This window comes from Hymenobacter sp. H14-R3, from assembly GCF_030063445.1.
Classification (GTDB): Bacteria; Bacteroidota; Bacteroidia; order Cytophagales; family Hymenobacteraceae; genus Hymenobacter.
Genome location: NZ_JASITD010000008.1, coordinates 1 through 57,671, shown reverse-complemented (window position 1 = coordinate 57,671; position 57,671 = coordinate 1). Strand labels below are relative to the sequence as shown.

44 protein-coding genes, 1 tRNA gene and 1 pseudogene (1 of these 46 running past the window's edge) are annotated in these 57,671 nt (G+C 61.5%); 29 read left to right on the top strand and 17 right to left on the bottom strand.

What is annotated here, in order from left to right; all coding sequences use genetic code 11:
• Positions 1-929: the end of a DNA gyrase/topoisomerase IV subunit A gene (locus tag QMK33_RS09435; RefSeq protein WP_283564441.1), read on the top strand. Its footprint begins 1,792 nt before the window's first position; the window shows 929 of its 2,721 coding nt (coding positions 1,793-2,721); its start codon lies beyond the left edge, outside the window; the stop codon is at positions 927-929.
• 568 nt (positions 930-1,497) lie between these two features.
• Positions 1,498-1,785, top strand: coding sequence for a hypothetical protein (locus QMK33_RS09430; protein WP_283564330.1), 288 nt, complete (start codon positions 1,498-1,500; stop codon positions 1,783-1,785).
• Positions 1,786-1,984: 199 nt separating this feature from the next.
• On the opposite strand, the gene QMK33_RS09425 is transcribed toward QMK33_RS09430, so the two are convergent.
• The gene (locus tag QMK33_RS09425) at positions 1,985-2,956 is read right to left on the bottom strand and encodes a PorP/SprF family type IX secretion system membrane protein (RefSeq protein ID WP_283564329.1); all 972 of its coding nucleotides are present in this window, start codon (positions 2,954-2,956) and stop codon (positions 1,985-1,987) included.
• Between the two features lie 153 nt (positions 2,957-3,109).
• Positions 3,110-7,996: a DUF8696 domain-containing protein gene (locus QMK33_RS09420; RefSeq protein WP_283564328.1), complete on the bottom strand. Its 4,887-nt coding sequence runs from the start codon at positions 7,994-7,996 to the stop codon at positions 3,110-3,112.
• Between the two features lie 429 nt (positions 7,997-8,425).
• Between QMK33_RS09420 and QMK33_RS09415 the strand changes: the two genes are divergently transcribed.
• Positions 8,426-9,532 carry a Gfo/Idh/MocA family protein gene (locus QMK33_RS09415; RefSeq protein ID WP_349361717.1) on the top strand — a complete coding sequence of 369 codons (1,107 nt, stop codon included), beginning with the start codon at positions 8,426-8,428 and terminating at the stop codon, positions 9,530-9,532.
• Positions 9,533-9,552: 20 nt separating this feature from the next.
• On the opposite strand, the gene QMK33_RS09410 is transcribed toward QMK33_RS09415, so the two are convergent.
• Positions 9,553-10,533 (bottom strand): Gfo/Idh/MocA family protein, encoded by a 981-nt coding sequence (locus QMK33_RS09410; protein ID WP_283564327.1) that lies wholly within the window; start codon positions 10,531-10,533, stop codon positions 9,553-9,555.
• 246 nt (positions 10,534-10,779) lie between these two features.
• On the opposite strand from QMK33_RS09410, the gene QMK33_RS09405 reads away from it, so the two are divergent.
• Positions 10,780-11,754, top strand: a complete 975-nt coding sequence (locus tag QMK33_RS09405) for a tetratricopeptide repeat protein (RefSeq protein WP_283564326.1) — start codon at positions 10,780-10,782, stop codon at positions 11,752-11,754.
• A gap of 241 nt (positions 11,755-11,995) precedes the next feature.
• Here the strand turns inward: QMK33_RS09405 and QMK33_RS09400 are convergent, their stop codons facing one another.
• From QMK33_RS09400 to QMK33_RS09385, 4 genes are all read right to left on the bottom strand, one after another.
• Complete coding sequence (locus QMK33_RS09400; protein WP_283564325.1) at positions 11,996-12,772, bottom strand: carbonic anhydrase; 777 nt, start codon at positions 12,770-12,772, stop codon at positions 11,996-11,998.
• Between the two features lie 131 nt (positions 12,773-12,903).
• Positions 12,904-14,496: a SulP family inorganic anion transporter gene (locus QMK33_RS09395; RefSeq protein ID WP_283564324.1), complete on the bottom strand. Its 1,593-nt coding sequence runs from the start codon at positions 14,494-14,496 to the stop codon at positions 12,904-12,906.
• 334 nt (positions 14,497-14,830) lie between these two features.
• Positions 14,831-16,231 carry a sensor histidine kinase gene (locus QMK33_RS09390; protein ID WP_283564323.1) on the bottom strand — a complete coding sequence of 467 codons (1,401 nt, stop codon included), beginning with the start codon at positions 16,229-16,231 and terminating at the stop codon, positions 14,831-14,833.
• Between the two features lie 93 nt (positions 16,232-16,324).
• Complete coding sequence (locus QMK33_RS09385) at positions 16,325-17,005, bottom strand: response regulator transcription factor (RefSeq protein WP_283564322.1); 681 nt, start codon at positions 17,003-17,005, stop codon at positions 16,325-16,327.
• 198 nt (positions 17,006-17,203) lie between these two features.
• Between QMK33_RS09385 and QMK33_RS09380 the strand changes: the two genes are divergently transcribed.
• The 5 genes and pseudogenes from QMK33_RS09380 to rplT all read left to right on the top strand — a co-directional run bounded on the left by QMK33_RS09380 (position 17,204) and on the right by rplT (position 22,074).
• Complete coding sequence (locus tag QMK33_RS09380; protein WP_283564321.1) at positions 17,204-18,334, top strand: tetratricopeptide repeat protein; 1,131 nt, start codon at positions 17,204-17,206, stop codon at positions 18,332-18,334.
• Positions 18,335-18,475: 141 nt separating this feature from the next.
• Positions 18,476-20,413, top strand: coding sequence for a threonine--tRNA ligase (gene thrS, locus QMK33_RS09375; RefSeq protein WP_283564320.1), 1,938 nt, complete (start codon positions 18,476-18,478; stop codon positions 20,411-20,413).
• Positions 20,414-20,631: 218 nt separating this feature from the next.
• Positions 20,632-21,189, top strand: a pseudogene (gene infC, locus QMK33_RS09370) (translation initiation factor IF-3); the annotation flags it as partial.
• 185 nt (positions 21,190-21,374) lie between these two features.
• Positions 21,375-21,569 carry a 50S ribosomal protein L35 gene (gene rpmI / locus QMK33_RS09365; RefSeq protein ID WP_133656457.1) on the top strand — a complete coding sequence of 65 codons (195 nt, stop codon included), beginning with the start codon at positions 21,375-21,377 and terminating at the stop codon, positions 21,567-21,569.
• Between the two features lie 160 nt (positions 21,570-21,729).
• Positions 21,730-22,074 carry a 50S ribosomal protein L20 gene (rplT, locus tag QMK33_RS09360; RefSeq protein WP_283564319.1) on the top strand — a complete coding sequence of 115 codons (345 nt, stop codon included), beginning with the start codon at positions 21,730-21,732 and terminating at the stop codon, positions 22,072-22,074.
• Between the two features lie 1,402 nt (positions 22,075-23,476).
• Here the strand turns inward: rplT and QMK33_RS09355 are convergent.
• Positions 23,477-23,550, bottom strand: a tRNA-Met gene (locus QMK33_RS09355).
• A gap of 130 nt (positions 23,551-23,680) precedes the next feature.
• Between QMK33_RS09355 and QMK33_RS09350 the strand changes: the two genes are divergently transcribed.
• The 12 genes from QMK33_RS09350 to QMK33_RS09295 all read left to right on the top strand — a co-directional run bounded on the left by QMK33_RS09350 (position 23,681) and on the right by QMK33_RS09295 (position 37,053).
• Positions 23,681-24,094 (top strand): START-like domain-containing protein, encoded by a 414-nt coding sequence (locus QMK33_RS09350; protein WP_283564318.1) that lies wholly within the window; start codon positions 23,681-23,683, stop codon positions 24,092-24,094.
• Between the two features lie 91 nt (positions 24,095-24,185).
• On the top strand, positions 24,186-25,637 hold the full coding sequence (locus QMK33_RS09345) for an LptF/LptG family permease (protein ID WP_283564317.1): 1,452 nt from the start codon (positions 24,186-24,188) through the stop codon (positions 25,635-25,637).
• A gap of 100 nt (positions 25,638-25,737) precedes the next feature.
• Positions 25,738-26,013, top strand: a complete 276-nt coding sequence (gene rpsO / locus QMK33_RS09340; protein ID WP_283564316.1) for a 30S ribosomal protein S15 — start codon at positions 25,738-25,740, stop codon at positions 26,011-26,013.
• A 194-nt stretch (positions 26,014-26,207) separates the two neighbouring features.
• The gene (gene pnp, locus QMK33_RS09335; RefSeq protein WP_283564315.1) at positions 26,208-28,346 is read left to right on the top strand and encodes a polyribonucleotide nucleotidyltransferase; all 2,139 of its coding nucleotides are present in this window, start codon (positions 26,208-26,210) and stop codon (positions 28,344-28,346) included.
• Between the two features lie 194 nt (positions 28,347-28,540).
• Entirely contained in the window at positions 28,541-29,404 is an 864-nt protein-coding gene (locus QMK33_RS09330) for a sigma-70 family RNA polymerase sigma factor (RefSeq protein WP_144842942.1), read from the top strand.
• 127 nt (positions 29,405-29,531) lie between these two features.
• The gene (trxB, locus tag QMK33_RS09325; protein ID WP_283564314.1) at positions 29,532-30,461 is read left to right on the top strand and encodes a thioredoxin-disulfide reductase; all 930 of its coding nucleotides are present in this window, start codon (positions 29,532-29,534) and stop codon (positions 30,459-30,461) included.
• 134 nt (positions 30,462-30,595) lie between these two features.
• Positions 30,596-31,681: a peptidoglycan DD-metalloendopeptidase family protein gene (locus tag QMK33_RS09320; RefSeq protein WP_283564313.1), complete on the top strand. Its 1,086-nt coding sequence runs from the start codon at positions 30,596-30,598 to the stop codon at positions 31,679-31,681.
• 184 nt (positions 31,682-31,865) lie between these two features.
• On the top strand, positions 31,866-32,594 hold the full coding sequence (bshB1, locus tag QMK33_RS09315) for a bacillithiol biosynthesis deacetylase BshB1 (protein WP_283564312.1): 729 nt from the start codon (positions 31,866-31,868) through the stop codon (positions 32,592-32,594).
• A gap of 290 nt (positions 32,595-32,884) precedes the next feature.
• Positions 32,885-33,499, top strand: a complete 615-nt coding sequence (locus tag QMK33_RS09310) for an RNA polymerase sigma factor (RefSeq protein ID WP_283564311.1) — start codon at positions 32,885-32,887, stop codon at positions 33,497-33,499.
• Positions 33,496-33,936 carry a hypothetical protein gene (locus tag QMK33_RS09305; protein WP_283564310.1) on the top strand — a complete coding sequence of 147 codons (441 nt, stop codon included), beginning with the start codon at positions 33,496-33,498 and terminating at the stop codon, positions 33,934-33,936. The genes QMK33_RS09310 and QMK33_RS09305 overlap by 4 nt, the downstream gene beginning before the upstream one ends.
• Before the next feature lie 60 nt (positions 33,937-33,996).
• The gene (locus QMK33_RS09300; RefSeq protein WP_283564309.1) at positions 33,997-34,425 is read left to right on the top strand and encodes a hypothetical protein; all 429 of its coding nucleotides are present in this window, start codon (positions 33,997-33,999) and stop codon (positions 34,423-34,425) included.
• Positions 34,426-34,569: 144 nt separating this feature from the next.
• Positions 34,570-37,053, top strand: a complete 2,484-nt coding sequence (locus QMK33_RS09295; RefSeq protein WP_283564308.1) for an outer membrane beta-barrel family protein — start codon at positions 34,570-34,572, stop codon at positions 37,051-37,053.
• A gap of 5 nt (positions 37,054-37,058) precedes the next feature.
• On the opposite strand, the gene QMK33_RS09290 is transcribed toward QMK33_RS09295, so the two are convergent.
• Complete coding sequence (locus tag QMK33_RS09290; RefSeq protein WP_283564307.1) at positions 37,059-37,703, bottom strand: amidohydrolase family protein; 645 nt, start codon at positions 37,701-37,703, stop codon at positions 37,059-37,061.
• A gap of 759 nt (positions 37,704-38,462) precedes the next feature.
• Between QMK33_RS09290 and QMK33_RS09285 the strand changes: the two genes are divergently transcribed.
• The 6 genes from QMK33_RS09285 (at position 38,463) to araA (ending at position 46,510) form a co-directional block, all read left to right on the top strand.
• On the top strand, positions 38,463-39,449 hold the full coding sequence (locus QMK33_RS09285) for a fatty acid desaturase (protein ID WP_283564306.1): 987 nt from the start codon (positions 38,463-38,465) through the stop codon (positions 39,447-39,449).
• A gap of 293 nt (positions 39,450-39,742) precedes the next feature.
• Complete coding sequence (locus QMK33_RS09280; RefSeq protein WP_283564305.1) at positions 39,743-40,819, top strand: IS4 family transposase; 1,077 nt, start codon at positions 39,743-39,745, stop codon at positions 40,817-40,819.
• Between the two features lie 383 nt (positions 40,820-41,202).
• Positions 41,203-42,411 (top strand): aldose epimerase family protein, encoded by a 1,209-nt coding sequence (locus QMK33_RS09275; RefSeq protein WP_283564304.1) that lies wholly within the window; start codon positions 41,203-41,205, stop codon positions 42,409-42,411.
• Between the two features lie 104 nt (positions 42,412-42,515).
• On the top strand, positions 42,516-44,246 hold the full coding sequence (locus tag QMK33_RS09270) for a ribulokinase (RefSeq protein ID WP_283564303.1): 1,731 nt from the start codon (positions 42,516-42,518) through the stop codon (positions 44,244-44,246).
• Positions 44,243-44,944 (top strand): L-ribulose-5-phosphate 4-epimerase, encoded by a 702-nt coding sequence (locus QMK33_RS09265; RefSeq protein ID WP_283564302.1) that lies wholly within the window; start codon positions 44,243-44,245, stop codon positions 44,942-44,944. Before QMK33_RS09270 ends, QMK33_RS09265 begins: the two co-directional genes overlap by 4 nt.
• A gap of 78 nt (positions 44,945-45,022) precedes the next feature.
• Positions 45,023-46,510 carry an L-arabinose isomerase gene (araA, locus tag QMK33_RS09260; RefSeq protein WP_283564301.1) on the top strand — a complete coding sequence of 496 codons (1,488 nt, stop codon included), beginning with the start codon at positions 45,023-45,025 and terminating at the stop codon, positions 46,508-46,510.
• Positions 46,511-46,792: 282 nt separating this feature from the next.
• Here the strand turns inward: araA and QMK33_RS09255 are convergent, their stop codons facing one another.
• The 4 genes from QMK33_RS09255 to tal all read right to left on the bottom strand — a co-directional run bounded on the left by QMK33_RS09255 (position 46,793) and on the right by tal (position 50,524).
• The gene (locus tag QMK33_RS09255) at positions 46,793-47,371 is read right to left on the bottom strand and encodes a hypothetical protein (RefSeq protein WP_283564300.1); all 579 of its coding nucleotides are present in this window, start codon (positions 47,369-47,371) and stop codon (positions 46,793-46,795) included.
• Positions 47,372-47,466: 95 nt separating this feature from the next.
• A complete protein-coding gene (locus QMK33_RS09250) occupies positions 47,467-48,642 on the bottom strand; it encodes an MFS transporter (protein WP_283564299.1) in 1,176 nt (391 codons plus the stop codon).
• Between the two features lie 236 nt (positions 48,643-48,878).
• Complete coding sequence (locus QMK33_RS09245; RefSeq protein WP_283564298.1) at positions 48,879-49,082, bottom strand: glycoside hydrolase family protein; 204 nt, start codon at positions 49,080-49,082, stop codon at positions 48,879-48,881.
• A gap of 299 nt (positions 49,083-49,381) precedes the next feature.
• Positions 49,382-50,524, bottom strand: coding sequence for a transaldolase (gene tal / locus QMK33_RS09240; RefSeq protein WP_283564297.1), 1,143 nt, complete (start codon positions 50,522-50,524; stop codon positions 49,382-49,384).
• Between the two features lie 507 nt (positions 50,525-51,031).
• On the opposite strand from tal, the gene QMK33_RS09235 reads away from it, so the two are divergent.
• The gene (locus tag QMK33_RS09235) at positions 51,032-52,099 is read left to right on the top strand and encodes a LacI family DNA-binding transcriptional regulator (RefSeq protein WP_283564296.1); all 1,068 of its coding nucleotides are present in this window, start codon (positions 51,032-51,034) and stop codon (positions 52,097-52,099) included.
• 271 nt (positions 52,100-52,370) lie between these two features.
• Here the strand turns inward: QMK33_RS09235 and QMK33_RS09230 are convergent, their stop codons facing one another.
• Complete coding sequence (locus QMK33_RS09230; RefSeq protein WP_283564295.1) at positions 52,371-53,201, bottom strand: IS5 family transposase; 831 nt, start codon at positions 53,199-53,201, stop codon at positions 52,371-52,373.
• A gap of 576 nt (positions 53,202-53,777) precedes the next feature.
• Between QMK33_RS09230 and QMK33_RS09225 the strand changes: the two genes are divergently transcribed.
• Positions 53,778-54,005 carry a hypothetical protein gene (locus tag QMK33_RS09225; protein WP_283564294.1) on the top strand — a complete coding sequence of 76 codons (228 nt, stop codon included), beginning with the start codon at positions 53,778-53,780 and terminating at the stop codon, positions 54,003-54,005.
• Positions 54,006-54,026: 21 nt separating this feature from the next.
• Here QMK33_RS09225 and QMK33_RS09220 read toward each other — a convergent pair whose 3' ends face one another.
• The 3 genes from QMK33_RS09220 to QMK33_RS09210 all read right to left on the bottom strand — a co-directional run.
• Complete coding sequence (locus QMK33_RS09220; protein WP_283564293.1) at positions 54,027-54,575, bottom strand: hypothetical protein; 549 nt, start codon at positions 54,573-54,575, stop codon at positions 54,027-54,029.
• Between the two features lie 47 nt (positions 54,576-54,622).
• On the bottom strand, positions 54,623-56,002 hold the full coding sequence (locus QMK33_RS09215) for a gluconate:H+ symporter (protein WP_349361714.1): 1,380 nt from the start codon (positions 56,000-56,002) through the stop codon (positions 54,623-54,625).
• Between the two features lie 161 nt (positions 56,003-56,163).
• A partial coding sequence (locus QMK33_RS09210) for an acetyl-CoA carboxylase biotin carboxylase subunit (protein WP_283564292.1) occupies positions 56,164-57,671 on the bottom strand: 1,508 nt, incomplete at its 5' end.

Below are 57,671 nucleotides of genomic sequence, written 5' to 3'. Positions count from 1 at the left end.
GCGACAAGGTGTACGACCTCACAAAGGGCACCAAGGGCACCAAAACGCTGTACCTCACGGCCAATCCCAACTCGGAAAGCGAGACGGTGACCATCCAGCTCGCCGATAAAGCCCCGGCGCGCGTCAAGCAGTTTGAGTTTGACTTTGCCGAACTGGCCATTAAGGGCAAGGGCTCGATGGGCAACATCGTGACCAAGCAGCTGATTAAGAAGATAACCCAGAAGTCGGTGGGCGACAGCACTTTGGGTGGCCGCGAAGTGTTTTTCGACAGCGTGGTGGGCAAGCTCAACCACGCCGGCCACGGCCGCTACCTGGGCGCATTCGATACCGAGCACGTGGTGCTGGTAGTGTACCGCGACGGCTCGTATGAGCTCACGCCGCCCTCGCCCGCCACGCATTTCGACGTGCCCAACATCGTGCTGCTGCGCAAGCTGGAGCCCGATACCGTGGTGAGCGCCGCCTACCTCGATGGCGAGTCTAAGCTGCACTACGTCAAGCGGTTCCACATCGAAACCACGACGATGGAAAAGCGCTTCCTGTTCATTTCGGAAAGCAAGGGCTCTAAGTTATTGGCTGCTACCACCTTTGCCGAGCCGGAGGTAGAAGTAACGCTGCAACGCGACAAAAAAGCCGATAAGGAAAAGGAAAAGCTGCGCCTCGACCAGTTCATCGAGGTAAAGGGCTGGAAGGCAATGGGTAACAAGCTTAACTACTTCAAAATCCACGGCCTGGCTCTGCTCACCGACGAAGGCCCCGAGCCCGTGCGCCGCGAAGCCAAGCGCCGCGGCACCCCCAAGCCCGAAGGCGATGCCGAAGCTCCCGAGCCGGCCGAAACCCTGCCTCCCGCCGACGTAAAAGTTACCGACGAGGAAGTGGCGCAGTCGCAGGCGCTGTTGCGGCGGCCCAAAGCCCAGCTGCCGCTGTTTTAGCTACCCGCCGCCGGGCGCCTCAGGGCCTGGCGGCGGCGCTTGGTTGCCGCTCGTTGTTTATATAAAATATTGATTTATAAGTAGTTAAACAAAGCCTCCCTTTCCCGGCCTGCAAAGCTGGGAAAGGGAGGCTTTGTGCTTAGAGGCTAGCCGAACGGGGATTAAGTGAGTTGGGGTTATTGGGCGGCTTTGTAAAGGCGGCCACTTTGGGATGCGTGGGGCGGTGGTGGGCAGGGGAGAGGCACAAAGGCATTTGCTACGCCTGCTTTTATTATTCGACATTGCGCAGCTGGGCGAAATCAAATGGACATTATCTTTTCGCAACCCTTTGTTAGTCAAAATAATGGGTCCTTTAAAGCCGGTACTATCAGCTGGCGGCTAAAACTAACAGCATGCTACTTAACTGGCCAATAATTGATTGGAATAAGGAATAGAAAACGGCATGCTTGTGGGCCTGGCTACGAAGCCAATGCGGGTAATTACCAATTAATAAAAATGATTGATTGGCTGCTAATGGAATTAAGCCGTTTATTTGTCTTACCAATACTCTTTTTTTCTTCTCTTAATAATGGCCATCGACCTCATCCAACTTCAGCAAGTACTCGACAGCGCCCAGCAAGCCGACGCCCTCAAAGGCGAGGTAAAGCGGGCGCTGCGCAAAGTTTCTACCCTGCTACAAAACCTGCAAAGTGCTGTAGAAGAGACGGAAGCGCTGCTAAGCCCCGGCTATACGCCGGTAGCGAAGGTGCGCAAGGCCCAGGCTCCCCGCGCCGCAACCGTTACGGATGCCGACGCTCCTTTTGGCCGTAAGAAAGACGGTTCGCCAAAAAGCAAGCCCGGCCGCACCAAGCTATAAAGCCTGGTAACAACAGCCATTTTCGGGTTGCCGAATAGCTGCTAAGCAAAAAAAATCCCCTCGGTGCGGAGGGGATTTTTTTGTTTTTTCTAAACCTTGGTAAAGTAGCTGATTAAGGAATCGGGTAAAGCCAGCTGGCCACCCGCATACCTATTGAACAGCATTATGTAGTAATTCGCGGATTGCTAATTGGACAATGCTACCAGAACCGATTGGTGCAGACTACCTGCGCTTTTTTCTTGAGGCGCAGGCCCAGCAGCACTTCGTGGCTGCCGCCGTGGTAGCCGGCCAGCTCTGAGAGGCCCGCATCGTAGGAGTAGCCCAGCGTGAACTGCTCGTAGCTGACGCCCGCCATGGCCACCACCGCGTCGAAGGCGCGCCACGAGGCCCCGAACCACAGCAGGTCGCGGTACTTGAGCTTGGCGTTGACGTCGAGCGAGAGCGGGGCCGGGCTCACGGCCTTCAGCAGCACCGACGGTACCACTGACCAGTCTTCGCTGAGCGGCACGCGCACCCCGGCCGTGGCAAAGTAGTGGCGCGCCAGCCTGTTGCCGGGCGCGCCCACGCCCAGCTGCCCGGGCCCGTACGAAAAGTCGAGCTTGTTGCCCAGTAGCTGCGCCCCCGACACCCCCACGTAGAAATTGTCGCTGTACAGCCACAGGCCCACCGAAGCATCGAATACCCGCGAGGCGGCGCTTGCCCCCACCGTGGTGGGGTCGAAGAAGCGTAGCTGTGCGCCATCGACGGCAAACTGCTGCATACCCACCGACGCCCCCAGGGCCAGCCGGATGTCGCGCGTCAGCACCAGGTTGTAGGCGTACGAGCCGTAGGCGCTGGTGCGGCTGGTGGGCCCGGTCACGTCGCTATACACGAGGCCACCCACCGCGTGAAACGGCCGCCGCCGGTCGTGAATAGTGCGCTTGGGCGTGCTGCGCCACTTGCCCAGTGAGGTGCTGATGCTGGCGTAGTACGTCTTGGGAGCCCCCTCCAGCCCCACCCACTGCGTGCGGTAGCTGAACTTGACGTCAATGTAGTCCTCCACGCCCGTGGCGCCAGGGTTGAGGAGGTAATTGTTGTTCATGTACTGGCTGTACTGCGCCTGCTGCTGGGCCAGGGCCGGCACGGTGGCGAGGAATAGCAGCGAAAGCAGCAGCGGTAATATTCTTTTCATAGTGGGTAGGTGGCTTTTTAGCGGTTAGCTAGTGGCTGTTGGCTATTATTTTGATTAACAAGAGATTATGAGTAAGGCAAGGTTGGCCTGCTCTCGCCTCATGGCTTGCTTGGCGATGTGAAGCAGCTAGCTAAAAGCTACCAGCTAAAAAAATCAGTACAGAATCGTGAGCGACCCGCTGTACGAGCGGCCCAGCGGGCCCTTCGTGACGACGACGTAGTAGTAGGTGCCCACTGGGGCGGGCTGGCCGTTGATGTCGCCGCGCCACTCATTGGCCCGGCCGTAGTTGTTGACCGAGAAAATGCGGTTGCCCCAGCGGTTGAACACGCTCACGGTATTGTCGGGGAACTGCTCGATGAACTCAATCTGCCAGGTGTCGTCGCGGCCATCGCCGTTGGGCGTGAAGGCGTTGGGAATGCGGATGGGCGGGCGCACGGTCACGGTTACCTGGTCGGAGCTGGCGCAGCCGCCGGCCCCGGCCGAGAGGGTGTAGGTAGTAGTAACCAGGGGCGCCGCCGTGGGCCGCAGCGGGTTGTTGGAAGGGAACGTCAGCCCCAGGGTGGGCGACCACGTCACGGGGTAGGTGCCATCGGCGGTGCCTTCCAGTATCACCGAAGAGCCTTCCAGAATCTCCTGGTCGGGGCCGGCATTCACCACCACCGGCGGCTGAATGCGCACCACCACGCCGTTGGATACTACAGTTACGGGCTGTCCGCAGGCGTTGGTGGTGCTTAGGCGCAGCGTTACGGTCTGGCCCGCGCGCAGCGTAGTGCTGGTGAAAACCGGGCCCGTGGCCCCGTTCACGTCGCTACCGTTTACCTGCCACTGGTAGGTGGGGGAGGGGCCGGCCTCCGTTACGCTGGCAATGCTGAAAGTGAGCGGCTCGCCCAGGCACACCGGCCCACTCGGCTGCACCGCAATGGCCAGCGTGGGCAGCGGCGTGGGCGTGCGCGCAACGGTCACCGTGGCCGTGGCCAGGCCCGTGCTGCACAGCCCCACCGTGGGCGTGACCTCTACCCGCACCAGGTCGCCGGTTACCAGCGTGCTGCTGGTGAAGGTGGGCCCGGTGGCCACGGCCACGTTGTTCACAAACCATTGGAAAGTAGGCGCAGCGCCCACGTTGGTAGTTACGGCCGTGAAGGTGAGGGCCGTACCGGGGCACTGCACCGGCGGCGTGGCCAGGCTCACGGTGGGCGTAATGGCGGGCGCTACCCGCACCGCCACCACGTTGGAAACCCGGGTGGCGCAGGTGCCGGTGCCCGCCGTTACCCGGCGGCGGAAGTAGGTAGTAGCCGTGAGCACACCGGGCGCGTAGTTCGCGCCAGTCGCGCCGGAAATGGCCGTCCAGGTCGAGTTATCAGCCGAAGCTTCCCATTGGTAAGCAAATGTGCCGGTGCCGCCGCTGGGCCCGCCGGTGCTGGTGAGCGGGGCCGGGGCCGTACCCGTGCAAATGTCCTGGTCGGCCGCAATGCTGCCAGCCAGTAGTTCGGGCAATACCGTAATGGTGAGGGAAGGCGAGAACTCGGGCCCGCAGGGGCCCGCCGTTACCCGCCGGCGGAAGTAGGTGGTAGCCGTGAGCGGCCCAGACGCATACTCCAAGCCGGTAGCGCCGCCGATGGCCGTCCAGGTCGAGTTATTCGGCGACGATTCCCACTGGTAAGCATACGCGCCATTGCCGCCGCTAGCCGGCGCCGTGTTGGTGAGTCGGGCGGGGGCCTCGCCAGTGCATATGGTCTGGTCGGCGGCGATGGTGCCGGCCGCCAGGGCCGGGGCCACGGTGATGGTCACCACATTAGAGAAAGCCGGGGCGCAGGCCGTGCCCGAATTTGCCCGGCGGCGGAAGTACGTGGTAGCCGTGAGCGCACCGGGCGCGTACGTCGCGCCGGTAGCGCCGCCGATGGCTGCCCAGGTCGAGTTATCCGGCGAGGATTCCCACTGGTAGTCAATAGTACCGGTGCCGCCCGTAGCCGGCGCGCCACTGGTGAGTACCGCTGCCGTGCCCCCTGCGCAAAGGGTCTGGCTGGCGGCAATGCTGCCACCCGTCAGGGCCGGCACTATGTTGACGGTCACCACATTGGAAGGCGTGGTGGTGCAGCCGCCCGAGAGCACCTGCCGCCGGAAGTAGGTAGTAGCCGTGAGCGCGCCGGGCGCATACTCCGCGCCGGTAGCGCCACCGATGGCCGTCCAGGTCACATTATCAGTGGAAGATTCCCATTGGTAGGCATAAGTGCCATTGCCACCAGTGGCGGCCGCGCTGCTCGTGAGCGGCGCAACGGGGCTGCCCGCGCACACGGTTTGGTCGGCGGCGATGCTGCCCGCGGTCAGGGCCGGTAGCACCGTAAGGGTAACGGCGGGCGCGTATTCCGGGCCGCAAGCGCCCGACATTACCCGCCGGCGGAAGTACGTGGTGACCGTGAGCGCGCCGGGCGCATACTCCGCGCCGGTGGCGCCGGCAATGGCCGTCCAGGTGGTGTTATCCAGCGAAGATTCCCACTGGTACGTGAACGTGCCGGTGCCGCCGCCGGCCGCCGCCGTGCTGGTGAGCGGGGCGGGCGTAGCGCCGGGGCACAGGCTCTGGCTGGCGGCAATGGTTCCGGCCGTGAGGGCCGGGGCCACGGTGATGGTCACTGCGTTGGAGAAAGCCGGGGCGCAGGCCGTGCCCGAGCTCGCCTGGCGGCGGAAGTAGGTGGTAGCAGTGAGCGGGCCGGGCGCGTAGGTGGCCGCGGTGGCCCCGGCAATGTTCGCCCAGGTATTGCCATCCGGCGAGGACTGCCACTGGTAGGTGACGGTGCCGGTGCCCCCGCCAGCCTCGGTGGCGCTGGTGAGCGGGGCCGGCGTGCCTCCGGCGCACACGGCCTGGTCGGCGGCGATGGTACCGGCCGTGAGGGCGGGCACTACCGTTATCCGTACCGAAGCGGAGGGCGTGTTGCAGGGCCCGGAGATTACCTGGCGGCGGAAGTACGTGGTAACCGTGAGCGGGCCGGGCGAGTAGGTTTCGGCGGTGGCCACCGCAATGGCCGTCCAAGTCACATTATCCGGTGACGATTCCCACTGGTAGGTAAACGTGCCGCTGCCGCCCGTGGCCGGGGTGCTGCTCGTGAGCGGCGCAAAGGGGCTGCCCGCGCACACGGTCTGGTCGGCGGCGATGGTGCCGGCCAGCACGGCCGGCAGCACCGTGATGGCTACCGAAGCGGTAGAGCTGGGGGTGCAGTAAGGGCCCGACTGGTTGGGCAGCAGCAGCTGCGCGCGCCGCTTGAAATAGGTGGTGCCAACCGGCAGATTGCCCGGCGGCGCGTAGCTAGGGCCCGTAGCCCCACTGATATCCGTAAAAGTGACATTATCCGTTGAGGATTGCCACTGGTAAACGAGCGGCAGGCCGGCATCGCCCGAGGCGTTGGCGGTGCTGGTAAGCGGGGCCGGCGCGGTGCCGAAGCACAGCGTCTGGGGGGCCGCGATGCTACCCGGCTCGGGTAGGTTGGGCACCCGAAAAAGGGACTTGGATTCGCGGCAAAAGCAGTTAGTGGTGATGCGCAACGTCACTGGGTAGTCGCCGGGCGTAGCATAAGTGTGCGTCGGGTTTTCCTCCGTAGACTTGGTGCCATCGCCAAAATCCCAGGCGTAGGTCTTCCCGTCAAAGTCAATGGGCGGGGACATAAATTTCACCTGCCGACACCCAACCAGCTCAGCGCTAGGGCCTACCCGCAACAAAGAGCTTTGGTTGAAATTGACCAGGCCCAGGCCGCTGCGGCGGCGGCCCAGCGTCAGGCTGTCGTCGGCGTAGCGGGCCTTGGCACCCAGCGAGTCGGGGTAGGCGACGAAGCCCAGGGCCGGCTGGTTTTCGCGGGCCACGTAAATCTTGCCATCGGGCGCGGCTTGCAGCGAACCCAGGTTCACCGGGGTTTTTTGCTTGAGCGGAATATCCTGCTTGTTGACCGGTCCCTGGCCGCTGATATTGAATTGCAGCAGCTTGGGCGGGTTCATCACCGTAGCGTAGAGCTTGCCGCCGGCCGAAAAATCGACCCCGTAGTACTTGCCCTCGCCTTTGTCAACAATGTACGGAACCTGCGGGTTGGCGCTCACGATGCCCGTGCCGGTATCAAACCCAAATAGCTCGACGGTGCTGCTGCTGTCGCCCAGCACCTCGCTGTAGCGGGCCACGGCCAGCCGCTGGCCGTCGGGCGTCACCTTCATCTGCCCGCGGTAGCCCATCGGCGATGCGCTCGGCGCGTGCAGCGAGCCCACTACCGAGACAATCGGGATGCTGTCGACGCCAGTAGTGCGCACGCGGTAGGCCAGGAAGGCGTCGCCGCGGTTGGCATAGCCGGTTTTGGCCATGCCCCAGCCGTGCACGATAATCCAGATGTCGCAGCCGTTCTTGTGAAACACGCCCGTCATTTTCTCGGCGGTACCCTGGGTGAGCTGCTTGTTTTTGGTGGCGGCCGTCACCGTGCCATTATTATTAGGCCCACCAGCGGGAATGATAATCTCCGAGTAGCTCAGGCCCTTGGGGCCGCCCGCCGCGTCCTGCGTGAAGATGAGGTAGCGCGTTTCCGCCATCGGCATCCCTACGGGCGGGCTGCCGGGCCTCCGGATGGGCAGGGGCCCGTCGGTGCTCAGCCGGTTGCCGCCCATGCCCGTGCCATTGGTCATGATGCTGCCGTTGCCGTTCCAAATGGTGTCGCCGTTGCTGTAGAAAAGGATTTTGCCGTTGCCGTCCGACATTACCCCCGCGCCGGCGGGGGCCGTCATCTGGCCATCAGTGAGCACCTTGGGCGGGATGGAGTCGGTAGCCTGGTTGAAGTCGAGCCCCGCCTTATAGCCGAAATACCAGGTGTTGGCAAACTTCTCATCCTGGCTGCACTCGGGGGGCGCTGTGCCCTGCGCGCGGGCCGTAGTAGCCGCGCCGCCCAGCAGCAGCAGCAGCGCGAGCAGCCAGCCGGCCGCGGGCCGGCGGCTGGCGCGGGCCGGCGGGCCGCACCGCGTCGGCCGGGAAAAAGGGTGGGTGGCAGAGCAGAAAGAACGTGGTAACGCTGCGGGCATAGCGGGGCAGGTAAGTGGGCAGACGGGGAAGTAGTTACTCCGCAAGGAAAGTACTACTGCGCCCTTAAGAAACGAAGCTTGAGGGTTGGCTATTGCCTAAAAAGCGCTGTCAGCCCGTCTCAGTAAAGCTACGCATGGCTAGCCGGGTTTATGCAAGTCAATGTCCGAATAGTGCTAAAAAAATACCGGCCGTTGCCTGCTGCGGATTAGCTTAACCCAGTCGGTATCCCGAAGGAGCCCCTATTTTGCTCATTTCAGCACGTTACGAAGTTAAAATAAATTGTAATTTACTAATAATAAGCAAGTTGGTGAATATTTTCTATTTCCTGATGAAGTGCCGGGCGGCGAGGGGGCCACTGGGCGCGGTGCGCGGCCTGGCTGGCCGCCCCAGGCTGTTATCTTGGCCCCAAACTTTTTCCGCCCGTCATTATGCTGAAAACACTGCTCGCCGTTGTGCTCCTGCACGTACTTTCCCTAGTGGGCCGCCCCGCGGCCGCGCAAACCAGCCCCGCCGCTCCGCTGCGGGTGGGCGTAGCGGGCCTCACCCACACGCACGTGCACGGGCTGCTGGGGCGCGCGCAGCGCGGCGACATCGTGATTGTGGGCATCGCCGAGCCCAACCGCGCCCTGGCCGAACGCTTCACCAAAGAGCACGGCCTGCCCATGAGCTTGGTGTATTCATCCCTGGCCGAGATGCTGGCCAAAACCAAGCCGCAGGCCGTCACGGCGTTTGGCAGCATCTACGAGCACCTGGCCGTGGTGCAGGCCTGCGCGCCCAAGGGCATCCACGTGATGGTGGAAAAGCCGCTGGCCGTGAGCCTCGACCACGCCCGCCAGATGGCGGCCCTGGCCCAGCAGTACCACATTCACCTGCTCACCAACTACGAAACCACCTGGTACGGCTCCAACCGGCGCGCCTACCAGCTGGTGCAGGAGCACGCCCTAGGCGATATCCGCAAAATGGTGGCCCACGATGGCCACCAGGGCCCCCAGGAAATTGGGGTAAATCAGGAGTTTCTGGCCTGGCTCACCGACCCCGTGCAAAACGGCGGCGGGGCGCTGCCCGATTTTGGCTGCTACGGCGCCGACCTTATGACGTGGCTCATGCACGGCGAGCGGCCTATCTCCGTGACGGCCAGCGCCCTGCACATCAAGCCCACTATTTACCCCAAGGTCGAGGATGATGTTACCATCCTGCTCACCTACCCCAAGGCTCAGGGCATCATCGAGGCTTCCTGGAACTGGCCCTACGCCCGCAAAGACCTGGAAGTGTACGGCCAAACCGGCTCGGTAGTGGCCCTCGACCGCGACCACGTGCGGGTGCGTCGCACCGAAAAAGACACCGCCCAGGACCAGACCGTGCCGCCCCCGCCCGCGCCCTACGACGAACCCTTTGCCTACCTGGCGGCCGTGGTGCGGGGCACCGCCCCGGAGGACGTACTCTCGTCGCTGGCCACCAATATGCTGGTCGTCGAGATTCTGGACGCCGCCCGGCAGTCGGCCAAAGAGGGCAAAACGGTGCTGCTGCCCCGCTAGCCCGGCACCACCCGGCGCACTTACTCGCCGGGGTAGCGCAGGCCGATTTGCCGGCGCACGGCGTCGAGCTGCTGCATCAGCTGGAGGCTGAACGCCAGGGGCAGCAGCGGGCTTTCGGCCAGGCCTTGGGCGAGGCACTGCTGCACATGGGCCGCTTCGAGGTGGTAGCCCAGGCCCGGCGTAGGCGATGGAAATACCTGCGGCTCTTCCCCAGTGAGCTGCACCTGGACGCCCGTGGGCGCGTGAAAACGCCCCAGCAGTTGCAGCTTGCCCTTGGTGCCGTAGAGCACGCACCGGTTGTCGGTGTCGGCGGCGATGGTGGAAAAAAGGCTGGCCGTGGCCCCGCTGGGGTAGGCCAGCGACACGGCGCAGTTGAGGTCGACCCCCGTGGGCGCGGGCGTGGCCACGGCCCCCACCGCATGCGGCACGCCCAAAAAAAGCTGACTGATAAAGAGCGGATAAACCCCAATATCCAGCAGCGAGCCGCCGGCCAGCGCGGGGTCAAACAGGCGGCTCGCGGGCTGGTACGGCGTGGCAAAGCCGAAGTCGGCCACCAGGTGCTTTACCTCGCCGATGTGGCCGGCCGCTACCAGCGCCAGCGCCTGGGCCACGGCCGGGAAAAAGCGCGTCCAGAAGGCTTCCATCAGAAACACGCCCCCGGCCTGGGCCACCGCAATCATTTCCTGCGCCTGGCCAGCGTTTTGGGCAAATGCCTTTTCGCACAGCACGGGCAGGCCCGCCCGCAGGCACAGCAGCGCGTGGGCGTGGTGCTCCGAGTGTGGCGTGGCAATATAAACTGCGTCGATATCAGGCACGGCCAGCAGCTCTTCGTAGCTGCCCACGGCGTGGGCCGCCCCAAAATCAGCCGCAAATGCCTGTGCCTTACTTAAGCTGCGCGAGGCCACCGCGTGCAAGCGGGCCTGCGGCACCAGCGCCAAATCCTGGGCAAACTTGCGGGCAATCTTGCCCGGACCCAGAATGGCCCAATTGAAGGTACGCATAGTATTGATAATTAATGTATTATGAAATAATGCAAACGACTGGGCGCATGCTTATGGACAAAAATAAGCCGCGGCTTACCACGTAGGCGGGGCGTATGGGGCGAGCTGCCGGGCCTGAGCCGGGCCGGTAGTTAGCTGCACCATAGCCAGCGCGTAATTTTGGGCTGCTCTTCAGTAACTGATTTCGCCGCCGGCCGCGTTATCCGCTCAGCTGGCGGCGCTGCCGCTGCCGGCCCCTTTTTATTCATGCCCCGTCCTCGCCTTTCTTTTGTGCTGCTGGCCGCGCTGGCTGCCGGGGCGGCGGGTGGCCCGCGGGCGGCGTGGGCCCAAAAAACTACTACTTCGCAGGCCTCGCTGCCCGCCATGCCCGCCGCCGCCGAGCTGGGTACCCGGCCCAAATCCGCGGCCAATGCCTCGCAGGCGCCCGACTCGGTGGCCCTGCGCCGGCACCTCACCCAGGCCACGGCGCTACAGGGCCAGTTCAAGGATTCGGAGGCGCTGGCCCAGTACCAGGCCACGCTCAAAATTCAGCCCCAGCACTACGAAAGCCTGTGGCGCGCCGCCGTGCTGAGCGTGATTATCGGCAACCGCTACTCCGACGAAACCCGCAAGAAAGCCTATTTCGAGGCCGCCCACCAGTATGCCGAGCGGGCGCTGGCCATGCAGGCCGAGGGCGGCGAAAGCAACTACGCCATGGCCCTGGCCCTGTTTAGCGAGGCCGGCCTCACCAGCGCCCGCGACCGCCTGCGGCTCTTCAAGGAACTGCGCCCGCACGTGTACCTGGCCGCCGAGCGCCGCCCCGACCTGCCCGAGGCCTGGCAGCTGCTGGGCCGCTGGTACTACCGCGTGGCCCACTACAACGTGCTCGAAAAAACGTTTTCGCGCATTTTTCTGGGCGGCTATCCGCAGGGCGCCACGTCGAAAAAAGCCATTGATGCGCTCGAAAAAGCTCACCAGCTCGACCCCGCCCGCATTCAGTACTACTACGACCTGGCCCGCATGTACAAGTACCAGGGCCGCCGCCGCCAGGCTGTGGCCCTGCTGCAAGAAGCCATCCGCCTGCCCACCTACACGAGCGAGGAGCTGACCATGAACCGCTTGTGCCAGCAGATGCTGCTGCCCCTGCTGCGCGCCAAAGCCCGCCGCGACCGCCAGCACGCCAAATGGTACAAGCAGCTGCGGCCCGGCACCGGCGCGGCCGGGCCGCAAACCACTAGGTAATAAGCCCCCCGCCCCTGCTGCGCGCCATGCTCCCCGGTCCGTCGGCGCTAGCCGGCCGACCGGTTAACGTTGCAGCAAAACCGGCTCAATGGGCTACCATCAAGGCACGGCGCTCACACCCGAAGCTTGTTGACGTTGCCGCTAAGCGCCAGCGGGCCGGGGCAGGTAGGTGAGATGCAAAAAGGGCCCCGACTACTGAAGTAGTCGGGGCCCTTTTTGCATCTGCTTGACTTAAAGTCTATTATGCTGTAGCCAGCTCATTGGCCGCTACTTGGTTGGCCTCGTGCTGCGAGTCGTCGTACTGGCTGGGCTCGGCAGCTGCGGTAGCGTCGTCCGCAAGGGCTTCAGCCTCCGTGCCGTAGATGTGGGCCAGGCGGTTCATTTCGCCCTCGCTGTTCACGTGCAGGTCTTTGAGCACGCCATCGGCAATGTCATACACGAGGCCGTGCAGGCGGGGCGGGTTGTCGCCGCGCATGGCGTTCTGGATGATGTTGGTTTTGGCCAGGTTACGCACCTGCTCGGTCACGTTGAGCTCCACGAGGCGGCGCATGCGCTGCGCACTGTCCTGGATGCGCAGCAGCTCGGTTTCGTGCAGGCGCACTACGTCGCGGATGTTTACCAACCAGTTGTCAATCAGGCCATACTGCTTGTTGCTGGCGGCCGCCGCCACGCCGCCGCAGCCGTAGTGGCCCACCACCATAATGTCCTGCACACCCAGCACTTCCACTGCATATTGCAGCACGCTGAGCAGGTTCATATCGTTGGGTACCACCATGTTGGCAATGTTGCGGTGCACAAACATCTCGCCCGGCCCGGTGCCCGTGATGCCCGAGGCCGGCACTCGCGAATCGGAGCAGCCAATGAACAGGTAGCGCGGCTGCTGGCCGTTGGCCAGGCGCTGAAAAAACTCGGGGTCGGTGGCTTTTTTATCGGCCACCCAGTAGCGGTTGTTGGCTAAGATTTCCTGCACGCCGCCCGAGTGGTTGGCAGCTTGGTTGTTGGTTGAAGGAGCGCTCATAAATTAAATAAGGATGAGAAGCAGAAAGCGTGAAAAGACAGCGGGAGGTTTGAGTATTGAGGCAAAACTAAACTGACAATTAACTTTGCATAACTTACTGATAATCAAAGATAAAGGTAATATATTGCTACCTAGTGGCCCAGCAGGGCTACCGGCGCAATGCCCCGCAGCTCCAGGTCGATGCCCCGGGCCGGGGCCGCCTGCCGGAAGGCCTCAATGGCCTCCAGCACGTCGTGGTCGATAACGTCGGAGCGGGTGCCGTCGAGCAGCACGCGGCTGCCGGTGGGCAGCTGCTCCAGGGTGGTCACGATGCTGGCTTTGTTGAGAAACGACACGTGCTCGGGCAGGTGCAGGTGCAGCAGGGCACCTGCTGCTTCCTCCTCCTCACCGGCCGCGCTGTTGCGCCGCAGGTACGAGCCGGCCTTGGCATTGTCCTTCAAGATGAAGAAGAAGCCGATAACCAGCCCGATGCTCACGCCCTTGAGCAAATCGGTGAAGAGCACGGCCACAATGGTGATGATAAACGGCCCAAACTGCGCCCAGCCCAGCCGCCACTGCTGCCGGTAGAGCGCCGGCTTGGTCAGCTTGAAGCCCACCAGCAGCAGCACCGCCGCCAGCGCCGCCAGCGGAATCAAATTCAGTACCGAGCCTAGAAATAACAGGCTCGTTAGCAGTAGAATACCGTGGATGAAAGCCGCGAGCTTGCTCCGGCCGCCGGCCGCAATATTGGCCGACGAGCGCACGATAACCGCCGTGAGGGGCAGCCCGCCCAGCAGGCCGCTCACCAGGTTGCCGGCCCCCTGGGCCATCAGCTCGCGGTTGGTGGGGGTGTGGCGCTTCTGGGGGTCGAGGTTGTCCACGGCTTCCACGCTCAGCAGCGTTTCGAGCGAGGCCACGATGGCAATGGTAAAGGCCACGCCGTAGGTGGCGGGGTTGCGCAGGGCGTTAAAATCCGGAAACGTCATGACCCCCGCGAGCTGGCCCAGCGACGACAGCACCGGCAGCTTCACCAGGTGCTCGGGGCGCACCTGCCAGTCTGGGGCCGCAGTGCGCAGCAGCTGGTTGAGGCCCACCGCCACCAGCACCGCCACCAGCGCGCCCGGCACCAGCCGCGCCCAGGGCTGCCGGCGCACGGGCGCCGTATCCCAGAGCAGCAGCAGGCCCAGCGATACCGCGCCCACTAGCACTGAGCCGGGGCTCAGGCCCTTGGCCGCCGCGCCAATGGCCGAGAAGGTGTTCAGGCCATTGAACTGCAAAAAATCCATGTCCTCGAAGTAGTCCGTGTCAGCCCCTAGAAAGTGGGGTATCTGCTTCATTATCAAAATGATACCAATGGCTGCCAACATGCCCCGAATAACGGCCGCCGGAAAATACAGCGCAATAATGCCCGCCCGCGCCACGCCCAGCAGCAGCTGGATAACGCCCGCCACCACCGTGGCCGCCAGCACCGCCGGCCACGAGCCCAGCGTAGCAATGGCCGATAGCATAATTACTGTGAGGCCCGCCGCCGGCCCGCTCACGCTCACCGCCGAGCCGCTGAGCACGCTCACCAGCAGCCCCCCCACAATGCCCGATATCAGCCCCGCCAGCAGCGGCGCACCCGACGCCAGCGAAATGCCCAGGCACAGCGGCAGCGCCACCAAAAACACCACCAGCCCTGCCGGCGCATCCTGCCCGATGGTGCTAAATAATCCCGCCGCGGGCGCAGGAGGTGGCGTGGGCATAGGCGGGGAGGGAGCAATCCTCGCGATGGGCACAACGGGCGTACCGGTGCGCGCGGGGAAAGAACTTACTTGGGACATAAAAGGGATAAAATAGAGTTGCAGAAGCCCCGGCTCACGTGTGCAAAATGCACGGGCCAAGGCTTGCTTCTACAAGATTACCGCCGCCTGATTAAAATGAAGTTAAAGTGAAGTTAAAAGGAAATTAAAGCGAAATAAATCAGCTTAAACTACTGATAGTAAATTACTTATGAATCAAATAAAATCACTTGTTTAACGTGTTTTTCCTTGCGGGGGCGTGGGGAGCACGGGCGCAGACTGGGGCCGCGACTGCTTTTTAGGCCCCGGTAATGGTAGGCCATTCCAGCCGCACCTGGGTGCCCTGGCCGGGCTCGCTGGCCACGCGCACCACACCGCCGTGCAGGGCCATTATCTGGGCCGTGAGGGGTAGCCCAATGCCGTGGCCCGGCAGCCCCCGCACCGAGGCCGCCCGAAAAAACGGCACAAACACCTGCTCCAGGTCGGCGGGGCTAAGGCCGGCGCCGTAGTCCTGCACCAGCAGGCGCAGGCGGCCGGCCAGGGGCAGCAGCGTGGCCAGCACCGGCGCGGTGGCCCCGGCCGAGTACTTGCAGGCATTGTCGAGCACATTGAGAATGGCGGCCAGCAGCAGCGCCTCGTTGCCGCGCACATCGGGCATGCTTTCGTCACCCAGCTCTAAATCGACGCGGCAGGTGGGGTAGCGGCGCAGTATCTGCTCGTGGGCTTGTAGCAGCAGCTCATCTACCCGCACGGGGGCCATGGTTACCTGCGAGGCATCGCCCGAGGCGCGGGCTATTTGCAGCAGGCCGTTGGTGAGGCTGCTGAGCTGGCGGGCCGCGTCGAGGGTGCTTTGCAGGGTGCGGCGGTAGTCGGCGGTCGGGCGCTCGGCGGGTAGCAGCGCCACTTCCAGCTCGCCAATGAGGGCGGTGAGGGGCGTGCGCAGCTCGTGCGAGGCATCGCGCACAAAGGTGCGCTGCCCCACAAACGCCGATTCGAGTCGGTCGAGCAGGCGGTTGAAGCGCTGCCCCAGGTGGCCCAGCTCATCGGCCTGGCCCTGAGCCTGGGTGAGGCGGTGGCTGAGGTCGGTAGCCGTAATACCATCGACCTCGCTCACCATGCGGCGCAGGGGGCGCAGGGCCTGCCCGGCCAGCAGCCAGGCCCCCACGCTCATTACCAGGCCCGCCGCCAGCAGGCCCCCCGCCAGCACTTGGCGCAGGCCGTGCAGCTGGCGGCGGCCGTCCTCATCCACGGACGCGGCCACTACCACCAGCGGGCCCAGGCGCGCATCGTGGTAGAGCAGGCCCACCGTTTCGTGGTAGTTGGCCTCGGGCTCCAGCACGGCGCGGCCCTGGCGGCGCACCTCGGCCAGCCAAGCGGCGGGCAGGGTGGTAGTGGGTGGGCGCTGGCCCTCCCGGAATACCAGCTGGCCGGCCGCATTGTACACCCGGCCTTCCTCGGCGGGCAGCGTGCGGTAGAGCTGGCGCAAATATTGCCGGTACGAGGCCTGGTGGTCGGCATCGGGCCGCGCCTGGCCATCGGCATAGGCATGGCCCACCACCATCGCCCGCTTAAACAGGCTTTGCGTAAATTCTTCGTGCCGAGCCCGTTGCGTCACAAAATAAATGGCCAGTGCAAACAGCACCAGCGTAATTACCAGAATGGCCCCAAACTGGGCCGCCAGCCGCAGGCGAATGGACATCTTTTTAATTAGCAGTTAACAGGCAACGGGGGGCTTTGCCTGGTGAATCGGTTGGTCGGGAGCGAAAAGAACGTCATTCACCCCCTCCCCGAATCACCCATTTATTCGCAGCGCGTAGCCCATGCCCACCAGCGTATGAATAAGCTTGGGCTCGAAGCCCTTATCCAGCTTCTTGCGTAAAAAATTGATATACACGTCGATAACGTTGGAGCCGGTATCAAAGCTCAAGTCCCAGACGTGCTCCAGCAAATCGGCGCGGCTCACCACGTGGCCTTGGTGGCGCAGCAGGTATTCGAGCAGGGCAAACTCGCGGGCCGTGAGCTGCACGGGCTGGCCGGCGCGCTCCACGCGCTTGGTGGCGGGGTCGAGGCTGAGGTCGGCCAGGCGCAGCACGGCGGCGGGGGCGGGGGCTTCGGTGCGCCGCCGCACCAAGGCCCGGATGCGGGCCAGCAACTCGCTGAAAGAAAAGGGCTTAACCAAATAATCGTCGGCTCCAGCGTCGAGGCCCCGGATTTTATCATCCGTCTCGCCCAGCGCCGTAAGCATGAGAATGGGCACGCCGGGGTCGTGGGCGCGCACCTGGCGGCACACCTCCAGGCCGCTGAGGCCGGGCAGCATCTGGTCCAGAATCAGGCAGTCGTACTGCGTGCTTTGGGCGCGGTGCAGGCCCAGCAGGCCATCGGCGGCCAGGTCCACGGTGTAGTCCTGCTCAGTGAGGCCCTGGTGCAGGAATGCGGCCACCGAGGGCTCGTCTTCGACAAGGAGAATTTTCATAAGGCTAACAGGATGAGGCCAAAGCTAAAACAGCGGCCGGGTGGGAGCGGGGCTGCGCCCGCGCCGGCCACCCGGCCGCTCTGCGGGTGGCCAGTCTGCAAAAGTCCTTCAGCCGGGCCCAACTTCGGGCAAACTGCCGGTCGCTCCTCCGCCGGCGCTACTTTTGCGGGCGTGTTTACCCTGCCGCCTTGCCTGCTCATGTCCCGTCGGCTGCTTCCGGCCCTGGCCCTGCTGGCGGCCTGCCAGGGCGCTCCCACCGAGCGCCCCGATACCCTCGTGAACCTGGCCACCGTGCAAAGCGGCCCCCGCGTGCAGGCCGATGAGCTCGACGGCGCTATCCGGCAGCAGCCCGACAACACCGACTTGCTGGCCCGCCGCGCCACCCTGCGCCTGGCGGCCGGCCAGCCCATTGCCGCCCTGCACGATGTTGAAACCGCTCTGGCCGCCGACGACCAGAACGGCGACCTCTACTTCCTGCAAGCCCGCGCCCTGCGTGCCCTCGGCCGCCTTACCCAAGCCCTGGCCGCCGCCCGCCGCGCCGCCGACAATGGCTTCAACTCGCCCGAGTTGCCGCTGCTCGAAGGCGAAACCCACTTGGCCGCTCGCCAGTACGACGCCGCCCTCACCAGCCTCGACCGCACCCTGCGCCTCGACCCCGACCAGCCGGCCGCGCTATTTTATAAAGGCCTCGCCTACGCCGCCACCGCCGACACCGCCCAAGCCCTCGACTACCTGCAAGCGGCCCACGCCCGCGACCCCCGCCAGACCGAAATCCTGCACCAGCTGGCCTTTTTGCTCAATGCCTACCGCGTGCCCGAGGAGGCCGCCACCTACGCCGCTCAGGGCCTGCGCCTCGACTCAGCCTCCGGCACGCTGCACTACGACTACGGCCGGCAGCTCGAATTGTTGGGCCGCCCCGACAGCGCCCTGCGCTACTACCGCCGCGCCCTGGCCCTCGATACCACTCAGTACCGCGCCGACTACCGCCTGGCCCTGGCGGCCAGCGCCCACGGCCAGCGCCCGGCCAGCGTTATCCCGCACTTGCAGCGGGCCCTGCGCCGCAACCCCCGCCTGCCCGGGGCCCGCATAGTGCTGGCCGAAGCCCTCGAAGCCCAGCACCGCGTGCCCGAAGCCCTGCGCCAGTTCCGGCTGCTGGTGGCCGAAAACCCGGGTAACCAGCACTGGACGTATAAAGTGTGGAAAACCGGCGAGCAGGCCCGCCTGCTACTGCCCGACAGCCTGCGCCCGGCGCGGACGTACTACTCGCGCCCGGCCACCGTGGCCCCGCTAGTGCGCCCCCAACCCATCGAGCAGCTCAAGCCGCGCTAGCAGCGAAGGAGTAAGGCAGTAATCTGAAGCCAGGAACGACCCCGCCCGGGGTTCCCTTACTCATTTACTCTCCTTACTCATTTACTATTACCGTAACTTGCGCCTGCTTTGCGCTCACCGCAAGCAATAGCCGACCTAGTTATGCTCCAAATTACTCTCCCCGACGGCTCCGTTCGTCCGGTCGAAGCCGGCTCTACGGGCTACGACCTGGCAGCCAGCATCAGCGAAGGCCTCGCCCGCAATGCCCTGGCTGTCAAAGTAAACGGCGAAATCCGCGACCTGCACCGCCCCCTCACCGAAGATGCGGCCCTCGAAATTCTCACCTGGAACGACGCCGGCGGCAAGCAGGCCTACTGGCACTCCTCGGCCCACCTGATGGCTGAAGCCTTGGAGGTGCTCTACCCCGGCGTGAAGCTGGCCATCGGCCCGGCCATAGAAAACGGCTTCTACTACGACGTGGACCTCGGCGAAGGCCGTACCATTTCGAGCGACGACTTCCCCGCCATCGAGAAGAAAATGCTCGAGTTGGCCAAGAACAAAAGTAAGTTCGAGCGCCGCGAAGTAGGTAAGGCTGAGGCCATTGCCTACTTCACCGAAAAGCAGGACCCCTACAAGCTAGAGCTGCTCGAAAACCTAGCCGATGGCAGCATCACGTTCTATTCGCAGGGCAACTTCACCGACCTCTGCCGCGGCCCGCACATTCCCGATACGGGCACCATCAAGGCGGCCAAAATCATGAACGTGGCCGGCGCCTACTGGCGCGGCGACGAGAAAAACAAGCAGCTCACCCGCCTCTACGGCATCACCTTCCCCAAGGCCAAGGACCTCACTGAGTACCTCGAAAAGCTCGAAGAAGCCAAGCGCCGCGACCACCGCAAGCTGGGCAAGGAGTTGGAGCTTTTCGCCTTCTCCGAGAAGGTAGGTGCCGGCTTGCCGCTGTGGCTGCCCAAGGGTACCGCCCTGCGTGAGAACTTAGAGCAATTTCTGCGCAAAGCCCAAGTAAAGGCTGGTTATCAGCCGGTTGTGACGCCGCATATCGGGGCTAAGGAGCTGTACGTAACCAGCGGCCACTACGAAAAGTACGGGGCCGATTCCTTCCAGCCCATCAAGACGCCCAACCCCGGCGAGGAGTTTTTCCTCAAGCCGATGAACTGCCCGCACCACTGCGAAATCTACCGCACCAAGCCCCGCAGCTACCGCGACCTGCCCGTGCGCCTCGCCGAGTTTGGCACCGTGTACCGCTACGAGCAGTCGGGCGAGCTGCACGGCCTCACCCGCGTGCGCGGCTTCACCCAGGACGATGCCCACATCTTTTGCCGCCCCGACCAGGTAGTGGAAGAGTTCAAGAAAGTAGTGGACCTGGTGCTCTACGTGTTCAAAGCCCTGGGCTTCACCGAGTTCACTGCCCAGATTTCGCTGCGCGACCCGGAGAACAAGACCAAGTACATTGGCACCGACGAGAACTGGGCCATTGCCGAAAGCGCCATTATCCAGGCGGCGGCCGAAAAGGGCCTCACCACCGTTACCGAGCTGGGCGAGGCGGCCTTCTACGGCCCCAAGCTCGACTTTATGGTGCGCGATGCCCTGGGCCGCCGCTGGCAGCTAGGCACGGTTCAGGTAGATTATAACCTACCCGAACGCTTTGACCTAGAGTACGTTGCGTCCGATAATACTAAGCAGCGCCCCGTCATGATTCACCGGGCCCCGTTTGGCTCGTTGGAGCGGTTCGTGGCCGTGCTCATCGAGCACACCGCCGGCAATTTCCCGCTCTGGCTCTCACCCGAGCAGTTCATTGTGCTGCCCATCTCCGATAAGTTTGCCGACTACGCCTACGAAGTCAAAGGCCGCCTCGAAGCCGCCGGCCTGCGCGGCACCGTTGATGCCCGCGACGAGCGCATCGGCCGTAAAATACGCGATGCCGAAATCGCCAAAACGCCTTACCTACTGGTAGTTGGCGAAAAAGAAGTGCAGGATGGTATCGTGAGCGTGCGCCGCCACGGCGAAGGTGACCTGGGCTCCATGCCCATCGACAGCTTCATCCAGACCGTCAACAGCCAGATAGCCGAGGCCATGGGGTAGTGGTTAGCAGGTAATGGGCCGTGATAAAGGGGTAAGAGCAGCCAGTAACAGGCGCAGCAATACCCCGCCATCACGGCTCATTATGCATTAATTCACCCTTTCATTTTGATTTCCCAGTAAAAAGTCGGATATTTGCCCCCCGAACGACTGGTCTTCGCGGCCCGCCGTTCGTTGCCTTTCAATAATTACCGCCACACTTTAGCAGGAGGACTTTAGTCATAGCTACCCCTAATCGTCGGTACGTGCCCCGCCAGCAGGTGGAGGAGCCGTTCAAAATCAATCAGAAAATCACCGCCCGCGAGGTTCGCCTGGTGGGAGATAACGTCGAGCAGGGTATTTACCCTACCGACCAGGCCCGCAAAATGGCCCAGGACCAAAACCTGGACTTGGTGGAGATTTCTCCCACGGCCGTGCCGCCCGTTTGCCGCGTCATCGACTACTCGAAATTTAAGTACGAGCAGAAGAAGAAAACCCGCGAGCTGAAGGCCAAGCAGACCAAAGTGGTGCTCAAGGAAATCCGTTTCGGCCCCAACACTGATGACCACGACTTCGACTTCAAACTCAAGCACGCGCAGGAGTTTTTGAAAGAAGGCGCCAAAATCAAGGCGTACGTTCACTTTGTGGGTCGTAGCATCGTTTTCAAGGAGCGTGGTGAAATCTTGCTGCTCAAATTTGCTCAGGCCCTAGAGGAGCTGGCCAAAGTAGAGCAGCTCCCCAAGCTGGAAGGCAAGCGCATGTTCCTCTACTTGGCCCCTAAGGCCGCCGTAGTGGCCAAAGCTGCCCCCAAGCCGGCCGCTCCCGAAAAAGACAAAGCGCCCAAGGCTCCCAAAGAAGCAGCCAAGCCTGCTCCGGAGCCCGCCGCCACCCCCGAATAGCTCAACCCCGTTTGTTGATGGCTGCCGCTGCCGGGCGAGTAACCCGTTCAGCGTCAGTACCTAACAATCAATAATCAACCACAACCATGCCTAAAGTAAAAACCAAGTCAGGTGCCAAAAAGCGTTTCAAGCTGACCGGTACCGGCAAAGTGAAGCGTAAGCACGCCTTCAAGTCGCACATTCTGACTAAGAAGAGCACTAAGCGTAAGCGCGCCCTCACCCGTAGCGGCCTAGTTAGCTCGGCCGACATGAACCGGGTAAGCCAGATGCTTAACATCTGATTTAGGCTTAAGACACAGGGACGCAAAATCGCCTTTTCTAGAAGTGCGTAGCTTACTCCTCGGGTCTTAATTCGCTAGTTTAAATTTTATCACCAGGTTTCCGGCTGCCTCACAAGATTCCGCCAACGCGGAGCGCCGGCTACCAAAAATAACTTAGGTTATGCCAAGAAGTGTAAACCATGTGGCCTCGCGCCACCGCCGCAAAAAAATAATGCGTCTTGCCAAAGGCTATTATGGCCGCCGCAAGAATGTATGGACCGTTGCGAAAAACGCTGTAGAAAAGGGCTTGCTCTATGCCTACCGCGACCGCAAGGTGAAGAAGCGCGAGTTCCGCTCGCTCTGGATTCAGCGTATCAACGCTGGTGCCCGTGAGCATGGCCTGTCATACTCGCAGCTGATGGGCGGCCTGAAAAAGGCTGGCATCGAGCTCAACCGTAAAGTACTGGCTGACCTCGCCCTGAACCACCCCGCCGCCTTCGCTGGCATCGTGGAGAAAGCGAAGTAAAGCACTGCTCCATTCTGATGGAGTAACTACCTAATCCTAAAAAAGCGCCTGCCTCATTGAAGAGGAAGGCGCTTTTTGCGTTTGTTTGACTGCTCTAGGTAGCTACAAGTATGGCAATTATACTCAGTGGGGCGCGTTCTACCACGTGACAGCGGCAGCACCAACCAAGAAATGCTTTTCAAAATTTCAACCTGGCTTTTGCGAGCAGTGAAGAGCAAGGTGACGGCCGTAAGCGTGCTCGTGGTGGCGGTGAGCAACTCCAGCGGCCAACTGAGGGCCGAAGCCACCAGCAGCGTTGCCGCCATGACCTAGGTGTCTGCCAGGGCTGCCTGGCCGCCGCTTTAGAGAGGTGGCATTTCAATATTTTGCTCAATACCCTTGTTCGACTCCGATTTTTTGCGGGCGCAATAGCAAGGAATAAGTAGCCACAATAGAAAAAGCCGCTGGTAGCAGAATGCGGTAGCCAGAGTAGTAGTGGCGGCATATGCGCGGCATAAATAATCAGGTTGACTGGGTTAGCACTAAAGGCGCAGATGGACAGGTGCGGGAGTGGGTTTTTAACTTGGCAGCTTGTACGGCGCTAGCTAGGGCAGGCGTGAGAAGCCAGAGAAACTAGGAGTAGCAGCGAGCCACTCACCGCCCAAACATACTCTGGTACGTTCAGTGGCCAAATGATAATCAGCATAATGGAGAGCGCCGGATAACCCAGATAATGATTCTGTTTATTTGCACCTCGTCGATACTCGCAGGCGAACTTCAGGTGAAATGGGTTAGCATTGCGGCTGGGTCCAAGTTGGGTACCCAGAAGCCCTTTTTCTTTCTAAGTCTTAGTGCTGTTAGTGTCGTTATCTGCTTTCGGCTTACGTTGCGTTAGGAGGTGCTGTACTGCTACTGCGGTTATTCACTGCCTTCCGGTTACGGCTGGCAAGTTGCTGTGGTAGCTGCGCGTGCGTAGCGCTACCTCCGTGCCTGTGGGCACCTCACCTGGCTAGGCTGGTGACGCTACCCATTTTGGCTAGCGCGGTGCACAGGTACGCGTCATAATGCTTGGGCAGTTCCCGCCTGGTAACGTGACACTAGAGCAGTTCCCAAGTCGGTGTATAGTGCGGGCTGCCGGCTTTTCGCTGGCTGTCCGCTCGTAGCTAGAACGAGCGGCGCGGACGACGAGCGAAAAGCTGGCTGTCCGCCCCAGCCAATCTGCACACTGAATTGGAAACTGCGCTAACCTTTCCCGAGTGCAGCCCCGTGGGTCTCAATCTGTTGCGCCGTAGCCCCAGTAGGGGAGGGTAGTGCGTACCTTCGCACCCCCGAATACTCCATCCTTACCCACGACAATGCCAGATTACCCTGTAAATAAAAAAAGCACCTACGCAACAAGATGCGTAAGTGCTTCATTTACAAGTAGCGGGAACGAGAGTTGAACTCGTGACCTCAGGGTTATGAATCCTGTGCTCTAACCAACTGAGCTATCCCGCCGGGTCTGTTTGGGAGTGCAAAGGTAGTAAAAAACTGCCTTGCTGCAAATATTCTTGCAAAAAATGTTGTTTTCCTGCTCGTGGAGCCGCTTTCGCTAGCGGCTGGCGCGGGCTCATCTATTTACTTGCTTATGGCCGTGCCCACTGCCAGCGCCAAGCGTCGCTTCGAGATGGAATACTCGATAAACGCCTCACCTAAAATACTTTTCCCCTATATCGCCTCGGCCTCGGGCCTCTCGCAGTGGTTTTGTGACGATGTGCGCCTCGACCCCGACCACCGCTTGGATATGGTGTGGGACAAGCAAAGTCATTTTGCTGAAATTGCTACCCAGCGCCCCGGCCGCAGCATCCGCTACGTGTTTTTAGATGAGCAGAAGCGCCCGCTGCTCGATGCCAATTACCTCGATTTCACGCTGGAGTCGTCGCGCATCACCGATGAAGTATTTTTGCGCGTCACCGACTACTCCGACCACTCCGACCTTCAGGAGCACCAGGAGCTGTGGGAGGGCCTTGTAGGCAAGCTGCGCGAGCAGGTAGGCGGTTAGGCAGCCACTGGTACACGCGGCCTGCACTAGAAGCCAAAAGCATGCGTTGAGGTCCGTGAGAAGGTTCGCCTACGCCTAGTCCATCGTTGTTGTGAAAAAATTAGATAAGCTCATTCTAAAGGCCTTTGCCGGGCCCTTCCTGCTCACGTTTGCGGTAGTGGAATTCATTTTTCTCACCCAAATGCTGCTCAAGTACCTGGATGATATTGTAGGTAAAGATTTGGGTATCAGTGTAATACTGCAATTGCTGTTCTTTCTCAGCGTCACCATTGTGCCCATTTCGTTGCCGCTGGCCGTGCTGCTGTCGTCGCTGATGACCTACGGCAACCTGGGCGAGCACCACGAGCTAACGGCCATTAAAGCTTCGGGCATTGCCCTCACGCGCATTCTGCGGCCGGTGTGGCTGGTGAGCTTGGTGCTGGCTTTCACGGCCTTCTGGTTCAACCAGCGCATTGTGCCCAAGGCTAACCTGAGCGCCTACAGCCTGCTTTGGGACGTGCGTCAGAAAAAGCTGGCGCTGGATATCCGGCCTGGGGTTTTCTACAACGGTATTCCTGGCTACACCATCAAGGTAGACCGCAAGGTGGGCCCCAACAAGGATATCCTGATGGGGATTATGATATATAACCACACGCAGAAGTCGGGCAATTCCATGGTAATGCTCGCCGACTCGGGCCGCATGTTTACCCGGTTTGATGGGCAGTACCTTGGGTTCGAGCTGTTTAGAGGCCATCAATATATCGAGCAGCCTGATGAGCAGAACCGCTCGGCATCTTCCTTCATTCGGCAGGCTTTCAAGCGCAACATGATAACCTTCTCCTTGTCATCATTTAATCTGAATGAGACGAAGAAGGAGCTGTTTCAGACCAACCGCATGATGCTCAATATTCCGCAACTGGTGCACGGGTCCGATTCCATTCAGCGCACGCTGGCTCGCGAGCGTAAAACTTTGCCCGCCCGCCTCAGTGGCTACTACGCCTACCTGCGCCTCGACTCTACGGGCCGCGCCCAGAACCGCAAGCTGGCCCGCTTGCAGGTGCCGCCCGCCCGGCTGGGCACGCTCACCGCCACGCAAGTAGAGCAGGCCCTCAACCGGGCGCGCAACGTCAACTCGTTCGTTACCTCCACCTCGCAGCGGCTTTATGAGATTGCCCGCGACTCGGCCGAGTTTCGCATCGAAGTCTACCGTAAATACACGCAGTCGATGGCCGTGCTGCTCATGTTCCTCATTGGCGCACCGCTGGGGGCCATTATCAAGAAGGGTGGGCTAGGGGTGCCCATTCTGGTATCCATCCTGTTCTTCATTGTGTTCTACGTGTTCGACACCATGGGCTCGAAATACGGGCGCGACTTTGTGCTGCCCGTGGGCGTGGGCATGTGGATGTCGAATGCCGTGCTGCTGCCGTTCGGCTTATTCTTCCTCTATCAGGCGTATAATGACTCGGGGCTGCTGGAAACGGATTTCTGGCGGCGGTTAGCTCAGCGGCTGCCCCGCTTTCCGCGACTGCGGCGGCTGGCTATGTCAACTCCCGAGCAAGGCTAGGTTTTGTGGGCAAAAGCCCGTACCTTTGCACCCGCCCCGAGTTATGGGGCACGCATTTTCTCTTATTTTTTAATCAAAGACGGGTTCTCCCTATCTGCCGATGAAACTCTCGACCGAGGCCAAACAGGCCATCTTCGAAAAAAACAGCCTTCAGAAAGTAACTACCGATACCGGTTCGGCCGAGTCGCAAATTGCTTTGTTCACGCACCGCATTCAGCACCTCACCGAGCACCTGAAAGTGAACAAGAAAGACCACAGCACCCGCCTGGGCCTGCTGAAGCTGGTAGGTAAGCGCCGCCGGATGCTGGACTTCCTCCAGCACCGCGAAATTAACCGCTACCGCGCGATTATCAAGGAGTTGGGCATCCGTAAGTAAGCCCATCTGCTAAGAGTAGGGAGCCTTCCAAGTGAGGGTTCCCTACTCTTTTTTTTGCCCATTGTCTGCTTAAGACATGAGACGCCCGGCCCGCCCGGCGCACAAGCTTCGGCTTGTTGCCGGTAGGGCCGCAGCGGGGTGCCCGTACAACTTCTCATGTCCCGTGTCTCACGTCTTTCGTCTATATCCTACACATGCCCGCTCCCCACGCGATTACTAAAACCCTGGCGCTGCCCGACGGCCGCGTTATCTCCATTGAAACCGGCAAGCTGGCCAAATTCGCCGATGGTGCCGTAGTGGTTCGCCTCGGCGATACCATGCTGCTGGCCACGGTAGTATCGGCTCCCAGCCAGCGCGACGGCGTTGACTTCCTGCCGCTATCAGTTGATTACCAGGAGAAATTCGGCTCGGCCGGTAAAATCCCCGGCTCGTTTCAGCGCCGCGAAGGTCGCCTGAGCGACTACGAAATCCTGGTTTGCCGCCTTGTGGACCGCATCCTGCGGCCCATGTTCCCCAAGGACTACCACTACGAGGTGCAGGTAATGATTACCCTCATCTCGGCTGATAAAGAAGTGCAGCCCGACGCGCTGGCCGCGCTGGCCGCCTCGGCTGCTCTGTCGATTTCGGATATCCCGTTCGCTGGTCCAATTTCGGAAGTGCGCGTGGCCCGCATCGACGGTCAGTTCCAGATTAACCCGAAGACTTCCGACCTGGCCCGCGCCGATATGGACCTGATGGTGGGCGCTACCGCCGACTCTGTGGCTATGGTGGAAGGTGCCATGAAGGAAGTGAGCGAAGAAGAGATGGTAGCCGCCATCGCCTTCGGCCACGAAGCCATCAAGGCCCAGTGCCAGATGCAAAAGGAACTAGCTGAGGCAGTGGGCCGTACGCCCGAGTCGCAGCCCCGTGAGTACCCCAAGTACGAGGAAAACGAGACGCTGAAGAAACTCATCAGCGATGGCGTGTACCAGGGTGCCTACGACGTAGCCCGCACTGGTAACGCCAGCAAGGGTGGCCGTAAGGAGGGCTTCTCGGCCGTTAAGAAGGCGTTCTTGGATAAGCTGATGGCGGAGCAGCCGGAGTTGGATACCAAGCTGTTCAGCCGCTACTACTCGTCGGCTGAGAAGAAGGCTATCCGTGACATGATGGTGAAGGAACGCGTGCGCCTCGACGGCCGTCAGCTCACCGAAATCCGTCCTATCTGGTCGGAAATCAACTACTTGCCCGGTGCTCATGGCTCAGCCATCTTCACCCGCGGCGAAACCCAAAGCCTGACCACGGCCACGCTCGGCACCAAGCTTGATGAGCAGATTGTGGACCAGCCGCTGGCCAAGGGATACTCGAAGTTCATGTTGCACTACAACTTCCCCGGTTTCTCGACCGGTGAGGTGAAGCCAAACCGCGGCGCTGGCCGCCGCGAAATCGGCCACGGCAACCTGGCCCTGCGCTCGCTGCGCCAGGTGCTACCCCCGGACGATGAAAACCCCTACACCATCCGCATCGTGTCGGACATTCTGGAGTCGAATGGCTCCAGCTCGATGGCTACGGTGTGCGCTGGCTCGCTAGCGCTGATGGATGCCGGTGTGAAGATTACGGCCGCTGTGGCCGGCATCGCCATGGGCCTCGTGCAGGACAAGGAAACCGGCGAGTACGCCGTTCTTTCGGATATCCTGGGTGATGAGGACCACCTCGGCGACATGGACTTTAAGGTAACCGGCACGGAAAAAGGCATTTGCGCCTGCCAGATGGATATCAAAATCCAGGGCCTGAGCAATGAGATTCTGACTGCCGCGCTGCACCAGGCCCGCGAAGGCCGCCTGCATATTCTGCGCGAGATGGCCAAGACCATCTCGGCCCCGGCCGCCGAGCTGAAGGCTCACACGCCGCGCTCGCACAAGATGCTGATTGACAAAGAGTTCATCGGTGCCATCATTGGGCCGGGCGGTAAGGTTATCCAGCAGATTCAGAAGGATACCAACGCCACGGTTATCATCGAGGAGAAGGACGAGAAGGGCCACGTAAGCATCTACGCCTCGAACCAGACGGACATGCAGGGTGCCATCGACCGCATCCGGGCCATCGCGGCGCAACCCGAAATAGGCGAAACCTACAAAGGCAAGGTGCGCAGCATTCAGCCTTACGGAGCGTTTGTGGAGATTATGCCGGGTAAAGACGGCCTGCTGCACATTTCGGAAGTTACCCACGAGCGTATTGCCTCGCTCGAAGGTGTGCTCGAAGTGGGCCAGGAAATCGACGTGAAACTGGTGGACATTGACAAGAAAACCGGCAAATACCGCCTGTCGCGCAAAGTGCTGCTCGAAAAGCAGGCGTAGTTTTTGTGTAGGAAAGAAGCGGGTTGACCAGCACTTTCAGAGTGGCCGGTCAACCCGCTTACCTGCACAGTAAGATGGCCCAAAAGAACTTTCGCTCGTATAGCATTGTTGTTTTCGGTTGATACGGTGCAAGCCTACTCAAGCAATTATTTCCGATTAACTTCTTTAGAATTACCTAGTTAGCGCCGTTACCGATGAGACAGCTAAAAATCAGCAAGCAGATTACCAACCGCGAAAGCCAGTCGCTGGATAAATATCTCCAGGAGATTGGCAAAGTGGACCTGCTGACGCCCGACGAGGAGGTGACGCTGGCGCAGCGCATTCGCGACGGGGACCAGAAAGCGCTGGAAAAGCTAACCAAAGCCAACCTGCGTTTCGTGGTGTCGGTAGCAAAACAATATCAGAACCAGGGTCTTAGCCTGGGTGACCTTATCAATGAGGGCAACCTGGGGCTTATTAAAGCCGCTAAGCGCTTTGACGAAACCCGTGGCTTTAAATTTATCTCGTACGCCGTTTGGTGGATTCGCCAGAGTATTCTGCAAGCCTTGGCTGAGCAGAGCCGTATTGTGCGTTTGCCCCTGAACCGGGTGGGCTCGCTGAACAAAATCAGCAAGTCGTTTTCGGAGCTGGAGCAGAAGTTTGAGCGTGAGCCCTCGCCCGAGGAAATTGCCGAGGTGCTGGAGTTGACGACCTCCGAGGTAGTGGATACCCTGAAGATTTCGGGTCGCCATGTATCGGTAGATGCCCCGTTTGTACAGGGCGAAGAAAACCGCTTGCTCGACGTGCTCGAAAACGAGGACGAAGAGACGCCCGACTCGGGTCTGATGAACGACTCGTTGCGCAAGGAAGTGCAGCGCGCCCTCTCGACCCTGACCAAGCGCGAGGCCGACGTTATTACGCTCTATTTCGGGCTGAATGGCGAGGCAGCACTGACGCTGGAAGAGATTGGCGAGAAGTTTAACCTGACCCGCGAGCGCGTGCGTCAGATAAAGGAGAAGGCCATCCGCCGCTTGCGCCACACCTCGCGCTCGAAGGCGCTGAAGCCTTATTTGGGGTAATTTCTACGTAAATTTGTTGACTGAAAACCCCGGCTGCAAGGTTGGGGTTTTTTGTAGGGTAAGCTTTAGCTTGCCGTGCCAGGATTCATTGAAAATATAAAACGGCGAGCTAAAACTTGCCCTACACATGGAACATATTCATTGCCTGATTATTGGTTCGGGTCCGGCGGGTTACACGGCCGCCATCTATGCGGCACGGGCGGGCTTGCAGCCCGTTATGTACATGGGTTTGCAGCCCGGCGGGCAGCTCACCATCACCAACGACGTAGAGAATTTTCCGGGATACCCCGATGGCGTAATGGGCCCGGAGATGATGGAAGACCTCAAAAAGCAGGCGGAGCGCTTCGGTACTGACATTCGCTACGGCATTGCCACGAAGGTTGACTTTTCGGGTGCTCCGCACAAAATCACGATTGACGAAACGGTGGAGTTGACGGCCGATTCGGTTATCATTGCCACCGGTGCGTCGGCCAAGTGGCTGGGCATTCCCTCGGAGGCCCGCCTGAACGGCTCGGGCGTGTCGGCCTGCGCTGTGTGCGACGGGTTCTTCTACCGCGGCAAAGAAGTAGCCATTGTGGGCGCTGGTGATACCGCCGCCGAGGAGGCCAACTACCTCGCCAATCTGTGCTCGAAAGTATACATGCTGGTGCGCAAGGATGCCATGCGCGCTTCCAAAATCATGCAGAAGCGTGTGTTGGATAACCCCAAGATTGAGGTGCTGTTTGACACGGCGACCGACGAAATCCTGGGTGAGCACGCCGTGGAAGCGGTGCGGGTAAAAAACCTGGTGACACACGAAACCCGCGAGATTCCCGTTCACGGGTTCTTCGTGGCAATCGGCCACGAGCCTAACTCCAAGATTTTCCAGGATTACCTGCACCACGACGAGCAGGGCTACCTCAAAACGCTGCCCGGTACGTCCAAAACCAACGTGGATGGCGTGTTTGCCTGCGGCGATGTGCAGGACTTCACCTACCGGCAGGCCGTGACGGCGGCGGGCACGGGCTGCATGGCGGCCCTCGATGCCGAGCGCTACTTGGCGGGCCTGCACAGCTAGGCACTATTTGCGAATGCAGCCAACCACCAGGGCCCGGCGACTTTCTACTTCTATACTCCACCGCAGTGGCTCGCGAACCGGGCCACTGCGGTCATTTTAGGCTTCATTTGATTTTCCAAAAGCTTTTTTATCGCTTGCCCGCGCTGTTGCTGCTCTTGGCTTTTTGGCTGGGTGCAGCAGCACCTGCGCAAGCCCAACGGCGCAAGAAGACGCCCGCTCCCAAGGCACGGGCGGGCACGCCGCGCAACCGCGACTTTTTCCGTCGCCGCACGCCTACCATGCGCTACGTGAGGCCTGATACCACCTCCATTGTAGAGACGGAGGAAATGCCCGATGCTAAGTCGGACGCCGCTAAGTCGGTGCTCAATCTCTCGCGTAAGCTCAGCATTGTGAGCGAGGACACTACTTCGCTCAATGAGGGCGGCCAGGAGATTGTGGAGATGTCGGACGAGGTACTCATCGACTCGTCATGGGTGAAGGTGGCGGGCTACTACTCTATCTGGGATACGCACAACATCAACCCCTACCGGGTGGACGGCCGCCGCATTCGCGATACGCTTACGCTGCGCCTCACCGAACCCGAGCGGCAGCGCTTTTCCAAGATGCCGCTCTCTAAAACACCGATTACTTCGGGCTTTACCTTTCGGTGGGGGCGCTGGCATTTTGGGGTTGACCTGGACCTGGAAACCGGCGACTCGGTGCGCGCCGCCTTTGATGGCGTTATCCGCATCAGCAAGTGGGATGGCGGTGGCTACGGTAATTATCTGCTTGTGCGCCACTATAATGGCCTCGAAACCCTCTACGGACACTTGAGCAAGCCGCTGGTGGCGGTGGGCACTTTTGTGCGCGCCGGGCAGGTGATTGGGTTGGGCGGCAGCACGGGCCGCAGCACGGGGTCGCACCTGCATTTTGAGGTGCGCTATGAGGGTAATCCGATTAATCCTACTTATGTATATAATTTCCCCGGCTATGAGCTGCGGGGTGATACGTTTACGATTACTGCGGCGCTTTTTAATTATTACAACCAGGCCGTCCGGCGCGGGCACAGCCACCGGAGTGAGCCCACGGCCGCGCGCCAGGTAGCAACCCATAAGATTCGCTCGGGTGACACGCTTTCGGAGATTGCCGACCGCTACGGCGTGCGCGTAAGCACCCTCAAGCGCCTCAATCCCAGTCTGCGCGGCAAGCTCCAACCCGGTAAGAAGCTGCGCGTTAAATAGAACCGCAGATTCAAACGGATTTCGCAGATACGCCGCTGACGCGGCTGGCTATGCGACTTTTGATAGTTTTCGAAAGCAGGATGTTGCCCTTTTTAGGAGTTCTTCATGTTTTATAATATTGCGTATAGCGTAGCCGGCCGCGTCAGCGGCGTATCTGTTTCATTCGTTAAATCTGTTTAAATCTGTGGTTAAATTAGCTATTTTGGCTCTGGGTGCGCACCCAGATGATGTGGAGATGTCGTGCTCGGGCACGTTGCTGGCGGCGGTGGCGGCGGGCAAGCGCGTGGGCATTGTGGATTTTACGCGGGGCGAGTTGGGTACGCGTGGCACGCCAGAGACGCGGGCCGAAGAGTCGGCGGCGGCTAGCAAGATTTTGCAGCTGAGTGCGCGCGAGAACCTGGGCCTGCCCGACGGCTTTTTTAAGAACGACCGGGAGCATCAGCTGCCGCTCATCGCCGCCATTCGGCGCTACCGGCCCGAAACGGTGCTTTGCAACGCCATTACCGACCGGCACCCCGACCACGGGCGCGGCGCGCAGTTGGCTACTGATGCGTGCTTTCTGAGCGGCCTGCGCATGATTGAGACGCTGGGCGAAGACGGCCAGCCGCAGGCCCCGTGGCGGCCCAAAAACGTGTACTACTACATCCAGGACCGGCAGATTCCGGCCGATTTTGTGGTGGACATTACGCCGTACTGGGCCGGCAAATGGGCGAGCATCAATGCCTACGGCACGCAGTTTTTCAACAAGAACGCCGACCCTACGGCGCCGGGCACCTACCTCTCGGGGCAAACGTTTGCGCACTTTATGGAAGCGCGGGCGCGCGAGTTTGGGCACCTGATAGGGGTGGAGTTTGGCGAAGGCTACACGGTGCAGCGGCCAATTGGCGTGAAGGAATTGAGTGACTTGATTTAGCGTAGCTTTTAGATTGGGTTCTGGTCCGGTTGGCTAGCACCGGCGGACCGGACACCAAACAGAGAGGCGGGCAGACCGGAGGTTTTTCTCTGGTCTGCCCGCCTCTCTGTTTGGGTAGTTAGGTTGGCCACACGGCCCGGCAGGGTGCGCAGGTGGCCAGCAGCTGGGATATTTGCTTAGTGCTGCTATGCTTGGTTGAGCGAAGCGCACCGACGCGGCCAGGCACCCTGCCTCAACGCCAAAAGACGACTTGGTGCAACATCATTCCGGCTGGCCGGTCTCATGGCTAGATGCGCAACCTGCCCACCTCCTCCGTTACCGACCAGCAGCTTGTGGCGCAGGTGCTGGGGGGCAATACGGCGGCTTTCGGGCAAATTGTGCAGCGCACGGAAGGGCTGGTAACGCAGCTGGTATTCAAGATGATACGGCATCCTGCCGACCGCCCCGATATCGCGCAGGAGGTTTACCTAAAGGTTTTCAAGAATCTGGCCGGGTTTAAGTTTCAGGCCAAACTCTCTACCTGGGTCGGCCAGATTACCTACAATACCTGCCTCCATTACCTGGAAAAGAAGCAGCTGGTGCTGGTAGATGCCGCCGAGCCCGCGCCAGATGCGGCCCTTGAAGAGGGCCGTCGGGCCCCGCCCCCGTTGGTCGCCGGGCCGGACTCTGACCCCGAAACGGCCCTTTTTGGCCATGACCTGGCCGGTATCCTGGGCACGGCCATTGAGCAGCTGCCCCCACTTTACCGCACCCTGATTTCTTTATATCACCAGCAGGAACTGAGCTACGAGGAAATAGGCCACATAACTTCCCTGCCGGACGGGACCGTGAAAAATTACCTCTTTCGGGCGCGGAAACTGTTAAAGCAACATCTCCTGGCCAGTTACCAACGCGACGACCTATGACGAGCCCCCACCTTTCTGAACGCGCCCTCCAGGAGGCCGCCGAACCTTGCGCGCTACTGGCCGCCCCCGAGGCGGCCCACCTGCGCGGCTGCCGCTTGTGCCAGGGCCGGGTTGCTACTTACCAGCACCTGTTTGCGGCCGCGGCCTGCCTGGCGCCCCCAGCTTTTGCGTTCGACCTCACGGCCAGCGTGTTGGCGCAGCTGCCCCGGCCCCGGCCCGGTTTTTCGTGGGGGCTCAGTGTGGTAGCCGCTCTCGTGCTGGGGGTGGTAGCTGCGTTCCTGGCTCTGTTTGGGGGAGCGCTGAGGCAGGCTTTGCAGGCCTTGCCTGCTGGGCTGGGAACCGGGCTGGCGGTAGTAGCGGGCTTTCTGGTGGTGGGGCAATGCCTAGAGCTGCTGGCCCGGCACCGCCGGCAAATGAGTTTGCTGGCTTTTTCGTAATCTTTTTGCAACCCGAACGGCTCCGGCCGGTCTCATGCGGTACACCCCCCGGCCCTGCTTATGAAAGGTTTTTTGCTGCTCCTGCTTTTCTGCCTGACTGCCGGGGGGGCCTCGGCCCAAACTGCCCCAGCCCTGGACTACGGCGCGTTGCAGCCCCTCGCGCAGCGGGTTTTTTTGCCAGCATTTGGCCTGTATTTGCTCTGTAATTTTGTGCTGGCCACTATAAAGCTGGTGCTGAGCTACTTGCTAAAGAGACAAATTGTGGCGGCCTCCGTTTCGGAAAGCATTGTTGAGCGCCTGCTGCCCGGCCCGCAGGATGAGCAAAACAAGGTAGTGAAGTGGGTTGCACTGCTCCTGAGTACTGGCGCGGGGCTGCTGATAAGCAGCTGGTACCTGCCCCTGGATATTCATTCCGTGGTTATCCTGCTGTTTAGTACGGCTTTAGGCTTTCTGGCCTATTACCTCTATCTGCGTCGCCAAGCGAGGTAAGCACGCACTACGCCCGGCCCTTTCTCCGCGTTTTAGCTGTCATTTTAACTCCCAACTCCTATGAATCAACGGGTATCTTCGGCTCAATCTGCTAGGTATTGCCTGGTAGCTTGCATGACAATTAATATTGTTAGACAGGTAGTTATGAAACATGTTGCGAACCCAGCGGCCTGGCTGGGGCGGCTTTCCGGACGGTTGGTAGCGGCGCGGCAGCTTTGGGGGCTCGTGCTACTCGTGGCTGGCCTGTTGCCTGGCCCGCTGGCTGCCCAGGCCTTGGGCGGAGTATCTGGCACGCTGCTGGACCAGGGCACGCGCCAACCGCTCCCGTTTGCCAGCGTTTTGCTGTTGCGGCTGCCGGACTCGACCTGGGTAGCCAATGCCCAAACGGCGGAAAATGGAAGTTTTACGCTGGTTAACGTCAAGCCGGGCCGTTACCTGTTGCGGGCCGAAGCGCTGGGTTATCGGCCCGCCCGCCGGCTCACCACGCTGGCCGTGGCTACCCCGGTGGTGCGCCTGGGCGAGTGGCTGGTGGCCCCGGCGGCCGTGCAGCTTGGCGGCGTGGTGGTGCAGGGCGAAAAGGAGATGCTGGTCGATGACTTGGATAAAAAAGTCATTAACGTAGCTAAAGACCTGAACAGCGCGGGCGGCACGGCGGCCGAGGTGCTGCAAAAAGTGCCGTCTGTGGCCGTGGATGAGAACGGGCAGGTGAGCCTGCGGGGCAGCACGGGCGTTACGCTCTACCTCGATGGCAAGCCCGCGCCCAGCAGCCTGCGCCTCGACCAGCTGCCCGCCAGCCGCCTCGAAACTATTGAGGTTATCACCAATCCGGGGGCCCGGTATTCGGCCCAGGGTGCGGGTGGCATCATTAACCTGGTGCAGAAAAAGCAAACCGAGGCTGGCTGGAATGGCGCGGCGCTGGCTACTGTGGGCACTCGTAACAAGTACAGCGCCTCGCTCAACCTCAGCCGTAAGGTGGGCAAATTCAACTTTTTTGGCAGCACCGATGGGCTGAACAATCAGTTTCGCGGCAGCTCGGCCTTGCAGCAGGTAGCCACGGCCGACGGCCGCACCACTGGTACCGACCAAACCGGCCGCACCACTCGCCACCAGGCCAACGAGGCCCTGCGCCTGGGCCTCGACTATGCCTGGCGCCCCGGGCAGACCCTGACCCTGACCACCGAGATTTACAAGAACGACCTGCACCAGACCAGCGACTTCACCACCCTGCTCACGCGCGGCACCGACCCAATCATCAGGCTGCAAAACCAGAATCTGGAAGCGGACAACCTCTATACTGCCCGAGTTTCGGGTAATTACCGGCACACCTGGGCTGCTTACCCCGGCCGCGAGCTAACCGCCAGCGCTACCTACACCTTGGATGGCGGCACGGTGACAACCGAGCAGCGCGTGCTCGATGGGCCGGCCAGCTACGCCCGGCAGGCCCGCCGGCAGCTGCTCGAGGTGACCATTCACCTGCCCTCGGCGCAGGTAGACTACGTGCATCCGCTGGACGAAAAGCGTCGCTGGGGGGCGGGCTTGAAAACGGATATTATGGTGACGCCCGGCACGGCCGATTATGCGGTGCAACCGGTGGCCGGGGCCGAATTCATTCGCCAGGAACGTGGTTCGTATCGCTATCATTATCAGCAGGTTATTCCGCAGGCCTACGGCTCTTATCAGCATAAAGCTGGCCCCTGGGACTACCAGGCGGGCCTGCGGGCCGAGTTTACCGGGCTGCAAGCCCGGGTAGTGCCCACCGGCTCGGCCAGCCAGCGCATTTTTAACGTGTTCCCGTCGGCCACGGTGGCGCGCACGCTTCCCCACGAGCAGCGTATTCAGCTCAGCTACTCGCGCCGCCTCAACCGGCCCAACTTTTTGCAAATCATTGCGTTGCCTATCTATTCTGATGCGCGCAACTACGTGGTGGGCAACCCCGGCCTGCGGCCCGAGTACGTGCATGCCGGGGAGCTGGGCCACCAGGTAGCGTGGCAGGCTACCACGCTCAGCACGACCGTATTCGGGCGTTTTGCCAGCCAGGCCCTGCAGAGCCTGCGCACCATCGATACGCTGGCAACCCGCCTCAGCGGCCAGCCCGATTTCATCACCCGCACCAGCTACGCCAACTTGGGCCGCACGGCCAGCTACGGGCTGGAGCTTTCCTTGACGCAGCCCCTGACCAAGTGGTGGAAACTCATTGCCAATGGCTCGTTCTACCGCAACCAAGTGGCCAGCTACGCCGGCGAGGGCACCCGCGCCAACTTTACCGGCACGGCGTATCTGCTCAATACCTTCAGCCCCACCAAAGCGCTGGCCGTGCAGCTTAGCGGCAACTACCGCGCCCCGCTTGTGGTGCCGCAGGGCCGCTTGCTGGCCGTGTACGGGGTAGATGTGGCGCTGCGCCAGCGCTTGCTGCGCGACCGCGCCGCCCTCACCCTGCGGGTGAGCGACGTATTTAACACGCGCCGCCAGTACACCCAGCTGGGGGCCGCCGGGCTCAGCGCCGACTTGCAAACCAAGTACGAAACGCGCGTGGGCTACCTGGGATTTACCTGGTTTTTGGGTGCCAACAAGCCGGCCGGTGCCATCGACAACCAGCCGAATGGCGATACGGGTGGCTTCGGGGGGTAGCGTAGCTAACCGGAAAGAGCCAGCCGACGCGGTAGGTTGCGCAAGCAAATACCCAGGGTTTTGCCTGCGCCAATGACCCCTTCGAGCAGCACCGCGTAGCATTCCAGCTCCCAGCGCGTAGCGAAGCATTCCGCAAGATGCTCCGCTCCGCACGACGACCGTTTTAATCGCCAAGCTAAAGGGATGAGGCTAGGAAGCCAGGCCCGGTAGCTGGTCGGCGTTGCGATAGGCTGGTTTTTCGATGCCGGCCGGGGGCAGCTCCGGGCCGGCCAGGAAGGCGGCACCGCCAGTTCCTCGGCCCGCGCCAGCAGCGGCGCAAACTGCGGGTCGTCGAGAAACCGCCCCTGGGTGGTGCCATTGAGTAGCGCCCCGCAAAACTGGTGCTCGCGCACGGTGCGCGCCAGTTCTTCGGCCGCCGCGGGATTGGCTATGGGCAGGTGGGCGAAGCCGGCAAAGCGGCCGGGATGGTGGGCGAAGGCGGCGGCCAGCCGGTCGTTGTACTCGCGGGCGAAGGCCGGGTCCTCGGCGGTGCTCAGCAGCTCGGCCCCCGGCCCCGAGACGGACAGCACCTGCACCGTGACGCCGGCCTCATCCATGAGGCGCAGGCGCTCGGAGCCTATATCGGCTAGCTGCGCGGCCTGGGCGCGCACCGGCGCAGCAGCGGGCCGCCGAGAGCCAGCCGGCCTGCTTCCGCGCCGCCACCGGAATGCGCTCAACCATATCGGGAAAGGAAACGTGTTTTTCGAGCGCCACAATGCGCTGGGGTAGGGCAGGAGCCGGCATACTTGTTAAGAGCGGGAAAGTGGAAAAGAAAATTCCCCAAGCGAGCTGCCGGGTGCGGGTGTGGTCAGCCCGGCCAGTTGCTAAAGGCGGTATTAGGAATAAAAAGATAATATTTCCACTTTACAAAAAAGGCTTCTCATTTTTATCGGGTGCCCGCCCGGCTGCCGTGGGCTAGCCTACACAACCCTCGCATATGCTTGCCGCGCCCACTTCCTCGCCCAGCACCAGGCCGGCGGCTCTGGCCAGCCAATTGGCCGCACTGCGCGCGGAAGTACCCGGCCCGCTAGCCGTGGAAGAGCTGGTTATGAGCGGCTTGCCGCCCGGCTAGTAGCTCACGAGTACTTATGCGCGCTGTCAGCCGCTGGGCGCGGCCTGGCACTGCCGCCAGGTAGCGGCCGTGCGGCGGGTGCCATCGCCTACAAGTACAGCTGCGTGCTCAATACCCGCCACCCTGACGCTGCCCGGGTGCGCATTGTGGGCCGTGGGGCCTTTGTTTTCAACCCGCGCCCTAAAGCCCCGGAGCCGAGCCGGAAACAGGGAAGGTTCCTGAACTGTTGCGAGCTTACAAGGCGGTAAATAGTATCTTCGTAGCTCCGCGTTGTATTCGCTAGTTCCAATTTATTCACATGGCTGTTGCCCCCACCGCATATATCCCCACCGCCGAGCCGGTATCGCACCATGTGCGCGCTCGCCAGCTGCTCAAAGCGCACCCCGAGGTGAAGCGCCTGATGACCCGTAACGCCACCACGGCGCTTATCACGGCGGGCTGCGTAGCCCTGCAAGTGGCCATGGTGTACCTGCTGCGCGGCCAGGCCTGGTACTGGTCGCTGGCCGCCTCCTACATTCTGGGGGCGTTTGTGTGCCACACGCTCTTCGTGATTGTGCACGAAGCCACGCATAACCTGGTGTTTAAAGGCCAGTGGGCCAACGCCGCCGTGGGCATCGCCGCCAACCTGCCGATGGTGATTCCGACGGCCATGAGCTTTCGCAAGTTTCACCTCAAGCACCACTCGGCGCTCGGCCACTTCGAGCACGATGCCGACCTGCCCGACCATTACGAAGCCAAGCTCATTCAGCACTACGCCATTGGTAAGATGGTATGGCTGTTCTTCTTCCCGATATTTCAGCTGGTGCGCACATTCCGGTGCCGCAGCGTAGTGCCTTTCGATAAGTACATTGCAGTCAATTGGTTAGCTCAAATCGTTTTCAACGTGGGCATCTACCTGTGGCTGGGGCCGTCGGCGTTCCTCTACCTGTTCTTCAGCTTCTGGTTTTCGGTGAGCCTGCACCCGGTGGGCGCCCGCTGGATTCAGGAGCACTACCTCATGTTGAGCCCCGACCAGGAAACGACTTCCTACTACGGCCGCCTCAACGGCGTGCACCTCAACATTGGCTACCACAACGAGCACCACGACCTGCCCGGCGTGCCGTGGAACCACCTGCCCAAGCTGCGCGAAATGGCCCCCGAATTCTACGAGCCGCTGCTGCACCACACCAGCTACACCAAGGTGCTGCTGCGCTTTCTCTTCGACCAAGAGCTATCGCTTTACTCGCGCCTGGTGCGCGGCGAGCACGCCGGAAGCAAGGTGCCGGTAGCCAAGGTAGCTGCCTAGCTGCCTGCGTTAACAGGCGGCACCCTTTTACCCCCATTACGGCCCACAAGGCGCGTAATGGGGGTATTTTTATTGCCTCTTGCCCTGGCCCAGCGGGTTGCCGGCGTAGCAGCAGCCGACTACGCAGGATGAATGCCACAACCGGTAACATATTGCCAGAATTGATTGCGGGCACTCTACCCTACTAAACTTTAGGGCATAAAAAACGGGGCAGTCCGACCTTTGGGGTTCCTACACACCATTGTCCGTTCTGCCCCGTGAAGCAAGGCCTCATTGCCAAAATTACGACGCTTTTGCGCCGCGTCCAACTGGTACCCCATTTGTCGCGGCAAAAGTTTGTCAGCCAGTTTATTATCGCCCTGCTTAAAAGTCGCAACGTGCAGTTCTGCGAGGTGGCCCAGCACCTGAACGATGCCGTAAAACTGGCCTCGAATGAGACGCGCATCCAGGATTTCTTCCGGGAAGCAGACCTGAATTACCTCGTGCTGGCGCACTTGCTGCTCACGTTGCTGCCGGCCACGGGTAAGCTCCGCCTGTGCCTGGACCGCACGGAGTGGGATTTTGGCCGCTGCCAGGTCAATATTCTGCTCGTGACGGTAGGCCGGGGCGACTTTCAGGTGCCCCTCTACTGGGAACTGCTCGACAACCGTAGCGGTAACTCCAGCGCCGCCGACCGGATTGCCTTACTCAAGGTTTGCGTGCAGGTGCTGGGCAAAGACCGCATTGGGCTGGTGGTGGGCGACCGCGAATTTGTGGGCCACGTCTGGCTTAACTGGCTGCGGGAAAATAAGTTGCCGTTTCTCATGCGCTTGCCTAAGCACCATCAGCTCACCTTCGCCAGTGGCCGGCGGCAGGCGGTGACGACCCTGGGCCTGGCCGTGGGGCAGCAGCGCCACTTCCTGCACTGCCAGGTGGCCGGGGTCTGGGGGCAGGTCTGGGTCAAAGCCCTGACCGGCAACGAGTTTCTGTTTCTCTTCGCCGCGCCCGGCCTGCGCCATCTGGCCGCCCTCTACGCTAGCCGCTGGACGATTGAGCAATGTTTTCAGAACCTGAAAGGGCGCGGCTTCAACCTGGAAGCCACCCACTTGCGTTGCCCGCACAAGCTTCGTAAGCTCGTGGCCCTGGTCAGCCTGGCCTACGCCCTGTGTGTGAGCGTAGGCACGATGACCCACGAAAAAAGCAAGCCCATTCCGCGCAAAAAGCACGACTACCGGGCCGCCAGCTTGAGCCGCCACGGCCTCAACATCCTGCGGCAACTCACGCGGCCCAATGCCCGAGCGCAAGAGCCAGTGGCCCGTAAAATTACGGCCCTGCTAGACTGGATTATTCGACAAGTTACTTACTATCAATTCCCTAAAATAGTAGGGTAGAGTGGATTGCGGGTCATTGACTTTTTTTCACTCCCAAAAAAAGCTGCTATTCTTGTTGCGTTATTCCCATAGTGGCATCATTTTGAGCAGGCATATTCCAGGTCATTCGAGTAAGGCAGCAGCGTTTTTTAACGCGAAGTACACAATCGATTGTGTGCATAAATTTCTTTCTTACATTCACTTTTCTCACCCAACCCTTCTCACTCCTAATAAGAGAGTCCGTACCCAGGATGCGCCGGCTCGCGCTACCCGTTGTGCCCAGTTGCCCGCCCCGGCAGCCCCCGGCACCAGCCAGGGCGAGCAGCTACCTGGTGCAGGTGCGCCGCGAAAGGGGCATATTTACGCAAAAAGTGCCCGTTTTTTACTCTTTTTCCTTTCTGACAATGTCCATCTCCCCCCGCTCTGGCATATTTGCCCTCGGGTTCGGCAGCGCCTTACTGCTGGCCGCCTGCTCGTCCAATTCCACTCCCACCAGCCAGGAAACGGCCGCTGCCACGGCCCCCGCCGACTCGGCTGCTCCTGGCACCAGCGCCTCTTCCATGCCAACTTCCACTTCGTTTGGCAAAACTGCCGACGGCACCGAAATCCAGCTTTTTACCCTTACTAACAAGAACGGCCTCAAGGCCAGCATCAGCACCTACGGCGGCACGCTCACCAGCCTGCTCGTGCCCGATAAGGACGGCAAGCTCAGCGACGTTATCCTGGGTTTTGACAAGGTAGATGGCTACCTCAGCCCGGCATTTCGCAAGTCGAACCCCTACTTTGGGGCGCTTATCGGGCGCTACGGCAACCGCATTGCCAAGGGCCAGTTTACCCTTGAGGGCGAGACCTATCACGTAGGTATTAACAATAATGGCAACTCGCTGCACGGCGGCAACGTGGGCTTCAACCAGCAGGTGTGGGCCGCCAAGGCTGGCACCTCGGCCGCGGGCGAAACGCTCACGCTCACCTACCTCAGCAAGGACGGCGAAGAGGGCTACCCCGGCAACCTCACCGTGACGGTGGTGTACACCCTCACCGCCGACAACGCCCTCCAAATCGACTACACCGCCACCACCGACAAGGCCACACCCGTCAACCTCACCAACCACGCGTACTTCAACCTGGCCCTGGGCCAAAGCAAGGATGTGCTGGCCCACCAGGTAACCATCCCGGCCGACCGCTACACGGTGGTGGATGCCAGCCTCATCCCGACCGGCGAGCTGAAGCCCGTGAAGGGCACGTCCTTCGACTTCACCACGGCCCACGCTATTGGCGAGCGCATTGCGCAGGTGCCCGGCGGCTACGACCACAACTGGGTGCTGAACCAGGCCACCGGCCAGCACAGCGCCGCCACCGTGTACGAGCCCACCACCGGCCGCACCATGGAGGTAACCACCGATGAGCCCGGCGTGCAGTTCTACACCGGCAACTTCCTCGACGGCTCGCTCACCGGCAAAAACGGCACCGTATACGGCAAGCACGCCGGCTTCTGCCTCGAAACCCAGCACTTCCCCGACTCGCCTAATCAGCCTAAGTTCCCGAGCACGGTTCTCAAGCCGGGTGAGACGTACCACACCACCACCAGCTACACGTTTGGGGTGCGGAAGTAGCAAATGAGTAGCTGAGTAAGTGAGTAGGTGAATCAGTTGCCTACTCGCTTACTGCTAAACCTTTTGCTCATTTACTCACCTACCAACTTACTCATTTACTAATCGTGCCAACTCCCTTCGCCTCCCCGGCCTACGTTATCGGCCTCGACTATGGCACCGACTCGGTGCGGGCGCTCCTTGTGGATGCCCGCACCGGGGCCGAAGTCGAGCAAGCCGTCCATACTTACCCGCGCTGGAAGCGGGGCCAGTACTGCAACCCGGCCAAAAACCGCTTCCGCCAGCACCCGCTCGACCACCTGGAGGGCCTCGAAGCCACCGTGCGCGAAGTGGCCGCTCAGGTGCCCGCCGCGCAGATTATCGGCCTTGCCATCGATACCACCGGCTCTACGCCGGGCCCCGTGAATGAGCAGGGCCAGTTGCTGGGCATGCTGCCCGAGTTTGCCGAAAACCCCAACGCGCTGTTTGTGCTCTGGAAAGACCACACGGCCCTGGCCGAAGCCGCCGAAATCAACTACAAGGCCCGCACCTGGGGCGGCGAAGACTTCACCAAGTACTCCGGGGGCATCTACTCGTCGGAGTGGTTTTGGGCGAAAATCATGCACATCACCCGTCAGGATGAGGCCGTGGCGAAAGCCGCCTATTCCTGGATGGAGCACTGCGATTGGCTTACGCTTACGCTCACGGGCCAGCCGCTGGTCGGGTTCAAGCGCAGCCGCTGCGCCGCCGGCCACAAGGCTATGTGGCACGCTAGCTGGGGCGGCCTGCCGCCCGAGGAGTTCCTGACCCACCTCGAACTAAAGCTGGCTGGTTTACGCAATCGATTGTTCACGGAAACGTACACGGCTGATGAAGTAGCCGGGCATTTATCGGCAGAGTGGGCCGAGCGCTTGGGCCTGACTACCAACACGGTAATCGCGGTGGGCTCGTTCGATGCCCACGCCGGCGCCGTGGCCGGCGAGATAGAGTCGTACTCGATGGTGAAGGTGATGGGCACCAGCACTTGTGATATCGTAGTAGCGCCCACGGCCGAGGTCGGCGACCGCCTGGTGGCCGGCATCTGCGGGCAGGTCGATGGCTCGGTGATTCCCGGCATGGTGGGTTTGGAAGCGGGCCAATCGGCCTTTGGCGACCTGCTGGCCTGGTTCCGGCAGCTGCTGGAGTGGCCCTTGCAGGCCGCCACGCTGGCGCACTCGCAGGTGCTGAGCGCCGAGCAGCTGGCCCTGTTTCACCAGGAGCTGAGCGACAACCTCTTGCGCCAGCTCACCCAGGCGGCCGCCGAGGTGGACCCCGCCGAGAGCAGCGTGCTGGCCCTCGACTGGGTGAACGGCCGCCGCACGCCCGACGCCAACCAGGCGCTCAAGGGCGCGCTGCTGAACCTGACGATGGGCACCTCGGCCCCCCAGATTTTCCGGGCGCTGGTCGAGGCCATCTGCTACGGCTCGAAGCAGATTGTGGAACGCTTTGAAAGTGAGGGTATTCCGGTTAAGCAAGTGATTGGCATCGGGGGCGTGGCCAAGAAGTCGGCCTTCGTGATGCAGACCCTGGCCGACGTGCTCGACCGGCCCATCAAAATCGCCGTCTCGGAGCAGGCGCCGGCCCTCGGCGCGGCCATGTACGCGGCCGTGGCGGCGGGCGTGTACCCCGACGTGCTCGCGTCGCAAAAGGCGCTGGGCAGCGGCTTTGCCGAAACCTACACCCCCAATCCCGCCCGCGTGGCCGACTACGCCGCCCGCTACGCGCAGTACCAGGCCCTGGGCCAGTTTGTGGAAAGCGCCACAGCCGCCCAAGCCGAGCCAGTAGCCGAAACCGAAACGCAAGCCGTCGCTACCGCATGAGCCAGTACCAAGACCTGAAACAGACCTGCTACGAGGCCAACATGCAGCTGCCCGCTCTCGGGCTGGTGCTCTTCACTTTCGGTAACGCCAGCGTGGTGGACCGCGAGCAGAGCGTGTTCGCCATTAAGCCCAGCGGCGTGCCCTACGCCACGCTGAAGGCCGAGGACATCGTGATTGTGGACTTTGAGGGCAACGTGGTGGAAGGCACCAAACGGCCTTCTTCCGACACCAAAACCCACGCGCTACTCTTTAAGGAGTGGGCGAATATTGGGGGTATCGTGCACACGCACAGCACCTACGCCACCGCCTGGGCCCAGGCGCAGCTCGATATTCCCATCCTGGGCACCACCCACGCCGACCACCTCACCGCCGACGTGCCCTGCGCGCCGCTCATGCGCGACGAGCTGATTGCCGGCGACTACGAGCACGAAACCGGCTGGCAAATCATCAACGAATTTAAGAAGCGCGGCCTCTCGCCCGCCGAAGTGGAGATGATACTCGTGGGCAACCACGCGCCCTTCACCTGGGGCAAAACCGTGGAGAAAGCCGTGTACCACAGCGCGGTACTCGAAGAAGTGGCCCACCTGGCTTACCTCAGCTGCACGCTGAAGCCTGGCGTAGCCCGCCTAAAGGATGCGTTGATTAAAAAGCACTACGAGCGCAAGCACGGTGCGAATTCTTATTACGGGCAATCGTAGCGCGGACTTTCAGTCCGCGACTGCCTGGTAACTTATTCAAGAAAACATACTCGCGGACTGAAAGTCCGCGCTACTACCATGATTGACATTTCGAATTACGAAGCCTGGTTTATCACCGGCAGCCAGCACCTCTACGGCCCCGAAACCCTGGAGCAGGTAGCCCAGCACTCGCAGCAGATTGCCGCGGAGCTCGGTACCAAGCTGCCCATCAAAATCGTGTACAAGCCGGTGCTTACCGGCCCGACCGAGATTTATAAGCTGATGCAGGAGGCCAATACGACCCCCAACTGCGTGGGTTTGATTGCCTGGATGCACACCTTCTCGCCGGCTAAGATGTGGATTAACGGTCTGAAAATATTGCAGAAGCCGCTGGCCCACCTGCACACGCAGTTCAACCGCGATATTCCGTGGGATGCCATTGACATGGACTTTATGAACACCAACCAGTCGGCGCACGGCGACCGCGAGTTTGGGTTCATCGGGGCCCGTATGCGCCTCAACCGCAAGGTGATAGTGGGCCACTGGCAGAGCGCCGACGTGCACGAGCGCCTTGGTATCTGGGGCCGGGTGGCCTGCGCCTGGGCCGACTGGCAGGGCGCGCATTTCGTGCGCTTCGGCGACAATATGCGCTACGTAGCCGTAACCGAAGGCGATAAGGTGGAAGCCGAAATCAAGTTTGGCTACGAGGTGAACACCTACGGCATCGGCGACCTGGTGGCCGTGACCAACGAGGTGACCAACGCGCAGATTGCCGAGCTAATTGCCACGTACGAAGCCGATTACGAGCTGGCCGACGACCTGAAGGATGGCGGCACCAAGCGCGAAAGCCTGCGCGATGCGGCCCGCATCGAGCTGGGCATGCGCAAGTTTCTGACCGACCGCAACGCCAAGGGCTTCACCGACACCTTTGAGGACCTGCACGGCATGAAGCAGCTGCCCGGCATTGCCACCCAGCGCCTCATGGCCGATGGCTACGGCTTCGGCGGCGAGGGCGACTGGAAAACCGCGGCCCTGGTGCGCGCCATGAAGGTGATGGGCGCCGGCCTGCCCGGCGGCAACTCCTTTATGGAGGACTACACTTACCATTTCGCCCCCGGCAACGAGCAGGTGCTCGGCTCGCACATGCTCGAAATCTGCCCCAGCATTGCCGAAGGCAAAGTGCGCGCCGAGGTGCACCCGCTCAGCATTGGCGGTAAAGAGGACCCGGTGCGCCTGGTGTTCAACTGCCCCGCCGGCCCGGCTCTCAACGCCACCATCATCGACCTGGGCAACCGCTTCCGCCTGATTGTCAATGAAGTAGAAGCCGTGCTGCCCGCGCAGGACCTGCCCCACCTGCCCGTGGCCCGCGTGCTCTGGAAGGTGAAGCCCGACCTCGCCACCGGCGCGGCCGCCTGGATACTGGCCGGTGGTGCCCACCACACCGGCTACAGCCAGAACCTGACCAGCGAATACCTCGAAGACTTTGCCGAAATGGCTGGTATCGAGTTCGTTATCATTAATGCCGACACCAAGCTGCGCACGTTCAAAAACGAGCTGCGGTTCAACGAGGTAGCCTTTCGGGGTTAGGCAGGCGTGCGCCTCACGGGACCCCTTTGGGGCACCACGTTAGCGTCGCCCACTATTTTCCACCCGTCTCAACCTTCTGTGCAACTGCAACTTGCCTCCCAATTAGTGGTGCTCACGTTACTAGGCACGCTGGCCGCCAGCGCCCAAACGGCGGCCCCGGCCAGCCTCTAAGCACCGTGCTGCGCCCGCGCCCGGCCATTATCTACTACGCCTGGGCCAACCGGGATTGGCAGCCGGCGTTGAGCCGGCTGCCCTCGCAGTAATTACCTATATTATAAATGGTTAACTTACTAACGTATCCCAAAAATCTATTTTATTCTTCGGCTCGGCCAGCCGTTCAAAGTTTCGGGGCAGCTCAAACCCGAATTCATTCGCGAAATAGGAGGCCAAATCATTGCCGTAATAGATGATATCGGTTTGCCAGACTGACAGGACTGGGTTGCCGGCAAGGGGCGGGTGAGCGGGCAGGTAGCGATGACTATAAACAGGAAGCAACGCCGGGTATTGCGGATACTGCTGACGCACAAGCTGTTCGCGTAGCGTAGCGTCGGCTGGGGCGGCTCCCCAGCCAGCGTACCAGAATGTATTCACTTTAACATCAAATAAGAGGCCCTCCAATGGCCCCGCCAGCCTGTGGCGCAGCTCATGTGCCCCGGCCGGAGCATTTAGCGCATAGCGCCAGTGGGCAAACTTGGGCGACACGGGCAAGGCCGTTTGCAAAAACAGCTGTAAATCAGGTGGAAAGACTACGCCAAACGTCTGCGCCAGCTGCGTAAGCTCGCTTTCGGAGAGCCCCGGCGCAAAAAGAACACCGCGGGAGGCTAACAGGGTAATGAGCTGACGCGCTTGTGCAGGGGTCATTGGAGTAGAAAATTAGCTCGGCCGGCTGCGCCGGCGGGGCGGGGCAACGACTCGATAATTAAGCTGATAAAGAGCCCGTCCCAATCCGCTAGTAGCTACGCCACCGGCTCAGCCTGGCCGGCCGCCGCCGGCACCGGGTTGGGCAGCGAGGCTAGCACGCCAATGCCCGTGGCCACGATGGCCACCATGCCAAAGGCCGTGCGCAAGGTAAAAATCTGGGCTAGGAAGCCAATGAGCGGCGGCCCCAGCAAAAAGCCTAAAAAGCCGATGGTGGACACCAGCGCCAGCGCCACGCCCGGCGACACCGACGTGGCCCGCCCCGCCGAGCTGTAGGAGAGCGGCACCACCGAGGCAATGCCGAAGCCAATCAGCAAAAAGCCGCCCACCGCCGGCACCAGGTACGGAAAGCCCACGGCTAGTGCCAAGCCGCTGACAATGAGCACACTGCTTATTTGTAGCATCCGCATTGTGCCGAAGCGGTGGGTGAAATAATCGGCTAGAAACCGGCCCAGCGCCATGGTGCTCATGCAGGCCACGTAGCCGGCCGTGACGAGTGCCGCATCGGGCCGCACCACTTGCTGGAAGTACACGCCCGCCCAGTCAAACATCGCCCCCTCGCTCATCATGCCGCAAAAGGCGATGAGGCCGATGCGCAGCAGGTAGGGGTCGGGGTGGCGCAGGCTGAGGCCGGGGCCGCTCTCGTCGGTTTTGCCCACGTCGCGGCGCAGCGTGTTGCCATGGGCCCAGCCCGCAATGACCAGGCACACCACCAGCACCAGCAAAAAATGCTGGAGCGGTGGCCGGTGCCAGCCAATGAGCACCGTGCCCAGCGCCCCGCCCAGAAACCCCGCCAGGCTCCATAGCCCATGAAAGCTGCCCATAACGGGCTTGCCGTAAAACTGCTGCACGCCAATGGCTTGCGTATTCACGGCGATATTGAGCATGTTGCCCGCGAAGCCAAACAGCGCCAGCGCCGGGGCCAGCGTCCAGAAGCTGCCGGCCCAGCCCAGCAGCGGCAAAAAGCAGGCGTAGAGCACCGACGCCAGCAGCACTGTGCGCCGGCTACCCCAGTTCGATACCAGCCAGCCCGCCAGCGGCAGCGACAGCAGCGACCCCATCGGAATGGCCAGCAGCAGCTGGCCCAGCTGCCCCGAGTTCATGCCTAGCTTGGCGCTGATGTCGGGTATGCGCGAGGCCCAGCTCGCAAAGCACAGGCCGGGCAAGAAAAAGAAGGCGCTCACCGCCACCCGGCTCTTCGTTGTTGCTGTCATAAAAACCTGAAATCATGCGGGCCTGCGCCCCCTCAAAACTACCGTCGCCCGCTGGCTCACCCCACTAACTCACCCCACTAAAAAACCCACCCCCGCCCACCCCGGCCGAGCGGCCAGGTAGGAGTGGGTGGGCTGGAAAGAGTAGGCGAAGCGCCTTATACGGATTCCCTGGCCGGGCGTACGCCCTCGCTCGTCATTTGCACACGCAGCAGGGTGCCGTCCTCGTTATAGTTCAGCTAATCAATGCATGCTGGCGCCGAGCCGCGGGCATTCTTGGGCGGCCCCGCCGCATTGTCAGCCACCCCCACCCCAATGGCCTGGCCCGGAGTGCTGCCGTGCTCCACCGCCGCGCACCAGCAAAACTGGCCGTTGCGCGCAAGCACCTGCGAGGCCCAGGCATCGTCCTTGGCCCCGGTAAAGTCACTGACTTTCAGCGGCATCAGGTGCTCGGTTCAGTTCACTGTGTCGGTGGAGGAAAAGCACAAGCACAGCTACTCGTGCATTACGGTAATGCTCCTGCGGCTAGCAGCAGGCCCAGGCTAGCCACCAAAGCGGTAAAGGTCATTCTTGTTAAGATAATATAAAAAACTATAAATCAAAGACTTATATAAAAAAGAACGTCGTGCTGGGCTTGCCGAAGCATCTCACTCGCACTGCCCGGGTTACTAACCTAACGATGCGGTAGAGATGCTTCGGCAAGCTCAGTACGACGTTCTTTTTTAGGCAGAGGCGCTACCGGTTACGCGGTCTGCTTGGCCCCATCCACGGCCGCTGCCCGCTTTTTCTCCACCGAGTCAATCAGCTTGCCGAAGGGCTCGATGAATTTCTGCACGCCTTCTTTTTCGAGCTGGGCCGTTTGCGCATCGAGGTCGATGCCCACCTTGGGCAGGTCGCGCAACACGGCCTGAGCCTGGTCGAGGCCTTGCTCCAGGGTATCGGCGGGCTTGCCGCGCTCCTTGAAAATATCCATCGTCTCGACCGGCACCGTGTCCACCGTCTTCGGGCCGATAAGGCCTTCCACGTATTTCAGGTCGTCGTACTTGGGGTTTTTGTTGCCGGTGCTGGCCCACAGCAGGCGCTGGGTGTTCGCGCCTTTGTCGGCCAGGGCCTGCCAGCGCGCGCCGGCAAAAATTTCCTTATACAGCTGGTACGCCACCTTGGCGCTGGCAATGGCCACCTCGCCAATCAGCGGCTCCGCCAGCTTGGCTTTGTCGCCGCCCGCGGCCACAATCTTATCCAGCTGCGGGTCAATCAGCACGTCGATGCGGCTGAGGAAGAAGCTGGCTACTGAGTCGATGCGCGCCAACGATTTGCCGGCTTTCACCCGGTCTTCGAGGCCAGCGATGAAGGCTTCGGTCACGGCCTTGTAGCGGTCGAGCCCAAAAATCAGGGTTACGTTGATGTTAACGCCTTCCGAAATGAGCGTGCGGATGGCGGGCAGGCCCTCCAGCGTGGCGGGCACTTTTATCATCACGTTGGGGCGGCTCACGGCCTGCCACAGCTGGCGGGCTTCGGCAGTGGTGCCGGCAGTGTCGTGGGCGAGCCGAGGCGATACTTCCAGGCTCACGTAGCCGTCGCTGGAGTTATCGTGGCTGTCGTAGAGCTCCTTAAACAGGTCGCAGGCAGCCTGCACATCGGCCACGGCCAGGCCCATATAAATATCGTCGGCCGATTTGCCCTGCTCGGCCTGGGCCTTGATGGTGTCGTCGTAGTCGGCCGAGCCGCCGATGGCTTTCTCAAAAATGGCTGGGTTGGAGGTTACGCCGCGCAGGGCGTCTTCGTCGATGCGGCGCTTCAACTCACCGTTTTGCAGCACTTTACGGCTGATAAAATCAAGCCACAGGCTCTGGTCGAGGCGGCGAATGTCAACTAACGGATTCATGGCAAGGAAACTTGGGTGAAAAATAGGAGGGTGGTGCCTGCCTGCGCTAACCAGGGCCGGCTACCCGGTAGTACGTACAAACCAACAGTTTGGGCGGGGCCAAGGTTGGGCTGGCGGGCCGGTGGCCACGGCTTGGCGGCCACGGTGGGCCAGCCGCCGGGGCTCCAGGCCAGCGGCTCGATACGCAGCTTGGGGCACCTTTGGTCGTGGGCGTCATAGCTGTGAAGCAGCAGGTAACCACCCCAAGCCAGTTGCAGCACCAGCGTGCGCCACTGTATGGCCTCGGCCGGGCCTCTAGCACTTGTGCTCGCGGCTTTTAGCTCGCCTGATTTGCATGTTAGTTCATTTACATGACGTTTGCGCATAGCTTGGTTGGTAGCTTAGGGTAATGCGCCGTTGTACGCTCGCTGTCTGCCAATTCCTTATGCAGGGCCTTCTGGAAATTACCCTAAATTTGTCAGCACTGCCTGCTTACCGTTTTAGCGTAGCCAGCCGATGCTGCCCCCCATGACTCCCCCGAAAAAGCAAGCGCCCGGCGCTTCCCCCGCCGCCGTTTCGATGGCCGACCTGGCCCGCGAGCTGGGCGTGTCCATGACCACCGTTTCGCGCGCGCTCAGCGACCACCACAGCATTGGGGCGGCTACCAAACAGCGCGTGCTCAAGCTGGCCAAGAAGCTCAACTACCAGCCCAACCACCTCGCCGCCGCTCTGCGCAAGGGCCAGAGCCGGCTGCTGGGTGTGGTGGTGCCCTACATCGAAGGTAAGTTCTTTCCCTCTGTTATTCAGGGCATTGAGCAGGCCGCCAGCAAGGCCGGCTTCAGCGTTATCGTGTGCCAGTCGCACGAAGATGTGCAGCTGGAGCGCCGCAACGTCGAAACGCTGCTCAACGCCCAGGTGGCGGGCGTACTGGTGTCGGTGGCCCGCAACACCCTCGATTACCACCACTTCGACAAGGTGCGCAGCCGGGGCGTGCCGCTGGTGTTTTTTGACCGCACGCCGGCCACCGAGCTGGTTAACTCCGTGGTGCTCAACGACCGCGAAGGTGCGTTTCAGGTTACGCACCACCTGCTGGAGCAGGGCTGCCGCCGCATTGCGCACCTCTCGGGCCCGCCGCACCTCAACATCTACCAGCACCGCCGCCAGGGCTACCTCGATGCGCTGGCCGCCTTCGGCATCGCCCCCGACGAGGAGCTGATTATCATTTCCGACATGACCACCGAGGACGGGGCCCACGCCATGCGCCAGCTGCTAACCCTGCCCAACCCCGTGGACGCCGTGTTTGCCGCCGGCGACTCGGCCATTCTCGGGGCCCTGCAAGTGCTTAAAGGTCAGCGCATCCGCGTGCCGCAGGATGTTGCCCTGGCCGGCTTCAGCAACGAGGGCTTCACGGCCATCACCGAGCCCCAGCTCACCTCCGTAGACCAGCGCTGCGAGGAAATGGGCCAGGCCGCCGTGCGCCTGTTTCTGGAGCTGGCCGTCGCGCCCGATGCGCCCCTCACCCAGCGCCAGGTGGTGCTGCAACCCGAGCTGTTCGTACGCGAGTCGTCGCGCCAGGGGCAAGCACAAGGGCGTTGAACTAAGACTACTTACCTCACCTGTACGGGTTTGATATTCATCAGAAAAGACTGTGCTGCGCTACTGGTCTCCCTGCCAGCTGGCGGCCAAGCTTACAGCAACAACTCATCCTACCTCACTTTATGGGTATTGGTACCACTACTCGTATTACTTGTGTGTCTGATGCTTCTTGGTAATCTTAAGCTCACTGCTGACTACAAATACGTGCTTACAAGACCTCGTGGGTCTACAATTATTGCAACGATAACTGCTTTTGTAGCTGTGAAGCTGTTTAGGAAGTAGGAGGCGGCGCGATTTTACGCAGTAGCAGCACCGTAAAGGCGAGCCAGTGCAGCGCCAGCCAGTTTTGCAGGCTGGTTTCGTAGCGCACGAGCAGGGCTTTGAAGCCGTCGAGCCAGGCGTTGAGCCGCTCGATAACCAGGCGCCGGCGGTAGAGTTCCGGGTCGAATGGTGTGTCATCGTCGGTCTGCCAGTCGGCCGAGCGTCGGTTGCGCGGGATGTTGACCTCGATGTCACGCTGAGCGCAGGCTTGGCGCAAGCTGCTGACATCAAAGGCCTTGTCAGCGTTCAGGAACAGCCCTTCCAGGCGCAGCTCGGCCGCTTCGAGCAGGTCGCATAACTCGGCGAAGACGCGCGCCAACTCGAACGTGTCGTGCTGGTTGCCCGCCTGAGGCGTGGCCACGGCTAGCGGTAGGCCTTGGTTGTCAGCCAGGAACAGGGCGTTCGTGGTGCGGCCCGCTTTACGGCCCTGGTAGCCGATGGCGGCCCCGCCGTTCTTGGCCAGCGTGTGGCTGCCATCGAGTTGGATGCTGGACAAGTCGAGGGTACGCCGATGCAAGCGTAAGCTCGTGAGCCACAGATTTTTCCAGGCCCCTTGCTTACTCCAGGCGTTAAAGTGGTAGTATACCCCCTGCCAGCTCAACGGCTCGCCCGTGAACAGGGCCTTGACCGGCAGCCAGCGCCACTGGCAGCCGGTTTTGAGCTTGTAGCAGATGGCTCCGACCACCTCGGCCAGGTCGGCGGTGCAGCGGCGGCCCCCGTTGCGCACGGGCAGGTGGGGCAGGAGCCAGCGGGTAATCATATCTTTGCTCAGGACTTCCATAAAGGAGGGAAAGGAGATGGATCGCACCTCAAATTTCCCGCTTTTGTGGGAGTCTTTTCTGTTTTGCGCTCGGCTGCCTACTTCCTAAACAGCTTCTGTATGTACGCTGCTGTTTTGGCCTGTTTCGGGTTGGTTTTATTTTCTTTTTTGGCCCTGGCTTATTTTTCCCCTATCAATAGTGGGTATATATAAACTAATAAGAAATTCTCGCAAAACGCAAAAAGACTCGACTAGCAAGTAATTATCGTTTTTTGAGGGTAGTTAGGGATAACGAAATTAGTTGATATATCGGTTAAAAAGTTAATCATAGGCTCGCTAACAGCCTCAGCATGAGTGCTACCTGTCTCTCACTTTGCCGCTGGTGCACTAATAGAGCTGCGTCCTCCACGCCAAAAGCTAGTGTGCGTTACTGCTCGTGCGCGAGTCGTCGCGCCAGGGCGAGATGTATTGTTTGTAAATTAATGATTTACAAGTTATTATACTTAATTAACCCTACTACTTATTAGCCCGTTATTTGCCTTTGGGCCGGTACGCCGCTCGGAACAGCCATCCCCGCTCTTTGCTGAAAAGCAGGTCTTGGTTGTTGAGAAAAACCACACTTTCAGCCTGCCCGGTGGCGAGCCGCCGCCGATATGCCTTGGTCTGCTAAAAAAGCTGCCGGCCGGGTGGCCCCGCAAACACAAACATGGCCCCGTAGTCGAGCAGCGCCACGGCCTGGCCATCGGGCCGCAGGGCGGCCCCCGTTACGAGCGTGCCGAGCCGCAGGCTATCGCGCAGCGGCCGCGCCGCGCGGGCACCACGTAGTAGCGCGTGCAGTGCGCCCGGCTACGGTCCTTGGTAAACAGGGGCAGCGTGTCGTTGTAGAAAAACATCGCCTTGCAATCGAAAGTGCCGCCGGGCCGGCGGGGGCGGAAAAGCCGCCTGGTCGGGGTAGCGAAAGGCGATGGTATCGACACGGGGCGGCCCCGCGCCCGGCGCAACGCGGTAGATGGCCAAGTCGCGCCGGTCGTTGCGGTTGTTGCCAAAGTCGCCGATATAGAAGCGCCCGGCGGGGTCGCGGGCTAGCTCCTCCCAATCGGTATTAGCGAGTGGGGCCAGCGGCAGGGAGCCCCGCAGGCGGCCATCGAGCCCCGCCAGGTACAGCGTGGCGGCCGTGCCCCCGTCGCCGTGGGTCCACACCAGCCCGGCCGAATCGCCCCGGGCCAGCCCCGAGCTTTCGGCGATGGGTGCCGGCAGCCGCGCAACCCGCGCCACGGCGTAGCGCCGGCCCAGCCGCGCAAAGTACCCGTGGTCGTCGTGCGGGGGCGCCCCCGCCAGCAGCGCGTGCAGAAAAACCAGCACCGGAAATAAGCGGTCGCGCACCAGGTAAAGCATACGGCAGAAGCTATAAAGCCCGTAAATGTGGCCCGCGTTAGCCCTTGTTACCCCAGCAGCGGCAGCGCCCAGTCGAGCAGCAGCACGCCCAGCAGCCCCACCACCGACACAATGGTTTCCATGGCCGACCACGAGCGCAGCGTGTCCTTGATAGACAGGTTGAAATACTCCTTAAACAGCCAGAACCCCCCGTCGTTGAAGTGCGAAAAAAGCAGGCTGCCCGCCCCAATGGCCAGCACCATCAAATTAGGGTTGGCCGGCGAGTGGGCCATGGTGGGCAGCATAATGCCCGCCGCCGTGAGGCCTGCCACCGTGGCCGAGCCCAGGCACACCCGAATGATGCCCGCAATGAGCCAGCCCAGTACCAGCGGCGGCAGCCCGGTATGGCTCAGGCCGGCCGCAATCTGGCTGCTGGCGCCGCTGGCCACCAGCACTTCTTTAAGCGCGCCCGCCCCGCCAATAATGAGCAGAATCGGGGCCACGTCGCGCACGGCGGCCGCGTAAGCCTCCATGATGGCCGCCCGGCTCTTGCCCAGGCTGGTCCCCAGGCTGAACGTAGCCACCACCAGCGACAGCAGCATCACCACGCCGGGGTCGGCCAGAAAGTTGAGGGCCGGGGCCAGCGGCCCGCCGGGCGGCAGCGCCGCCCGCAGCCCCAGCACCACGCCCAGCACCAGCACCGGCAGCAGCGACGACACGAAGCTATTGACCCGCCCCGGCAGCGCCTCAGTGGGCACCGGCTCGGCTACAAACGTGGCCAGCGGCTGCGACACAATACCCTTGAGCGTGCGTGTATACAGCGGCCCGGCGATAATAATGGCCGGCACCGCCACCAGCAGCCCGTACAAAAACGTGCGGCCCATATCGGCGTGAAACTGCACCACCAGCGCCGTGGGCGAGGGGTGGGGCGGCAAAAACCCGTGCAGCACCGATAGCGCCGCCAGCATTGGCAGGCCCACGTACACGGCCGGCAGCCGGTACTGGTACACCACCGAAAATATCAGCGGCATCATCAGCAAAAACCCCACGTTGTAAAACAGCGGAATGCCCACGATGAAGCCCGTCACCATCAGCGTCCACTGGATGTGCCTGGTGCCGAAGGCTTTGATGAGCGTGGCGGCAATTTGCTGGGCGGCCCCGCTGTCGGCCACCAGCTTGCCCAGCATGGCCCCCAGCACCACCACCAGCGCCACCGAGCCCAGCGTATCGCCGAGGCCCTGCTGCACGGCCGCCATCACCCGCGCCGGGGCCAGCCCCAGCGCCAGCCCCGCCGGAATGGTCACCAGCAAAAATGCCAGAAACGCGTTCACCTTCCCCCAGCTAATGAGCACGATGAGCGCCAGCACCGCCAGTAGGATAATGAGGAGCGTCATGTGGGGGAGCGCTGGGTGGGAGAAGGAAGTGAGCGAGAGAAATGAGAAAAACACAAGCACGTCATGCTCATCTGTCGTCCACGCAGTGAAGCATCTCTACTGATTCATCCAACGATGCGGTAGAGATGCTTCACTGCGTGGACGACAGATGAGCATGACGTGCTTTATTTGGTTGTTGCAAGAGAATCGCAACGCTCACGCTGCAAGTTTAGCGCCTATCCCACTCCCAGCCGGTTGCGCCGCCACGCCGAACCCGTTGCGCTTGCAGTTTCCCCCGCCACCGCCGGGGCGGCGGGCTTCTTCTCGCTCAGCAGCATGGCTACCAGGGCGGCCGCTACCTGCGCGGTGCCTTCGTCGGGCAGGGTGGGAGCCAGCACGGCAGCGCTGAAGTGGTCGCGCACGAAATTGGTGTCGAAGTTGCCGCTCACGAAGGCCGGGTGCTTCAGCACAAAGGTGCCGAAGGGCAGCGTGGTTTCGATGCCCGTAATCTGGTATTCCTCAATGGCGCGCAGCATGCGCTCGATGGCCTCCGCGCGGGTGGCCCCGGTGGTTACCAGCTTGGCAATCATGGGGTCGTAGTAAATCGGGATGTCCATGCCCTGCTCAAAGCCATCGTCCACGCGCACGCCGGGGCCCTGGGGGCGCACGTAGGTGCTGAGGCGGCCGATGTCGGGCAGGAAGTTGTTCTGCGGGTCTTCGGCGTACACGCGCAGCTCCAGGGCGTGGCCCGTGATGGTGAGGTCGTCCTGGGTAAAGGGCAGGGGCTGGCCCTCGGCCACCCGAATCTGCTCCTTCACCAGGTCGAGGCCCGTAATCTGCTCCGTCACGGGGTGTTCTACTTGCAGGCGGGTGTTCATTTCCAGGAAGTAGAAACGGTGCTGGTCGTCGAGCAAAAACTCGACGGTGCCGGCGCCCGCGTACTGGCAGGCGCGGGCCACGTCCACGGCGTAGCGGCCCATCTCGGCGCGCAGCGCGGGCGTAAGCACCGAGGAGGGCGCTTCCTCAATCACCTTCTGGTGGCGGCGCTGGATAGAGCACTCGCGCTCAAACAGATGCACGATGTTGCCGTGCTCATCGCCCAGCACCTGAATCTCGATGTGGCGCGGCCCGGTCACAAATTTCTCAATGAACACCGCCCCGTCGCCAAACGCCGACACGGCCTCGCTCACAGCCAGGTGCATCTGCTCCTCAAACTCGCCTACGTGGTGCACCAGGCGCATGCCCTTGCCGCCGCCGCCGGCCGAGGCCTTGATAAGAATCGGAAAGCCCACTTCCTGGGCAATGAGCTTGGCGGCCTCCACGTCGGAAATGGCCTCGTCGGTGCCCGGCACCAGCGGAATGCCGTAGGCCTTCACGGCCTGCTTGGCCGAGAGCTTGTCGCCCATCATTTCCATGGCCTCGGGGCTGGGGCCCACAAACAGGAGGCCCGCCGCGCGCACGGCGCGGGCAAAGCCGGCATTCTCGCTCAAAAAGCCGTAGCCGGGGTGAATGGCATCGACGCCGAGCTCGTGGCAGATTTCGATGATTTTATCGCCCCGCAGGTAGCTGTCTTTTGAGGCGGGCGGGCCCACGCACACGGCCTCGTCGGCGTAGCGCACGTGGGGCGAGAGGCGGTCGGCCTCCGAGTAGATGGCCACGGTGGCAATGCCCATTTCCTTGGCCGAGCGCAGTACGCGCAGGGCAATTTCGCCGCGGTTGGCAACCAGGAGCTTCGCTATTTTTT

Excerpts from the sequence above, each read along its gene's own strand:
- QMK33_RS09305 (WP_283564310.1), top strand. The coding sequence starts at position 33,496 with ATGACGAGCCCCCACCTTTCTGAACGCGCCCTCCAGGAGGCCGCCGAA.
- QMK33_RS09300 (WP_283564309.1), top strand. The coding sequence starts at position 33,997 with ATGAAAGGTTTTTTGCTGCTCCTGCTTTTCTGCCTGACTGCCGGGGGG.
- QMK33_RS09420 (WP_283564328.1), bottom strand. The coding sequence starts at position 7,996 with ATGCCCGCAGCGTTACCACGTTCTTTCTGCTCTGCCACCCACCCTTTT.
- rplT (WP_283564319.1), top strand. The coding sequence starts at position 21,730 with ATGCCAAGAAGTGTAAACCATGTGGCCTCGCGCCACCGCCGCAAAAAA.
- QMK33_RS09235 (WP_283564296.1), top strand. The coding sequence starts at position 51,032 with ATGACTCCCCCGAAAAAGCAAGCGCCCGGCGCTTCCCCCGCCGCCGTT.
- QMK33_RS09430 (WP_283564330.1), top strand. The coding sequence starts at position 1,498 with ATGGCCATCGACCTCATCCAACTTCAGCAAGTACTCGACAGCGCCCAG.
- QMK33_RS09295 (WP_283564308.1), top strand. The coding sequence starts at position 34,570 with ATGAAACATGTTGCGAACCCAGCGGCCTGGCTGGGGCGGCTTTCCGGA.
- QMK33_RS09245 (WP_283564298.1), bottom strand. The coding sequence starts at position 49,082 with ATGCCGCTGAAAGTCAGTGACTTTACCGGGGCCAAGGACGATGCCTGG.
- QMK33_RS09220 (WP_283564293.1), bottom strand. The coding sequence starts at position 54,575 with ATGCTTTACCTGGTGCGCGACCGCTTATTTCCGGTGCTGGTTTTTCTG.
- QMK33_RS09390 (WP_283564323.1), bottom strand. The coding sequence starts at position 16,231 with ATGTCCATTCGCCTGCGGCTGGCGGCCCAGTTTGGGGCCATTCTGGTA.
- QMK33_RS09230 (WP_283564295.1), bottom strand. The coding sequence starts at position 53,201 with ATGGAAGTCCTGAGCAAAGATATGATTACCCGCTGGCTCCTGCCCCAC.
- QMK33_RS09380 (WP_283564321.1), top strand. The coding sequence starts at position 17,204 with ATGTCCCGTCGGCTGCTTCCGGCCCTGGCCCTGCTGGCGGCCTGCCAG.
- QMK33_RS09410 (WP_283564327.1), bottom strand. The coding sequence starts at position 10,533 with ATGCGTACCTTCAATTGGGCCATTCTGGGTCCGGGCAAGATTGCCCGC.
- QMK33_RS09425 (WP_283564329.1), bottom strand. The coding sequence starts at position 2,956 with ATGAAAAGAATATTACCGCTGCTGCTTTCGCTGCTATTCCTCGCCACC.
- tal (WP_283564297.1), bottom strand. The coding sequence starts at position 50,524 with ATGAATCCGTTAGTTGACATTCGCCGCCTCGACCAGAGCCTGTGGCTT.
- QMK33_RS09265 (WP_283564302.1), top strand. The coding sequence starts at position 44,243 with ATGAGCCAGTACCAAGACCTGAAACAGACCTGCTACGAGGCCAACATG.
- QMK33_RS09255 (WP_283564300.1), bottom strand. The coding sequence starts at position 47,371 with ATGACCCCTGCACAAGCGCGTCAGCTCATTACCCTGTTAGCCTCCCGC.
- QMK33_RS09310 (WP_283564311.1), top strand. The coding sequence starts at position 32,885 with ATGCGCAACCTGCCCACCTCCTCCGTTACCGACCAGCAGCTTGTGGCG.
- QMK33_RS09275 (WP_283564304.1), top strand. The coding sequence starts at position 41,203 with ATGTCCATCTCCCCCCGCTCTGGCATATTTGCCCTCGGGTTCGGCAGC.
- rpmI (WP_133656457.1), top strand. The coding sequence starts at position 21,375 with ATGCCTAAAGTAAAAACCAAGTCAGGTGCCAAAAAGCGTTTCAAGCTG.
- QMK33_RS09405 (WP_283564326.1), top strand. The coding sequence starts at position 10,780 with ATGCCCCGTCCTCGCCTTTCTTTTGTGCTGCTGGCCGCGCTGGCTGCC.
- QMK33_RS09415 (WP_349361717.1), top strand. The coding sequence starts at position 8,426 with ATGCTGAAAACACTGCTCGCCGTTGTGCTCCTGCACGTACTTTCCCTA.
- rpsO (WP_283564316.1), top strand. The coding sequence starts at position 25,738 with ATGAAACTCTCGACCGAGGCCAAACAGGCCATCTTCGAAAAAAACAGC.
- araA (WP_283564301.1), top strand. The coding sequence starts at position 45,023 with ATGATTGACATTTCGAATTACGAAGCCTGGTTTATCACCGGCAGCCAG.
- QMK33_RS09285 (WP_283564306.1), top strand. The coding sequence starts at position 38,463 with ATGGCTGTTGCCCCCACCGCATATATCCCCACCGCCGAGCCGGTATCG.
- QMK33_RS09395 (WP_283564324.1), bottom strand. The coding sequence starts at position 14,496 with ATGCCCACGCCACCTCCTGCGCCCGCGGCGGGATTATTTAGCACCATC.
- trxB (WP_283564314.1), top strand. The coding sequence starts at position 29,532 with ATGGAACATATTCATTGCCTGATTATTGGTTCGGGTCCGGCGGGTTAC.
- QMK33_RS09385 (WP_283564322.1), bottom strand. The coding sequence starts at position 17,005 with ATGAAAATTCTCCTTGTCGAAGACGAGCCCTCGGTGGCCGCATTCCTG.
- QMK33_RS09350 (WP_283564318.1), top strand. The coding sequence starts at position 23,681 with ATGGCCGTGCCCACTGCCAGCGCCAAGCGTCGCTTCGAGATGGAATAC.
- QMK33_RS09400 (WP_283564325.1), bottom strand. The coding sequence starts at position 12,772 with ATGAGCGCTCCTTCAACCAACAACCAAGCTGCCAACCACTCGGGCGGC.
- QMK33_RS09250 (WP_283564299.1), bottom strand. The coding sequence starts at position 48,642 with ATGACAGCAACAACGAAGAGCCGGGTGGCGGTGAGCGCCTTCTTTTTC.
- thrS (WP_283564320.1), top strand. The coding sequence starts at position 18,476 with ATGCTCCAAATTACTCTCCCCGACGGCTCCGTTCGTCCGGTCGAAGCC.
- pnp (WP_283564315.1), top strand. The coding sequence starts at position 26,208 with ATGCCCGCTCCCCACGCGATTACTAAAACCCTGGCGCTGCCCGACGGC.
- QMK33_RS09330 (WP_144842942.1), top strand. The coding sequence starts at position 28,541 with ATGAGACAGCTAAAAATCAGCAAGCAGATTACCAACCGCGAAAGCCAG.